At 63.5% G+C, this 53,191-nt stretch carries 46 protein-coding genes, 2 tRNA genes and 1 pseudogene; 8 read left to right on the forward strand and 41 right to left on the reverse strand.

All coding sequences use genetic code 11. The features are described from left to right. On the forward strand, positions 1 to 465 hold a 465-nt coding region (locus WKW79_RS33345), incomplete at its 5' end, for an MFS transporter (protein WP_340339531.1). Positions 466 to 525: 60 nt separating this feature from the next. Here the strand turns inward: WKW79_RS33345 and WKW79_RS33350 are convergent. The 20 genes and pseudogenes from WKW79_RS33350 to WKW79_RS33445 all read right to left on the reverse strand — a co-directional run. Then, positions 526 to 2,856 carry a heavy metal translocating P-type ATPase gene (locus tag WKW79_RS33350; RefSeq protein WP_422824008.1) on the reverse strand — a complete coding sequence of 777 codons (2,331 nt, stop codon included), beginning with the start codon at positions 2,854 to 2,856 and terminating at the stop codon, positions 526 to 528. 82 nt (positions 2,857 to 2,938) lie between these two features. Next, on the reverse strand, positions 2,939 to 6,118 hold the full coding sequence (locus tag WKW79_RS33355; protein ID WP_340339532.1) for an efflux RND transporter permease subunit: 3,180 nt from the start codon (positions 6,116 to 6,118) through the stop codon (positions 2,939 to 2,941). A gap of 14 nt (positions 6,119 to 6,132) precedes the next feature. Beyond that, positions 6,133 to 7,800, reverse strand: coding sequence for an efflux RND transporter periplasmic adaptor subunit (locus tag WKW79_RS33360; protein ID WP_340339533.1), 1,668 nt, complete (start codon positions 7,798 to 7,800; stop codon positions 6,133 to 6,135). Then, complete coding sequence (locus WKW79_RS33365; protein WP_340339534.1) at positions 7,797 to 9,104, reverse strand: TolC family protein; 1,308 nt, start codon at positions 9,102 to 9,104, stop codon at positions 7,797 to 7,799. The genes WKW79_RS33360 and WKW79_RS33365 overlap by 4 nt, the downstream gene beginning before the upstream one ends. Positions 9,105 to 9,390: 286 nt before the next feature. Further along, positions 9,391 to 9,696 (reverse strand): DUF305 domain-containing protein, encoded by a 306-nt coding sequence (locus WKW79_RS33370; RefSeq protein WP_340339535.1) that lies wholly within the window; start codon positions 9,694 to 9,696, stop codon positions 9,391 to 9,393. 38 nt (positions 9,697 to 9,734) lie between these two features. Next, entirely contained in the window at positions 9,735 to 10,607 is an 873-nt protein-coding gene (locus WKW79_RS33375) for a methyltransferase, TIGR04325 family (protein ID WP_340339536.1), read from the reverse strand. Between the two features lie 34 nt (positions 10,608 to 10,641). Then, positions 10,642 to 10,983, reverse strand: coding sequence for a copper-binding protein (locus WKW79_RS33380; RefSeq protein WP_340339537.1), 342 nt, complete (start codon positions 10,981 to 10,983; stop codon positions 10,642 to 10,644). A gap of 63 nt (positions 10,984 to 11,046) precedes the next feature. After that, a complete protein-coding gene (locus WKW79_RS33385) occupies positions 11,047 to 11,538 on the reverse strand; it encodes a cupredoxin domain-containing protein (protein ID WP_340339538.1) in 492 nt (163 codons plus the stop codon). A gap of 30 nt (positions 11,539 to 11,568) precedes the next feature. Beyond that, positions 11,569 to 12,981 (reverse strand): multicopper oxidase family protein, encoded by a 1,413-nt coding sequence (locus WKW79_RS33390; protein ID WP_340339539.1) that lies wholly within the window; start codon positions 12,979 to 12,981, stop codon positions 11,569 to 11,571. 25 nt (positions 12,982 to 13,006) lie between these two features. After that, positions 13,007 to 14,428 carry a TolC family protein gene (locus tag WKW79_RS33395; protein ID WP_340339540.1) on the reverse strand — a complete coding sequence of 474 codons (1,422 nt, stop codon included), beginning with the start codon at positions 14,426 to 14,428 and terminating at the stop codon, positions 13,007 to 13,009. Further along, a complete protein-coding gene (locus WKW79_RS33400; protein WP_340339541.1) occupies positions 14,425 to 14,763 on the reverse strand; it encodes a hypothetical protein in 339 nt (112 codons plus the stop codon). The genes WKW79_RS33395 and WKW79_RS33400 overlap by 4 nt, the downstream gene beginning before the upstream one ends. A 120-nt stretch (positions 14,764 to 14,883) precedes the next feature. Next, positions 14,884 to 15,270 carry a DUF2946 family protein gene (locus WKW79_RS33405; protein ID WP_340339542.1) on the reverse strand — a complete coding sequence of 129 codons (387 nt, stop codon included), beginning with the start codon at positions 15,268 to 15,270 and terminating at the stop codon, positions 14,884 to 14,886. Between the two features lie 591 nt (positions 15,271 to 15,861). Continuing rightward, a complete protein-coding gene (locus tag WKW79_RS33410) occupies positions 15,862 to 16,200 on the reverse strand; it encodes a P-II family nitrogen regulator (RefSeq protein ID WP_340339543.1) in 339 nt (112 codons plus the stop codon). After that, on the reverse strand, positions 16,197 to 16,811 hold the full coding sequence (locus WKW79_RS33415; protein ID WP_340339544.1) for an efflux RND transporter permease subunit: 615 nt from the start codon (positions 16,809 to 16,811) through the stop codon (positions 16,197 to 16,199). The genes WKW79_RS33410 and WKW79_RS33415 overlap by 4 nt, the downstream gene beginning before the upstream one ends. Before the next feature lie 307 nt (positions 16,812 to 17,118). Further along, positions 17,119 to 17,439 (reverse strand): hypothetical protein, encoded by a 321-nt coding sequence (locus WKW79_RS33420; RefSeq protein WP_340339545.1) that lies wholly within the window; start codon positions 17,437 to 17,439, stop codon positions 17,119 to 17,121. A 1-nt stretch (position 17,440) separates the two neighbouring features. Next, positions 17,441 to 18,364, reverse strand: a complete 924-nt coding sequence (locus WKW79_RS33425; protein WP_340339570.1) for a recombination directionality factor — start codon at positions 18,362 to 18,364, stop codon at positions 17,441 to 17,443. A gap of 100 nt (positions 18,365 to 18,464) precedes the next feature. Continuing rightward, on the reverse strand, positions 18,465 to 19,466 hold the full coding sequence (locus WKW79_RS33430) for a YqaJ viral recombinase family nuclease (RefSeq protein WP_340339546.1): 1,002 nt from the start codon (positions 19,464 to 19,466) through the stop codon (positions 18,465 to 18,467). 115 nt (positions 19,467 to 19,581) lie between these two features. Then, on the reverse strand, positions 19,582 to 20,550 hold the full coding sequence (locus WKW79_RS33435; RefSeq protein WP_340339547.1) for a DUF932 domain-containing protein: 969 nt from the start codon (positions 20,548 to 20,550) through the stop codon (positions 19,582 to 19,584). 158 nt (positions 20,551 to 20,708) lie between these two features. Next, entirely contained in the window at positions 20,709 to 21,038 is a 330-nt protein-coding gene (locus WKW79_RS33440; RefSeq protein ID WP_340339548.1) for a hypothetical protein, read from the reverse strand. A 50-nt stretch (positions 21,039 to 21,088) separates the two neighbouring features. Beyond that, a pseudogene (locus tag WKW79_RS33445) lies at positions 21,089 to 21,241 on the reverse strand (JAB domain-containing protein); the annotation flags it as partial. A 207-nt stretch (positions 21,242 to 21,448) separates the two neighbouring features. Between WKW79_RS33445 and WKW79_RS33450 the strand changes: the two are divergent. The 5 genes from WKW79_RS33450 to WKW79_RS33470 all read left to right on the forward strand — a co-directional run bounded on the left by WKW79_RS33450 (position 21,449) and on the right by WKW79_RS33470 (position 26,982). Beyond that, the gene (locus tag WKW79_RS33450; protein WP_340339549.1) at positions 21,449 to 21,721 is read left to right on the forward strand and encodes a hypothetical protein; all 273 of its coding nucleotides are present in this window, start codon (positions 21,449 to 21,451) and stop codon (positions 21,719 to 21,721) included. A 716-nt stretch (positions 21,722 to 22,437) separates the two neighbouring features. Continuing rightward, entirely contained in the window at positions 22,438 to 22,887 is a 450-nt protein-coding gene (locus WKW79_RS37120; protein ID WP_422824006.1) for a site-specific integrase, read from the forward strand. Between the two features lie 104 nt (positions 22,888 to 22,991). Further along, positions 22,992 to 24,635 (forward strand): hypothetical protein, encoded by a 1,644-nt coding sequence (locus WKW79_RS33460; RefSeq protein WP_340339551.1) that lies wholly within the window; start codon positions 22,992 to 22,994, stop codon positions 24,633 to 24,635. Between the two features lie 9 nt (positions 24,636 to 24,644). Continuing rightward, positions 24,645 to 26,555, forward strand: coding sequence for a hypothetical protein (locus tag WKW79_RS33465; RefSeq protein ID WP_340339552.1), 1,911 nt, complete (start codon positions 24,645 to 24,647; stop codon positions 26,553 to 26,555). Continuing rightward, a complete protein-coding gene (locus tag WKW79_RS33470) occupies positions 26,533 to 26,982 on the forward strand; it encodes a hypothetical protein (RefSeq protein ID WP_340339553.1) in 450 nt (149 codons plus the stop codon). Before WKW79_RS33465 ends, WKW79_RS33470 begins: the two co-directional genes overlap by 23 nt. Before the next feature lie 11 nt (positions 26,983 to 26,993). Here the strand turns inward: WKW79_RS33470 and WKW79_RS33475 are convergent, their stop codons facing one another. Then, complete coding sequence (locus tag WKW79_RS33475) at positions 26,994 to 27,308, reverse strand: JAB domain-containing protein (RefSeq protein WP_340339554.1); 315 nt, start codon at positions 27,306 to 27,308, stop codon at positions 26,994 to 26,996. A gap of 796 nt (positions 27,309 to 28,104) precedes the next feature. On the opposite strand from WKW79_RS33475, the gene WKW79_RS33480 reads away from it, so the two are divergent. Next, positions 28,105 to 29,313, forward strand: a complete 1,209-nt coding sequence (locus WKW79_RS33480; protein ID WP_340339555.1) for a hypothetical protein — start codon at positions 28,105 to 28,107, stop codon at positions 29,311 to 29,313. Positions 29,314 to 29,321: 8 nt separating this feature from the next. On the opposite strand, the gene WKW79_RS33485 is transcribed toward WKW79_RS33480, so the two are convergent. The 3 genes from WKW79_RS33485 to WKW79_RS33495 are packed head-to-tail and all read right to left on the reverse strand — an operon-like array spanning position 29,322 to position 33,168. Next, entirely contained in the window at positions 29,322 to 30,236 is a 915-nt protein-coding gene (locus WKW79_RS33485; protein ID WP_340339556.1) for a hypothetical protein, read from the reverse strand. 9 nt (positions 30,237 to 30,245) lie between these two features. Further along, entirely contained in the window at positions 30,246 to 32,252 is a 2,007-nt protein-coding gene (locus WKW79_RS33490) for an ORC-CDC6 family AAA ATPase (RefSeq protein WP_340339557.1), read from the reverse strand. A 7-nt stretch (positions 32,253 to 32,259) separates the two neighbouring features. Then, positions 32,260 to 33,168 (reverse strand): phosphoribosyltransferase-like protein, encoded by a 909-nt coding sequence (locus WKW79_RS33495; RefSeq protein ID WP_340339558.1) that lies wholly within the window; start codon positions 33,166 to 33,168, stop codon positions 32,260 to 32,262. A 379-nt stretch (positions 33,169 to 33,547) separates the two neighbouring features. On the opposite strand from WKW79_RS33495, the gene WKW79_RS37125 reads away from it, so the two are divergent. After that, positions 33,548 to 34,090: a topoisomerase DNA-binding C4 zinc finger domain-containing protein gene (locus WKW79_RS37125; protein WP_422824007.1), complete on the forward strand. Its 543-nt coding sequence runs from the start codon at positions 33,548 to 33,550 to the stop codon at positions 34,088 to 34,090. On the opposite strand, the gene WKW79_RS33500 is transcribed toward WKW79_RS37125, so the two are convergent. The 17 genes from WKW79_RS33500 to WKW79_RS33580 form a co-directional block, all read right to left on the reverse strand. Continuing rightward, positions 33,991 to 34,710, reverse strand: a complete 720-nt coding sequence (locus WKW79_RS33500) for a DUF6988 family protein (RefSeq protein WP_340339559.1) — start codon at positions 34,708 to 34,710, stop codon at positions 33,991 to 33,993. The two genes, WKW79_RS37125 and WKW79_RS33500, sit on opposite strands and share 100 nt — an antisense overlap. A 200-nt stretch (positions 34,711 to 34,910) precedes the next feature. Then, positions 34,911 to 34,986, reverse strand: a tRNA-Phe gene (locus tag WKW79_RS33505). Between the two features lie 18 nt (positions 34,987 to 35,004). Further along, on the reverse strand, positions 35,005 to 35,700 hold the full coding sequence (locus tag WKW79_RS33510) for a response regulator (protein ID WP_340339560.1): 696 nt from the start codon (positions 35,698 to 35,700) through the stop codon (positions 35,005 to 35,007). A 21-nt stretch (positions 35,701 to 35,721) separates the two neighbouring features. Further along, the gene (locus WKW79_RS33515) at positions 35,722 to 37,974 is read right to left on the reverse strand and encodes a sensor histidine kinase (protein WP_422824009.1); all 2,253 of its coding nucleotides are present in this window, start codon (positions 37,972 to 37,974) and stop codon (positions 35,722 to 35,724) included. 89 nt (positions 37,975 to 38,063) lie between these two features. Next, positions 38,064 to 38,627: a DUF4390 domain-containing protein gene (locus WKW79_RS33520; RefSeq protein WP_340339572.1), complete on the reverse strand. Its 564-nt coding sequence runs from the start codon at positions 38,625 to 38,627 to the stop codon at positions 38,064 to 38,066. A gap of 43 nt (positions 38,628 to 38,670) precedes the next feature. After that, positions 38,671 to 39,996, reverse strand: coding sequence for a 16S rRNA (cytosine(967)-C(5))-methyltransferase RsmB (rsmB, locus tag WKW79_RS33525; protein ID WP_340339573.1), 1,326 nt, complete (start codon positions 39,994 to 39,996; stop codon positions 38,671 to 38,673). Between the two features lie 71 nt (positions 39,997 to 40,067). Beyond that, positions 40,068 to 40,673 (reverse strand): LemA family protein, encoded by a 606-nt coding sequence (locus tag WKW79_RS33530; RefSeq protein ID WP_340339561.1) that lies wholly within the window; start codon positions 40,671 to 40,673, stop codon positions 40,068 to 40,070. 101 nt (positions 40,674 to 40,774) lie between these two features. After that, entirely contained in the window at positions 40,775 to 45,025 is a 4,251-nt protein-coding gene (gene rpoC / locus WKW79_RS33535) for a DNA-directed RNA polymerase subunit beta' (RefSeq protein ID WP_340339562.1), read from the reverse strand. Between the two features lie 20 nt (positions 45,026 to 45,045). Next, the gene (gene rpoB / locus WKW79_RS33540) at positions 45,046 to 49,158 is read right to left on the reverse strand and encodes a DNA-directed RNA polymerase subunit beta (RefSeq protein ID WP_340339563.1); all 4,113 of its coding nucleotides are present in this window, start codon (positions 49,156 to 49,158) and stop codon (positions 45,046 to 45,048) included. 250 nt (positions 49,159 to 49,408) lie between these two features. Then, positions 49,409 to 49,786, reverse strand: coding sequence for a 50S ribosomal protein L7/L12 (gene rplL / locus WKW79_RS33545; protein ID WP_340339564.1), 378 nt, complete (start codon positions 49,784 to 49,786; stop codon positions 49,409 to 49,411). 45 nt (positions 49,787 to 49,831) lie between these two features. After that, positions 49,832 to 50,365, reverse strand: a complete 534-nt coding sequence (gene rplJ, locus WKW79_RS33550) for a 50S ribosomal protein L10 (RefSeq protein WP_340339565.1) — start codon at positions 50,363 to 50,365, stop codon at positions 49,832 to 49,834. A gap of 252 nt (positions 50,366 to 50,617) precedes the next feature. Next, the gene (gene rplA, locus WKW79_RS33555; protein ID WP_340339566.1) at positions 50,618 to 51,313 is read right to left on the reverse strand and encodes a 50S ribosomal protein L1; all 696 of its coding nucleotides are present in this window, start codon (positions 51,311 to 51,313) and stop codon (positions 50,618 to 50,620) included. Further along, a complete protein-coding gene (gene rplK / locus WKW79_RS33560; protein WP_019658337.1) occupies positions 51,314 to 51,745 on the reverse strand; it encodes a 50S ribosomal protein L11 in 432 nt (143 codons plus the stop codon). A gap of 153 nt (positions 51,746 to 51,898) precedes the next feature. Next, positions 51,899 to 52,492 carry a transcription termination/antitermination protein NusG gene (nusG, locus tag WKW79_RS33565; protein ID WP_340339567.1) on the reverse strand — a complete coding sequence of 198 codons (594 nt, stop codon included), beginning with the start codon at positions 52,490 to 52,492 and terminating at the stop codon, positions 51,899 to 51,901. Continuing rightward, positions 52,492 to 52,875 (reverse strand): preprotein translocase subunit SecE, encoded by a 384-nt coding sequence (gene secE / locus WKW79_RS33570; RefSeq protein ID WP_340339568.1) that lies wholly within the window; start codon positions 52,873 to 52,875, stop codon positions 52,492 to 52,494. The genes nusG and secE overlap by 1 nt, the downstream gene beginning before the upstream one ends. 115 nt (positions 52,876 to 52,990) lie before the next feature. Beyond that, positions 52,991 to 53,066, reverse strand: a tRNA-Trp gene (locus WKW79_RS33575). Positions 53,067 to 53,078: 12 nt separating this feature from the next. After that, on the reverse strand, positions 53,079 to 53,191 hold a 113-nt coding region (locus WKW79_RS33580), incomplete at its 5' end, for an EF-Tu C-terminal domain-related protein (RefSeq protein ID WP_479694199.1).

Here is a 53,191-nt window from a genome sequence, read left to right on the forward strand (position 1 = left end):
ATTCCGATGGCACTGGTGCCGCTCGTGATGGTCGCGATGAACCTGGTCTATGCGTTGTCGGCCTATCCGTTTGGCAAACTGTCCGACCGCACGAGCCACACCCGGATGTTGACCTTCGGCCTCGCCGTGCTGATCGCGGCCGACCTGGTTCTGGCCGCCAGCAATCACTGGGGCGTGGTGTTGGCCGGCGTCGTGCTCTGGGGCGTCCACATGGGGATGACGCAAGGCCTGCTGTCCGCCATGGTGGCGAATGCCGCGCCCGCGGACCTGCGCGGCACGGCCTTCGGATTCTTCACCCTGGTCAGCGGCCTTGCCATGCTGGTCGCCAGCATGATCGCCGGCTTGCTGTGGGACTGGCTCGGCGCATCCGCGACCTTCCATGCCGGCGCTGCCTTTTGCGCACTGGCCCTGGTGGGCCTGGGTTGGCGGCCGTCAGCGGCCAAAGTTGCAGGACGAAATGGCTAGAGATGCGTCCCGGCGGGATGCGACGCGGCGACTGCGAGCCTTGTTCCGGTGCACTGGCGGTCAGCTCTCCACCCGGCGCAGTCGCAGGGCATTGAAGATGACTGAAACGGAACTCAGGCTCATCGCCAACGCGGCAATCATCGGCGACAAGAGCCAACCCGTCAGGGGGTAGAGCACGCCCGCCGCGAGAGGTACGCCAAGCGCGTTGTAGACGAACGCGAAGCCCAGGTTCTGCTTCATGTTGGCGATCGTCTGCTCCGAGATGACGCGCGCCTGCGCGATGCCTCGCAGATCGCCCTTGACCAGAGTCACCTGCGCACTGTTCATGGCGACGTCCGTACCGGTTCCCATGGCAACACCCACGTCGGCCTTGGCAAGCGCAGGCGCGTCGTTGATGCCGTCGCCGGCCATGGCGACGATGCGGCCTTCGCTTTGAAGTCGTGTCACGAGTGCGAGCTTGTCCGCAGGCTTCACTTCGCCGTGTACTTCGTCGATGCCGAGCTTGGCGGCGACGGACTTCGCGGTGGTCAACCCGTCGCCGGTCGCCATGATGACCCGCATGCCGTGGGCCCTCAAGGCGTTGAGGGCTTCCGACGTCGTGCCTTTGATCGGATCGGACACGGCCAACAGGCCCGCCAGTTGCCCGTCGATCGCCAGGAACATCACGCTCGCCCCTTCGGTGCGCAACACCTCGACCTGAGGCTTGAGCTTTTCGACATCCACACCGATCTGCGCCATCAAGGCGGAATTCCCAAGCGCCATCTTCCTGCCGTTCACGCCGCCGGTGACACCGATGCCACTGCTGGATTCAAAACCATCCGGCGTGTCCAGTTCCAGCTTGCGCTCGCGTGCTGCCCGCACGATCGCATCTGCCAGCGGATGCTCGCTTCCCTGATCGAGGCTCGCAGCCGTGCGAAGGACTTCCTCCTCTCCGAAACCGCCGACGCCAATGGCGCGTTCGAACTGCGGCTTGCCCTCCGTCAGCGTGCCGGTCTTGTCGACGATGAGCGTATCGACCTTGCGCAGGTTCTCGATGGCCGCGGCATCGCGAAACAGGATGCCCTGCGTTGCGGCCTTTCCGGTGGCCACCATGATGGACATCGGCGTGGCAAGGCCGAGCGCACAAGGACAAGCAATGATCAAGACCGCCACGGCATTGATCAGGCCGTAGACCCAGCTCGGCTGTGGGCCGAACATCCCCCAGGCCAGAAACGAGAGCGCGGCGACGCCGATCACCGCCATGACGAAGTACCCGGCCACGTGGTCGGCCATGCGCTGCATGGGTGCCCGGGAGCGCTGGGCCTGGAGCACCATCTGGACGATGTTGGCGAGCACCGTCTGCGACCCCACGTGTTCGGATTGCATGACCAGGGCACCGCTGGTGTTGAGGGTGGCGCCGATGAGCTTGTCGCCGACCCGCTTGCTCACTGGCAAGGGCTCGCCGGTGAGCATGGATTCATCGACCGCGCTGGCGCCTTCCACCACGACACCGTCGACCGGGATCTTTTCGCCGGGTCGCACACGCAGCTTGTCGCCGACGTGCACATGGGTAAGTGGTATGTCCTCTTCCCCACCGTCGGCGTTGATCCTGCGCGCAGACTTCGGAGCGAGGCCCAACAAGGACTTGATCGCCGCCGAAGTTTGCGAGCGCGCCTTGAGTTCCAGGATTTGACCGAGCAGGGTCAGCGAAATGATCACGGCGGCCGCTTCGAAGTACACCGCCACGCGCCCCATCGATTGGAAGGTGGCGGGGAACGCATCCGGCGCCACCGTCGCAGCGACGCTATAGACGAAGGCCGCCGAGGTCCCCAGGCCGATCAGTGTCCACATGTTCGGACTGCGATGCACCACCGATTGCGCGGCGCGTTCAAAAAGTGGCCAACCGGCCCAGAGCACGATCGGCAAGGTGAGGACCAATTCGATCCAGCTTTGCGTTGCCATGTCGAACCATTGCAGGCGGTGGCCTGCCATCGCTAGGAAGGCCACGGCCACTGTCAGTGGCAAGGTCCATAGAAAGCGCAATTTGAAGTTGCGCAACTCCGGGTCCTCGCCCTCGTCGAGCGTTGGCGTTTCAGGCTCCAGGGACATCCCGCACTTGGGGCAGTTGCCCGGATGGTCCTGGCGAATTTCCGGGTGCATCGGGCATGTGTAGACCGTGCCGGGCACAGCCGGCGCTTCGGGCTCTCTTGCATGCGCATCGGCATGCGGCGCGGGACGCAAGTATCGCGTCGGATCTGCTTCGAACTTGGCCTTGCACCCCGCACTGCAAAAGTAGATTGGGTGGTCCGCATGTTGAGAGACGTGCCGGGACTGATCTGTTACGACCATTCCACAGACAGGGTCCTTCAATTGATCTTGCTCGACGCGTTCAGCGTGGGGCTTGTGTGGCATGGATGTAGTCCCTTCAACTGGGCCGGAAGCCGGCGAAACGGACGTTTTTCGTCCAACAGTGGCTTGGATGCATTCGGGCAATTCAGGCGGTCTCCGGTTCCTCGGCTGGGGCTTGCTTCCTGAGCTGGGCGTTTGCCGCCTTCGCCGCCGTGCGACGAAGCTCATGCTGCTTGACCAGGCCATAGATGGCGGGGATGACGCCCAACGTGAGCAAGGTAGAGGACACCATCCCGCCGACCATTGGCGCCGCAATGCGGCTCATGACTTCGGAGCCGGTGCCCGTGCTCCACATGATCGGCAGCAGGCCTGCCATGATGGCGACCACCGTCATCATCTTCGGCCGCACCCGCTCAACCGCACCTTCCATGATGGCCTCATACAGGTCGGCCGCCGTCGGCACATGCCCCTCCGCCAGGCGCTTCGCGCGGACGTCTTCCCACGCATGGTCGAGGTAGATCAGCATGATGACCCCGGTCTCTGCGGCCACGCCGGCGAGCGCGATGAAACCGACCGCCACCGCCACCGACATGTTGTAGCTGAGCGCCCACATGAGCCACACGCCGCCGACCAGCGCGAAGGGCACCGACAGCATCACGATGAGGGTTTCGGTGAGGCGCTTGAAGTTCAGGAACAGAAGCAAGAAGATGATCAGCAAGGTGATCGGGATGACAACCTTCATCTTCGCGAGGGCCCGCTCCATCGACTCGAACTGGCCGCTCCATGTGGCGTAGTACCCGGCCGGGAATGTCACCTGGTCGGCCACCGCCCGGCGTGCTTCAGCCACGTAGGAGCCAATATCGCGGTCGCGGATGTCGACATAGATGTAGGCCGACAGCAGCGCGTTTTCGGTCCGGATACTCGGTGCGCCTTTGGCGATCTGCACTTTGGCCAGTTGGCCCAGGGGGATCATCGAGCCATCCATGGTCGGCACGAGGATGTTGGCCGAGATGGACTGGGGGTCGGAACGCAACTCACGGGGATAGCGTACGGTGACGCCGAAGCGCTCGCGGCCTTCCACCGTGGTGGTGACCAGTTCACCGCCGAGGGCGGTGGCGATCACGTCCTGCACGGCACCCACGCTCAAGCCGTAGCGCGCCAGCGCCTGGCGGTCCGGTTCGATGTTGAGGTAGTAGCCACCGGTGATGCGTTCGGCAAACGCGCTGCTGGTGCCCGGCACCGTCTTGACCACGGCTTCGATCTGCTTGGCCAGGGTCTCCATCTCGGTCAGGTCCTTTCCGAACACCTTGATGCCGATGGGGGTGCGGATGCCGGTTGACAGCATGTCGATGCGCGCCTTGATGGGCATGGTCCAGGCATTCGACACGCCGGGGAACTGCAAAGCCTTGTCCATGTCGGCGATCAGCTTGTCCACCGTCATTCCCGTGCGCCATTCCGACTCCGGCTTGAGGTTTATCACCGTCTCGAACATTTCCATCGGGGCCGGGTCGGTCGCCGTGTTGGCGCGCCCCGCCTTGCCGTAGACCGAGGCCACCTCGGGGAAGCTCTTGATGATCTTGTTCTGCGTCTGCATCAGTTCCGCGGCCTTGGTGACGGACATGCCAGGCAAGGACGACGGCATGAAGAGCAAGGTGCCCTCGCTGAGGGTCGGCATGAACTCCGAGCCCAGCCTCGAGGCCGGCCAAAGGGTCGCCACGAGTGCGACCAGTGCCAGTGCGATGGTGAGCTTCTTCCAGCGCATCACGAAGGCAATGATCGGCCGATAGGCCCAGATCAGGAAGCGGTTGACCGGATTCTTCGCCTCCGGCAGGATGCGGCCCCGAACGAACAGCATCATCAGCACCGGCACCAAAGTCACCGACAGCAAGGCGGCACCCGCCATGGCAAAGGTCTTCGTATAGGCCAGCGGCGAGAACAGTCGCCCTTCCTGGGATTCCAGCGTGAACACCGGCAGGAAGGAGACGGTGATGATCAGCAGTGAGAAGAACAGTGCAGGTCCGACTTCCTTGCATGCCTCGATCATCGCCCCGGCGCGCGACTCTCCCGGCTTGAGGCGCTCGATGTGCTTGTGCGCGTTCTCGATCATGACGATGGCCGCGTCAATCATGGCGCCGATCGCAATGGCGATGCCCCCCAGGCTCATGATGTTCGAGTTCATGCCCAGGAGATGCATGGCGAGGAACGCGATCAGCACGCCCACTGGCAGCATGAAGATCGCCACCAGCGCCGAGCGCACATGCAACAGGAAGACCACGCAAACGAGGGCGACGATGATGCTCTCTTCGATGAGCGTATTCCTGAGCGTCGTGATCGCACGGTGGATCAACTCGGAGCGGTCATAAACGGCCTGCACGCTCACCCCCTCGGGCAAGCCAGCCGAGATTTCTTCGACCTTTTGCTTGAGGTTGTGGATGACTTCGAGGGCGTTCTGGCCATATCGTGACATCGCAATCCCGGAGACGACTTCGCCTTCGCCATTGAGTTCGGCGATGCCACGGCGCTCGTCGGGTACGAGTTCGACGCGTGCAATGTCGCGGACCAACACGGGCGTGCCACGCTCGCTCTTGACCACGAGGGTCTCGATGTCGGCGACGCCACGCAGATAGCCCCTGCCGCGCACCATGTACTCGGTCTCGGCCATTTCCACCGCGCGCCCGCCGACGTCGCGATTGGATTCGCGAATCACTTTCGAGACCGTTTGCAAGGGGATGCCATACGCACGCAGCCGGACCGGGTCGACGGTGACCTGGTAGGTCTGGACAAATCCGCCGATGGAGGCGACTTCGGACACTCCTGGCGCTTTGGCAAGTTGATAGCGCAGATACCAGTCCTGGATCGTGCGAAGCTCGGACAAGGTCTTCTTGGCGCCGACGACGGCGTACTGATAAACCCAGCCGACCCCCGTCGCATCGGGCCCCAATTGTGGAGTGACTTCCTTGGGCAGTCGCCCGGCCGCGAAGTTGAGGTACTCCAGGACGCGAGAGCGCGCCCAGTAGATGTCGGTGCCATCTTCGAAGATGACATAAACGAAGGACGCGCCGAAGAACGAGAAACCACGCACCACCTTGGACTTCGGAACCGAGAGCATGGCAGTCGCCAGAGGATAGGTGACCTGATCCTCGACAACCTGCGGCGCCTGGCCCGGATACTCGGTGTAGACAATGACCTGCACGTCGGAGAGATCCGGCAGCGCATCGAGCGGAGTCCTGAGCACCGCCCATACACCGGCCACGATCAGGAACAGTGTTCCCAGCAGGACCAGGAAACGGTTGCGTGCAGACCAGTTGATCACGGATGAAAGCATGATGTCGCCCCTGGTTAGCGACCGCCATGGCTGTTGGCATGCTCGCTCGCTGTCGGCGCGGTGGTAGCGCCGGGGGGAGACCCAATTCGCGTGATCACGAATTCGCCAGGGGCGCGTTCAACGAACTCGAAGCTGACCGCCTGTCCGGCTTTCAAACCTTGGGCCAGGCCGGCGTTGGCCAGCTTGAACTCCATCGTCATCGCTGGCCACTTCAGGGACGCGATTGCCTCGTGCTTGAGCGTGATGCTGCCAGCAGTGACATCAAGCGATTCGATCTGGCCTTCAGCCTGGTGGCTCACCGCCTTGGACGGCGCGGTTGGCGGGGTCGCCTGCGGCGCAGAAGCGGGGGCGCCTGAAGGCGCGGCCTGGCTCCCAGCCGCACCCGCACCATGGGCGGCATGTCCGAAACCGCCTACTGCTGCCTTCAGATTGCTCTCGGCATCGATCAGGAAGTTGGCGGCGACCACGACCTCTTCATTCGCCTCCACGCCATTGAGCACTTGCACGTACTGGGCGCCGCGCCCACCCAGCTTGACCTCGCGCGGCTCAAAGCTCCCTTCGGCTCGTTGCACCAGCACCAGCGCGCGAACGCCGCTGTCGATGACCGCGCTGTTGGGCACCGTCAGGACCGGCTCGCTGCTACCCACTGCCAACTCCACTTGGGCAAACATTCCGGGCTTCAGCAGCCCTTGCGGATTGGCCAACTCCACGCGGATCGGGATGGTCCGCGTGGTTGCATTCAGCGTCGGATAGACGTAGGAGACCGTCCCCTGGAAGCGTTTGTCCGCATAGGCGGGGATGCTGATCGACGCCTTGGTGCCGGATTTGAGCCAGCCGATGTCCTGTTCGAACACGTCCGCGATCACCCATACCATCGACAAGTCGGTCACCTGATAGAGCGCCTGGCCCGGTTCAAACCGCATGCCCTGGATCGCCTTTTTCTCGGTCACGATGCCCGAGACCGGCGAGCGGAAGGTCAGCGTCCGCTTGCTCTGCTGCGAATTTGTCAGTGACTTGATCTGTTCCTCCGAGACGTCCCAGTTCTTGAGCCGCGCGATGCTCGATTCGGCGAGTTGCTGCATGCCGCGCCGGGTCTCCTCGCTGCTGTCCTTGAGTGCCTGTACGCCTTGCGCCGCGATCGCGTATTCGCGCTGGGCGGAAATGAGTTCAGGGCTGTAGACCTCGAACAAGGGCTGCCCCTTGGACACGACCTGGCCGGTGGCATTGACATGCAGGCGTTCGACATAGCCCTCGAACTTCGGCGAGATCGAAAATGTGCGGCGTTCATCGGGCTCCACGCGGCCCGCCGCACGAATCTGCCGATCCAGCACGCGAATACGGGCCGGTTCAGTGCGCACGCCCAGCTTCTGGATCTTTTCGGTGCTGATTTTCAGTTCGTTGGTGGCGCCAGCCGCCGGCTGCTCGCCTTCATAGACCGGAACGTAGTCCATCCCCATGGGGTCTTTCTTGGGCACGGGGGAGGTGTCGGGCAGCCCCATGGGATTGCGATAGAAGAGGATCTTCCGCTTGCCTGGTTGGGTAGCATCGGCCGGGCTGGCGGGACCGGGAGTCGTTGACGCAGACATGGAATCCGGTGCTGGCGCTCTCGTACCCAACCAGTAGCCCGCGCCCAGGGCAGCGACAACCAGCGCGACAGTACCCGCAAGATGCATGCTGTTCATGGTGCGTCTCCAATGAGTCTTTCAATCTCGGTCAGGCGCAGGTGCTGTTCGGCCTGTGCCTTCAACTGGTTCAGTTGTGCCTGGGTGATCTGCCGTTGTGCGTCGAGCAGGGTGGCGAAATCCACCTTGCCGATTTGATAGCTCGCCAAGGCGGACTGGAAGGACAGTTGCGACTGCGGTAGTACGCTTGCCCGGACGAGTTCTTCGCTCCTCTGTGCCGTCTCGTAGGCGGTCAGGTTGCTCGTCAATTCGCCCAGCAGCCGATGGGTTGCCGCTTCTTGCCGCGCGCGCGCCGCGCCCAGCATGGCCGTGGCTTCCCGCTCCTGGCTGCGACGTGTGTCCTGCTGCAGCGGGATGTTCACCTGGAACATCAGCTCCCATTCGTTGATGCGGCTGCCCGACTGAATCGGTGCCACCCCGAGGGTCAGGTCCGGGTAGCGGTTCAGGTAGCTCAAATCCCGGTTCTGCTTGGCCGCTTCGATCTTGTTGGCTTCGACGGCAATCTGCGGGTTGTTGGCACGCAAGCGATCCATCAGCTGACCAACATTCATATCCTCGACGCGCGGCGCGCCAGGCAGCGATTGGGCCTCGACCAAGGGGGCGTCGGCTGGGCGGTTGAGCAAGGCATTGAGCTTGAACGCAAGGCCACGGCGCTCGCCTGCGATGCCGATCAACTCCGTGCGCACTGTGTTTTGCTCGAGTTGGGCGCGGATCACGTCGGCCTGCGGCGCCAGCCCACCGGCATAGCGCGCGTGCGCGATCTTCTCCAGCCGCGACATCAGTTCGAGCTGTTCCTGGGTGAGCTTCTCGGACCGGGTCAGGAAATAGCGCTGCAAATGCGTCTGGCGGATCTGGGCCGCGAGTTCCGTCCAGCCTCCGCGAGCCACGCTTTCTGTCGCCTTTGCCTCGCTGCTGGCCGCGCCCTCTCGCAGGCCGCGTTTCCCGAACCACGGCAGGTCCTGCATAAACAAGTAGCGCGTGCTACCTACGCGCGAGGGCACGAGGGTCGGGCTCTGCTCGCCCATCTTGGTGATGTCGCGCAGCTCGACTTGCACCTTGGGGTCCGGCAGCGCGCCGGCCGGTCCGACCCGCTCGTTGGCTGCTTCGGCGTCTAGGCGCAAGGCCGTGTATCCCACGTTGTGGCTGCGCGCATAGTCGAGCAAGGGTGGCAGATCGGCGCCCAACGGCGACTCCTGAGCATAGGCGACCGACAAAGTCAGTTGAAGGGCGAGTGCAAATCCCATGAGGGGATGGCGGATCGAATGTGACTGTGACACCGCAGACTCCTGATCGAGATTCTTCAAAGACGGTGCTGGGGCTGTCGGTCATCACCAACAGAGTGCCATCTGAAATACGTTGCGGGGCTTCCATCAGCGGGCGAGCGTGGGAGCTTGGAGGGCGCCGCAACGTCGCGTGCGACGCACTCCTTGAGCAAGGAGGTCAACGCCCACTGACGTCGCGAGAGCCACCCAATCGGACTCCGACAGCCCACCGACTCTGCACCGCGCTTTCGGCTGGAGCGCCAGGTGAGCCCTGTCGCCCTCCGATGAATCGTGGCCAAATAGTCCACGCGCAACACCCGTTGAGTCGTCACTTCGTATTTGCGAGCCACCGATCGAATTCGGCAATCTCTTTCTTTTGCGCAGAGATGATTTTCCTGGCCATCGCCTTCATCTCAGGCGACTTGCCGCTCTTGAGTTCTTCTTGCGCCATGACGACTGCCTGCTCGTGATGCATCTTCATCATCATTGCGAAGTCCTTGTCGGTGTCGCCCGACATCGGCATCTTCTGCATGCCATCCATGCCTGCCATCATCGAGTGCTTCATCCGGCTTGAACCGGGTTCTTCCTTGGGCGCTTGCGCGAAGGCCGCTGTCGAAGCCATGGCGAAGGCCACGAGCGCGCTCGCGCCCATCATCTTGCGAGGTGAGTTGTTCATGATTCTTCCTTGGTTGGAGTGGTGAGATCGGGTTGGCATGCGTCAGCCGTGGGGGGCGACGACGATCGGGAGAAGTAAAGCCCGGTGAACGCCGCAATGGATCGCTCTTCATGGCCCGGAATGTGCAAGGATCGTTCGGGGACTTTCCATTCGTCCACACGCGTGTAGCCCAGCGCTTCGATCTCCCTGATGAAGCGCGCCTTGTTGTAGACGTGTGCCGGCGCATAGCAACCGTCTCCGAGGTTCTGCGTCGTGACGAAGTCTTCGCCGTCGTAGAGCGGAAGCTTGTTCAGCAGGATATGTCGTGGCTTGGCGCCGGACCTGAGCAGCAGTTGGTCGAACCTGACATCAAGGTAGTGGAACGCGCCAGCCGAGAGCCATACGGAGGCATCCGTACCACCCTCGATGTCCTCCGTGAAACGCAAGGCCGCGGCTTGATTCTTTTCTGCGAGCTCGCGCCCGATCGCCACCATCGCCGGCACCTCGGCGACCAGCCATGTGAGGCCGGCAGGCATCTTGAAATAGTGTCCGTAGGCGTAGTAATGAACCCCGACGGACCCGCCGATGTCGAACAGGGTCGTGGCGCCATCATTGAAGGCGCGCTCAAGCCACCACATTACAGGGTAGTCATAGGCGAACACGTGTCGAGTGCGTTCCTCGACGTACTCCTTCGCAAGCGCCGAGTGATCGAACTCCTCGTTCCGCGGAAGCCATGCACGCGCCGCATCGAAGGAGTCGAACACCCCGAAGCAGTTGGCCGCCGCAACGGGTGTGAAAAACTCCTTTTGCTTCAGATGGAGAAGCGCGGGGCGAAGTAGCGCCCCGTTCATCGTCTCGCGCAGATGTCGGGCAAAGTTGAGCAGGGTCATCGTTGCACCTCTCCGGTTGTTCGCGAACGAGCGCTCACTGGGCCTCTTCGATCCGGGTGACGGTGATCGCACCGTTGACTTTTTCGGCCCTGAACCGGACCTTCTCTCCGGTTTGAAGCTTGTCGAGCACGGCCTCGTCGCTGACGCTGAAGACCATGGTCATGCCGGGCATGTCGAGGTTCTTGAGTGGGCCGTGCTTGATCGTCAGCTTCTTGCTGTCTTTGTCGACCTTGCGGATCTCGCCTTCGGACAGGTCGGCCGACGCGCTGGCCGCAGGCGTCGGTGCGACGGGCGTGGATTGGGCGTGTGCTGCGCTGGCGAACGCAAATGCAACCGCGGTGATGACCGAGGTGATGGAGGAACGGTTGTTGATCATGGGAATGTCCTTGTGGGTGATTGAGAAGTCCATTGGGGGTGAGCCGCGCACCGGCTCAGAGCGCTATTTGCTGGTGGCCTTCGATACGCTCACGGCGCCTTTCATCCCTGCGTCGTAGTGACCGGGTTGGAGGCATGCGAAGTCGACCTTGCCGGCCCTTGTGAACTGCCACACGATCTCGCCGCTCTTGCCTGGCGCAAGCGTCACCATGTTCGGGTCGGCGTGCTCCATCTCGGGGTTCTTCTTCATGACCTCGTAGTGCTCCCTGAGCTCCTTCTCGGTGCCGAGCACCAGTTCATGCTTCAGCGCGCCCGAGTTCTTGATGACGAAGCGAACCGTCTCGTTCTGCTTGACGCTGATGTCGGCCGGCGTGAAGCGCATCGTGTCGTTCATGTCGACGTTGACGGTGCGAGTGGCTTTGGCGGCAATGCCCGGTTTGCCGATGTCGGCATCGGCATCGTGGCCATGGCCGCCCGCATGGTTGCCGGTGGCGAAGACGCTGCTGCTGGCAAGGAGCGCCAATGCGAGCATTGCGCTGGAACGAATTGAAGTCATGGATATTTCCTTTGGTTGGGTTGACAAGAATCAGTGGCCGGAATGGCCAGTGGGTTTTCGGACCTGCACTTCGATGTTTGGGGCAGGCATGTTTTCGGCCGGCAGTGCTGCCGCACCCGCGCCGTGGGATCGCGGTGCGTCGGGCGCCTCTCCAGCCAGTTCGTATGCCACCGTGCCCTTGGGGTGCTTGAACCAGCCGGGGTTGCTGTAGTCGCCGGCTTTCTGTCCCTTGCGGACCTTGACGACGCTGAACATGCCGCCCATCTCGACGGAGCCAAAGGGGCCCTGGCCGGACATCATTCGCGCAGTGTTGTCGGGGATGGGCATTTCCATCTCGCCCATGTCGGCCATTCCGCGTTCGCCCATCACCATGTAGTCGGGGATGAGGCGCGTGATCTTCTTCGCGACGTCCTGGTGGTCCACGCCGATCATGGTGGGCACGTCGTGGCCCATCGCGTTCATCGTGTGGTGGCTCTTGTGGCAGTGAAACGCCCAGTCGCCTTCTTCGTCCGCGAGGAACTCGAACTGCCGCATCTGGCCCACCGCCACGTCGGTGGTGACCTCCGGCCAGCGCGCGCTGCGCGGCGTCGGGCCGCCATCCGTGCCTGTGACCTGGAACTCGTGGCCGTGCAGATGCATCGGATGGTTGGTCATCGTCAGGTTGCCAACGCGGATGCGCACCTTGTCGTTCTGCCGCACGTTGAGCGAGTCGATGCCAGGGAACACGCGGCTGTTCCAGGACCACAGGTTGAAGTCCAGCATCGTCATGATCTTCGGAGTGGCGCTGCCGGGCTCGATGTCATAGGCGTTGAGCAGGAACACGAAGTCGCGATCGACCTTGTCGATGAGCGGGTGGTCGCCCTTCGGATGCGTCACCCAGGAGCCCATCATTCCCATCGCCATCTGCGTCATCTCGTCGGCGTGGGGGTGGTACATGAAGGTGCCCGGGCGGCGTGCCACGAACTCGTAGACGAAGGTCTTGCCGGGCTGGATTGCCGGTTGCGTGAGTCCCGTCACGCCGTCCATGCCATTGGGAAGCCGCTGGCCGTGCCAGTGGATGCTGGTGTGCTCGGGCAGCTTGTTGGTGACGAAGATGCGTACCCGGTCGCCTTCCACCACCTCGATGGTCGGCCCGGGTGACTGCCCGTTGTAGCCCCAGAGGTGGGCCTTGAAGCCGGGGGCCATTTCGCGCACGACCGGCTCCGCCACGAGGTGAAATTCCTTCACCCCATTGTTCATGCGCCAGGGGAGCGTCCACCCATTGAGCGTGACAACTGGGTTATAGGTGCGGCCGGTTGCGGGCATCAACGGGGCCATCGTGTCGGGCTTCGTCTGGAGCATGGGCTCGGGCAGCGCGGCCATGGCCACCTTGCTCACGGTTGCGGCCGCGATGGCGCCGGTGATGGCGCCCGCGCCACTCAGGAAGTTGCGTCTGTTGTTCATGTCGTTGTCTTGTGTGGATGCCTGCTCAATGCGCAGCGTCGGAAGCCGCGCTGGCGCCGGAAGCAGCCATCGCGGCGGCGGGCATGGTGGGCTTGCCCATGACGGTTGCGGCGAGCGCAGCGTCCGCCAGCCAGAACTGCTGCTGGGCGTTGATGGCGTTGATCACGCTGGCCACCTGGTCGCGCGCATCGGCGAGGAGTTCGAAGACGCCAATGAGCATCCCGTTGTATCGAAGGACGTTTTCATCGGCCATCGCCTGGCGCAGCGGCACGACTTCGTCGCGGTAGTGGCGTGCGATGTCGTAGGCCGTGCGATAGGCCGAGTAGCTTTCACGCAACTGCGACGAGGCGCCGCGCGTCGTGGCGTCGTAGCGGTTCGCCGCCGCAATTGCCTGGGCATTCATGGCATCGCGTTGCACAGTGCCCCAGTCGAACAGTGGCAGCCGTATGTCGAGTTCGTAGCCGCGCCGCGTGCTGCTGGTGCCGCTGGCGTTATCAAACACGGTGTCCCTGCGGCCGCCTACTTCGATGTCGGTGAAGGTCGTCAGGAGGTTGATGCCTTGCGACCTGGCCGCGACGTCGAGCTGGGCCTTGGCCAGTTGCACGTCCAGTCGTTGCTCAGTCGCGGTGGCAGCGACCTGAGCAAGATCGCGAGGTGCCTTTGGCAGATCGGGAAGTCGCTCGGGCAGCACAAGCTTTGCTGCCTGCGCGTCATCCAGTCCCAAGGCGCGGATCAGTTCCTCGCGTGTGGAAGTGGCTGCGTGTTGAGCGGAAGCAAGCTGCGTCGTCGCATCGGCATAAAAGATCTGCTGGCGGGCGCGCTGCAGCTTGCTGAAGTTGCCGATAAGTTGCATGCGCCGCGCCAGCTCGGCGCTGGCTTGCGCGGATTCGTTAACTTGCCGCGCGTATTGCAAGGACTGCTGCGCAGCCACCGCGCGGACCCAGCTTTGCCTGACCTGCGTGACCTGGTCGACGACCGTGCTGGTGAGCTGGACCTTGGCCTGATCTGCCTGGCTCTTCGAGATCGCCATGCGGCGCGGCAGCAGGATGAGATCCACGAGGCCGACCGACAGCAGGCGCCCGATCTCCACTTCGCTGTTCAGCTCCATGCGCTCGAACTTGAAGATCGGGTTCGGCAGGCGGCCGGTCTGGTTGGCCGACGCGATGTCGGCCCAGCTCTGGGCCAGCAGCGCCTGCACAGCGGGGCTGTTGGCAAGGGCCACTTGCACAGCGTCGTCTTGCGACAGGGGTTTCGACAACAGCACCTGCGTCAACTGGAGGCGGCGCTCGCGCTGCTCCTGGGTGCGACTGATTTCCACCTTGCCCTGGGTGAACTCCCGCGCATTGCTATTGGTCTCCTGCAAGGCATCGTCGATGCTGACCGTCGCGCATCCCGCCAGGAGCGCAATGCCGAGCGTCACGGCCGTGAGCCGAATGGCACGCTTCATGGCCGCTCCTTGCCGGGTGGCGTGGGCATCGCTTGCCCCATGCCGGAATGCTCGTTCCGGGCTTCGCCATCGGGCCCCTTCGCTGCGGAAGCCTCATTGGCGTAGGCACGCCAACCTCCCCGTCGATAAGCCGTTTCGTTGGCCTCGCGCCATGGGACCGGCTTTTCGTCCTTGAAGGACCGGTAGCCCTCGAAGGCAGAGATGTAGGGCAGCGTCGCGGGCGCTGCAGCGGATGTCGCCGCGCCGGCAGGGTCAGGCGCTGGCTGTGCTGCCGCGCCCACCGCCAAGGCGGCAAGCGGTGCGGCCAGCCATACGGCCGGCAATGGATGGAACATGGAATCCTCGCAAAATCATGAACGGAATGCGTCACAGGCACCCGCGAGCGGGCGTGACGAAGTGGGACATGAGGGCGTCCGCGGCTGGTCCCGTGACGAGGTCACGGGCGCACGAACGCTTCAGGCGCGAGGAGGTTTGTCGAGGACGCGTGGCGCCAGTTCGGCCACGGCGATGAAGGGCTCTGCAAGATCCGCTGAGGGAAGGCTCCCCGGCAGGATGGCAGGGAGGGCACTGGTCAGGGCCACGGTATGGCAGGCGCCACATGTGCCGCACTTGTGGGCACTGCCGTCGTCGCTGGCCCCCTGATCGTGGTGGTGGTCAGCACCAGCTTCCGGCGCTGCCGATGAATGATCGTGGTGATCGTGCGACGCCATGGCCGCTGCTGCAATGGACTCGCTCAGCGGTGTTTCAGTCGTCGCGCAATACAGCATGGATGCAGCCGCGTAGCCCTGGAAGGGTACGGCGAGCATGACTGCCCAAACAAATAATGCGCGAATCAGCGACATGTCGACATGGTATCCGCCGTGGCGGTGCTTGCAAGGAAACTCCGCCAGCAATTGGGCGAAAGACACTGGAAAAAGATGCGAGTATCAACCTTGCCACTATGACAAGGTCAAGCAATGACCCGCACTACGTAAGGGATGTAGGTCTTGCGGGCGGGCATCCCCATTGCTCATTGTCATCTCCCTTCCAAACGCAATTCCAGTGGAGTTCCGCAGGCCAGCACGTTGGTGTGCACCATATCCCCTGTCTTCACGACTGCGCCTTTGTCAACCGGCACGATGTGCGTATGGGTCCGCCCTCCTACGCGATACCTGAGGGCGGCAAAACGTTGCGTCGCCAATGCATCTGCAGTAGCTGTCTTTCGGCAATCCGTCGTGCCGACGAGCTTGATCTTATTTGCGGCTCCGAGTTCGACGACCTCGGCCGTATGCCACCCCTTGCTGAATTCCCGGGATTCCTGGACGAACGCTGCGCACCCGACCAACGAGACGGCAAGAAGCACTCCAGATGTCCACCGAAGCGCAGTGTCGAGGCCACCGCCTCCTGTGAAAGTCGGGAGGCGTTCCTCCCGTCTCGTGCCGCCAACCCGCAGCTCACACGATCGCTTGAGCATGCTGTACATCCATGACATAGATCCACCCCGCGCCCACCCGGCCGGTGCGTCCCGAATCGGCGATGACTCGCACCAGCTCATCGACCTGATCGTCCTCGCAATGGAGTTCGAGCTTGTATTCATTCACCACCTCGTCGCCCAGTTCGATCGAATAGCGCCGCTCCGCTTGGTCCAGCGGCATCAACGAGCCCTTCACCACGTACAAGGCGAGGTTGTGCCGCCGTCCGCTTGCGTCGTCGCCCCAAGGGGCAGAGCTCTTGAGCGCCGCCACTACAGCAGCCACGCGATTGCTGTGTACGTAAGCCTTGATCTCCTTCATGACGGTTCTCCTTGAACTGGATGCGCGGATTCCGACAGCCCCTTGCGTCGCTCGGCACGCAACTCCGCCCACTCGTAGAGGAGCGGCAGGATGAGCAGCGTGAGCGCCGTCGACGTGAAGAGTCCTCCCACGACCACTGTGGCGAGCGGTCTCTGCGTCTCCGCGCCCACGCCGGTCGACAGCAGCATCGGAACCAATCCCAGGATGGCAACCGATGCCGTCATGAGCACCGGACGCAAGCGCAATGCAGCGCCTTGACGAACCGCCTCGCGAACGCTGCGCCCCTGTCGCCTCAGGTCATTGAGGAAGGTGACCATCACGATGCCATTGAGCATGGCCACGCCGAACACCGCGATGAAACCGATGGCAGAGGGCACCGAGAGGTATTGCCCGCTCACGAACAGGCCAACGATGCCGCCAATGACCGCGAAGGGCACGTTGGCAATGATCAGCGTGGCATGCCGCACCGAGTTGAAGGCCGTGTACAGCAGGATGAAGATCAACCCGACGGACAGCCATGGACCGTCGCTATAAAAAAATATCGCATCGCCCCATGACGTGTCAGGCGCTGGAGAGTAGCCGGCACTCCGCAACAACCAATGCAGAGCCAATGCTGGGGGTTTATTTTGTATACAAGGGAGTCGGAATGACTCCCTCTGACTAGACGAGAGAGGTGTCTCCACACCTCTCTCTGTCGATACCAGTGAGGCCTCAAGCCTCGCTCTGATCAAGCGCTCAGAGAGGTTTGCCTCTCTGCTGACCAAAAAGAAAGAAGAGCGGAAAGACCAGAGACCCGCAGGTCTCTGGCTCCAAGGCTTTCGATCTCACTCAGTCCAGCACAACCCCCACAGCAGACCCCGACCCCAACGAAGGTCCTGACCTGCTCACGGCGCTATTCAACCGTCGATGGGTTTCGCCTCACCAGAACCGCCACCAAGCCCGCGGCGACCGCGCCTCAAGCGGGCGCGTATCGAGTGCGGCGAACGAAGTCTTCGGGTTTCCTACTCGGCGGCGGATTTCAGTCTCCATCGCATGCGCCACGCCGCGCGCGTCCTTGTCACCGTGCAGCGCTCGTCTGCGCCAGTCGTGCGCCTGGGCAAACAACTCGTCGTCGTTGAACTGGCCAAACTCGGGCATTGCTCGATTGTGCCCAAGCGGCAGATGCCGATGGCCGCTCCAACCCTGCTTGCCCATGGCCAGACGACGATAGAGGCGCCTGATGCATTTGATGCTTCGCATATCACTTGCCACCCGAAGCCACGACGCCGGTGAGTTGCGATGACGCGACTCTGCGATTCAGCTTCTCCGCCAAGCCCGGCTTTGCGTCCAAGCGATCCGAGCCACCGGCTTGGCCATTGTCGAAATCCTCAGGGAAGAACTCCTCGACCACGGACGCAGCCTCCTCTTCCGATTCCTCGAAGGCACCCGCTGCGAAGCCTTGCCTGGCGGCCTCGTCCAATGCACCCTGATCGAAGCCGGAAGACTGGCGGCTCTGGCTTTCGGTCCTCGCATTGCCGATGGCGTCGGCTAACGTCATGCCAGCTCGAACGGTGAGGTCCACATAGTAGATCGGTGCCCGATGCGACTGCGTCGTCGATTTCCCACGAAGGCGAAGCTCCAGAGGCAAGGTCGAAAGCAAGCCGCCCGAGACCGCGTGGAAGTAGCTCAGACGCGCCGACAACGTACGGATACTGTTGTACCCGGTCGTGCGAAACACGAAGGTGCCCAGTTCATCGTCGTCGCCGATGCGCACGTTGAGCCGCCCATAGGGCTTGCAATGGCCACCCTTGGCCAGCTCGCAACCCTCGGGTGAAGGGCACGGCAGCGTCTGGACGCCCGAAGACGTCGAGCGCTTGCACGTCTCCCCGTTGCCGACGCACATAGGCCGCCCGGTCCCCCTGTCGAACAGGGTGTAGTTGGCACGCAGGCTCAGGTCGGCATCGTCGAACAGTAGACGCACCGGGATGCTGCGCAGTTTGGCGCCTGCCGAGGTGCGGAGGGTTTCGTCGATGGGATGGGTGATCCAGCCTTCCCTGTTTTGCACTTGGCTGGTGACGGTGAACTCGTCGTCTTTCTCGGGCAGTCGCCTGCCTTCCTTCTCCACGACCTTCCCGATCGAAATCCGGCCGATGACCGGAGGCGTCAGTGCCAATCCTTTGAGCATCTTGCTCTCCTTGTAGTTGAATGAGACAAAAGAAAAGCCGGCTCCCTCGAACTTGAAGGGCCGGCCGATGGGCATCCCGCGCGATGCCGATTGGGACGCGTCAGTTGTTCACGAGGAACCGCCGTGAGCCAGGCTTTGCGACGGCGAAGCTCTGCAGCAGCTCGGGCTGCGCTTTCAGCAGACGCGCAGTGTCCAGCGCGACACCGTCCTTGCTGCGCTTCCAGCTCACCTCGCCGGTCTCGAAGGTCGCCTTGGAGGCCTCACCCATGCGTTGCTGAATGCGCTGCTTGAGCTGGGCTTCCAGGTCGACGTTCGTTGCCAGGACCTGCCGAATCGCCAGCAGGTCCGAGAACACCGCCGACATCTCCAGATCTCTCGACAAGTCGACGGTCTGGCCACCGTCCCGCGGATACAGGCATCGCAGTGCCACATCCGCCGAGTCCGAGCCATCGGCTGGCGGTGCTTCGTCGCGCTCCACGTGGCCCCAGAACTGGCGCTCCAGGTTCATGAGCTGGGCGATGAGCGCCTCGTCACGCTCGATGCGGTGGATTTGGAGTTCCTGGCCGCAGATCAGCACGGCGACATCGGCAGCCTGCTTGCCCGTCACGGCAAGCTGGTGAAGGACTTGAAGTTGGACGTACTCGGGAACGCCGTCCTTCCAGAGACGCGCACCGTTCATGCCGGCCGTCTTGCATTCGAGGATCTGCACATCGGGCGCGCCGATCACTTCGCGGTCGACGTTGGCCAGCATCCAGGGTTCCTGGGGATGCTGCAGCACCGCGTTGATGCGCCGCACCTTGTGACCGGTGCGCTTCGTGTAGTGCGCTGCAACGATGGGCTCCAGCAGATTGCCCCAGTACATCGGGCTGGTCTCGTCGCCGGGATCCGCTTTCGGGAAGGCGGCGTCCCGGCCAGTCTTTTCCATCCACAGCTCGAGCGGAGCCTTGTAGGGGCTCAGGCCCACGGCCGCGGCCGCGTCAGAACTCCCGATGCCACCCTTGCGGACGGCCAGCCACTGATCGCGGCTCAATTCCTGGGTCTTGACCAGCTTGAGTGCAGGGCGAGCCTTGGCAGGCCGCTCGTCGGGCAATGCATTCGTCATGAGTTTCCTTTGAAGATGTTGGTTGCGCCGCGACAAACAAAAACGCCCCGGTCCATCGAAATGGGCCGGGGCGTATGACGCGGTGGTGGGGTGGTAGATCGATCGCTGAGTTTCCTCATGCGGCCAACTGCAGCGCATGGTCGAGGGCGCGTTGCTTGAGCGCCGCGCCTTGACCGAACCATGCGCTGTCGAGGCGGTACTCCTGGTTGCGTGCACGCCGCTCGTGGTCCACGAACTCGGTGACGGCGTTGAGCAAGCCCCACGCCGTTCCCTTGGCTGCGGCCAGCTCCGCGCCTCGACCTTGGCCGTCGTAGATCGCCTGGACCTTCTTGAGGGCGCGCTCGTTGGTCAGGCCCAAGGCCGCATCGGCATGGCCGTCGGCCTGACAGAGGACCTTCAAGAAGAAGTTCATCGATTCGTGGGTCTTCACTTTTCGTTCTGCGAGCGTCTTCATCTTGTAGATGAAGCTGTCCCAGCCCGATACAGCGATGCCGAGTTGCCGCTTGACGGCGTCGGCATCGAAACTGGTGCTGTGCGGCACCTTGACAGCGCTGGTGGCGCCGTTCAGCGCGATCGACAAGGTGTTGTTACACACCACGCGGATCGTGGTCGGCGTGGCCGTGGTGGCGAGCGTCCCATCGCAGGAGGTCGCAAGCAGTATGTAGCCCTTGACGACATCGGTGCCCTTGAGCGCCGATTCCTTGCCGGTACGCGCCAGCGCCCAGAACTTGCGACCCGCCTTCAATACGCCTGCGGTTTCAAGCTCGTAGCCGCTCACCTCGACGAGGTCCCGATAAAACTCGAGGACCTCCTTCGGCTGCACCACTTGGTAGCGACTGCCCACCACCGACAGCGGCGCCTTGGTGTCGCTGCGATACAGGACTTTCTGGTCGTCGAACGTCATGATCGAGCCCAGCGCGCCAGCTTGGTCTGCCATGAAGCGCACCGGGGTTTCGCGGATGGTCCAGTTCATCCCGGCCTTCTCGGCCCAGACCTCGATGGGTTGCTTGGCCGGCAGCTGGTTGCCCAGGTCGTGCCACGGGGTTTGGCCGACATAGGCCATCGATTGCAGAAGGTGTGCCATGAAAGATTTCCTTGTTGAAGAGTGAACAAAATGACGCGCATGGCCAAGCCCGCCGCGAGATGCGGCCGGTTCGGTTTGCGTGGGGAGGAAAGAAGGAGAAAGACAAGCGTGCGCAGGACGCACGCGGTGGGCAGCGAGCCCCGAGGAAACTCAGACCGTTAAAAGGTCTTCGCGTTGAAGGTGTAGCCGCAGTCCAGACATTCGCGGTTGTCCAGGAAGTTGTTGTCGACGGCCTCACCCAACGTCGATCCGAGTTCGCACCCGGCTATGCCCCCTGCCAAGCCACCCAACGCGGCTCCGGCAATGGTGCCCAGCACGGCGCCTGCTGGCCCTCCCCCGGCACCAATCGTCGCGCCGGCTTGGGCACCACGGAGGGCGCCGGCAGCGCCGCTGGCGGCACCGGCGAAAGCGCCCAAGGCGCCGGCGGTCTTGCGACCGCGGTGTCGCGTGCCAACACGTGTGGAATGGCATTTGGAACAGGTTGGCATGGATGGAACTCCGTTGGTCGTGGTTGAAAAGAAGAGTGACATGGCAGGCCCTACAGCAAGCCGCGTTCGGCGAAGCTGACGGCAGCGCTGCGAGTCACCAGGACGTGATCCAGCACTCGTACATCGACGAGTGCCAGAGCTGCCTTGAGCGAGTGCGTCAACAACTCATCGGCCCGCGAGGGTTCGGGGTGGCCGCTGGGATGTTAGGTTGCATTCGCGAGTGTCAATATGGTTGCCTGATTTGACGCGTCGCTGAACACTGGGCACTGCCCGAGCAGCCCAAGCCTCTGTCAGAGGCGAGTAGCCCGGCGCGCCGCTTTTTTTTGCGGCGATCCCAAGGGGGAGTCTGGGTGATGGTGGTGCGCAGGTCATTCGATGCGGCGACGTTGGGACGGCTTCGAGCGATGCCGATGAGCGACGCGTTGGACCTGCTGTCCGCACACGTGAGGCCCGACACGACGTACCTGCCGTTGAAGGACGACCACAGCCGACGCTGGCATGTGTGCACCGCGCGCGGCGAGTTCGAGATCCTGGCCACAGGGGTCAAGTGGTACGACACGCGAGCGCAGCTCGGTGGCGGCGGTGCGATCGATCTGGCCATGCATCTGTTGGGCCTGTCGTTCGTCGATGCGGTCAAGCATCTGGTTTCCAAGGAAGGCCGACATGGTCCAGATCATTCGTAAGGCGGCGCTACCGACGCCCTCGGAAGTCATCGAGCGTCTGCACCCGGCGGTCACGCAGGCACTCGCCATGACGCTGCGCGAGCCCAGGCCGGCGGGCTTCCCGCTTCTTTTCACGGCAGACATGCGCCTCATCGAGCCGGCCGTGGCCTTCCTGCACGAGCATTCCGTGCAACGCGCGCATACCGCCGACACGCTCAGGACCTATGCCGAGATCCTCTATGACTGGTTCGAGACGCTGGAGCAGAACGCCGTCGGTTGGGCCGACGCTGATGCAGTGGACCTGGTGGCCTACCGCAACCGCATGATGCTGCAGCCCAGCCCTCATACGGGCCGCCCCTACCGCATCTCGACCATCAACCACCGGGTGCGCGGTGCGCTGAGGTTCTACGAGTGGGCCGTGCGGATGCACTGGCTAACCGATTCGCCCCTGGTGGGGAGGCCACGCAACTTCGCCGTGGCGAGGCACCCGCAGCCGGTTCGGGCCGACACCACGCAGGCGAGCGACCACAGTCTCTTCGTGTTGCGCCAGTTCGAGCCACTGCCGCGTCCGCTCACATCCGCGCAGGCGCGCGAACTCCTGGCCACACTGGGGCCGCCGTACGACTTGATGGCGCGCTGGCAGCTCTACACGGGCCTTCGGGTCAGTGAGCTGCTGCGACTCAACGTCAATGACGTCACAGAGCGACGGCTCTCAGCGGCGTCGTATCACACGATCGATGTCACGCGCAAGGGACGCAAGCCGGGCTACGTGGTCGCGCCTGCAAGTCTGCTCGACGAGACGACCGGCTACCTCTGCGGTCACCGTCACGCCTGGCTGCAGCGCGCCCGGCGCAAGGGTCGACCTCTCGAGCACAAGGGCGTTGTTCATCAACGCGCGCGGCACACCTGCCGGCAAGAACGCGTATCAGCGCGCAATCAGCCAAGCCGGTCAGGCCTGCGGGTTCAGAGCGACCACGCATCTGATGCGGGCGACCTTCGCCTGCATGCTGCTGGCTCGCCTCGAACGGCTCGCCAGCGAGGGCGCCTCAATCAACCCACTGCTCGTGGTGAAGGTGCTGATGGGTCACGAACGCATCGAGACCACCGACCGGTATCTGCGCGCCATCGCTGTTGACGCTTGTGCACTCAAGGAGGTCCTGGACACCCTGTTGTGCGGGACGCAGTGACCATGGGCGCACGCCGTCAACCGATGCCTCGGATGCTGCCGGGCAGGACCGCTGCCGCTGCACCCGAGGGGATGCAGCCCGTGCGTCACGACACACCACGGCGAGTGCGCAACACCGTCGTCGACTTCACCTCACTGAGCCTGCCCGAGGACGTGCGCCTCGCTCTGGCCGAGGCCTTCTGGAGCCACGTCGGTATTCAGTCCGAGCGCTGCATTCATACGCATTGGTTCCATATCAAGACCTTTGACCGCTTTGTGCGCGAGACGGAGGCCGTCGCTGCGCTGGCCGAGATGCACGGCGGGATGCTCCTACGCTACGTCGAGTGGCTCAACGCCCAGAGTCGGCCGGATGGCAAGCCATGGTCCAAGTCAGGTCGGGCCGGCCCATACACCACGCTGCGCAAGCTGCTGCAGTGGATAGAGCGTTGTCTCCCCGGAACCATCGCCAGCATTGCCTATCCCTTCAATCCGTTTCCTTGGAGGAACCGCGACACGCCGCCGCGCAGCAAGATACCGGCGCGTGAACTGCGCGCGATCCTGCGGGCATGCGAAGCAGACATCGCACAGATGCGCGTCGCCCGCGAGGCGGCCTGCGCCCAGCGGCTCACCGACAGTGGCAAGACAGGAACGCTCGGCTGGCTGCTACATCACGTCGATCGGCATTGCGGCGGCATCGTCCCCACAGCACAGGAACTGTCGCGCGCAGGGCAACACCCGGTCCACAGGACACTGAGCCGGCTCGGTGGCTTGAAGCAGGTCGAGCCCTGCCTGTACCCGCGCGCGGAATCGCTGCTGCCGTACTACCTGATGATCCTGATTCACACGGCCGGCAACCCTGATCCCATTGCCGAACTCGAGCGCGACTGCCTACAGTCCCTGCCGCTACTGGACGATCGCCAGGCGCTCGTGTGGTTCAAGGCTCGCGCCAACAGCATCCAGCGGCGCACGTTCAGCAGCATTGACTGCTTCGAGCCGCCCGTGCTGGTGAAGGAGATCGTCGCGTGGAACAAACGACTGCAACCACTCGCGCCAGTCGCGCTGCGCGAACGGCTGTTCCTGTACAAGGGAAGGGGTGCAGTGACTGCGCTTTCGAGCGGTGCGGTCAAGTCCATGCTCAAATCTTTTTGCGAGCGCCACGGCCTGCCCAGGTTCTCCCTCGCGTCAATCCGTCCCGGCGTCCTCGCGAGCTTCTACCGTTCCTCGGGCGACCTGCGCCGCGTCAGCGCCGTCGCCAACCACGCGCACCTGGCCACCACCGTGCGCTACGTCCAGACGCCTGAAGTCGACGCACAACATCGCGCACGCATCGCCGCCTTGCAGCGCGCCTTCATCGGGCACATCGAGAAGGCTCGCTCGAGCGGCACAGCCGAGCCTGTTGCCCCGCGCAGCAATGCCTGCGTTTCTCGGCCTGGGGAGCTGGTGTCGATGTTCGGCTTCGGCTGCACGGACCCGTTTGCAGGTGTGGCCCCCGGCACGCATCGCGGCGAGTTATGCACCCATTTCATGGGCTGCTTCACCTGCCCCAACGCCATCATCACGCCGGACCCCGCTACGGTGGCCCGGCTGCTGCAGGCACGCGATCACCTGCGCGCGGCCGCCAGGGCGCTGCACCCGGCTCGCTGGCAGTCGTTCTATGCCCCGCAGTTGCGCATCCTGGAGGAGGACATCCTTTCGCGCTTCGGCGCGAGCGAACTTGCCGCCGCTGCGCCCCTGGTGGCGCAGTTGCCACCGTTGCCCGATCTGCGATGAGGTGCAGCGGTGCGCGTTTCCCGATCCGCCAGCCAAGTCCCCAAGGTGCGGGGTGCACGCCCGGCGCAGTCCGCGCCCATCGATCACGCATGGTTCCTGCTCGACTCGACCTGGCACGACACGGTCTGGGTTTTCAAGCCCACCAATGTCCTGGAAGAAGCCAGACCCGTGCAACTGCACTGGAACTTCACTCTCGCGGGCGGAAGGTGTTTCACCGACGATCGGTATGCGCCGCTGCTGGAGAGCAGCAGGCAGCTCATCGCGCTCATCCGCAGCCGCTCACTGAGCACGGGCTTGGCGCAACGCGCAAGCACGGTGGCCGGGTATTTCATGTACTTGCGCGAGCTCCTGCGCTGGATGGATCAGGCCGGCTTCACGCGCTTTGCCGATCTCGACGCCAAGGCGTTGCTGCAGTTCCAGCGTTCGCTCGTTGAGCGTCCCGGCATCGCGCGCGCAGCGCTCGCCCCCGCAACGGTGCAGAAGCATCTCTACCTGTTCACCTACCTCTATCGGTTTCGCAGCGAACTCGACGACGGGCTGCGCATCGATCCCTTCCCGGGGCGCAGCCACGGCGAGGTCGCTGGCGTGCGCGACGCCGAGATTCGGCACTGGCCCTATACCCCGGATGGCGTTGCCGTTGCCCTGGTTCAGGGAGCCATCGATCTGCTGGTCGATGGCGCCTCTCACATCCTGCGGGCAAGGCAGGTCTACGCTGAAGCGATGGCCTCAGCCACCCAACACGGCTACGGCGTTGACGCTTGCACCAATGCAGCGACACGAGCCTTGCAGCAAGCAGGCATCGAACTGCCCGGCACTGCGCAGCCGGTCCGTACGGTCGACGACCTCGCGCGCTTGATCGACATGCTCTACGCCGCGTGCTTTGTCGTCATCTCCTACCTGGTGGGGCCCAGGGCAAGCGAGATCCTGCACCTGGATGCCGGCTGCGTACAGCAGCGTGGCGACGGTGCAATCCTCGTGATCGTCGGCACCATCTTCAAGCGCCAGGCCGAGTACAGCGGCCGGCCCCACGAGTGGGTGGCGCCGCCGCCCGCTGTCCACGCCATCTCGGTTCTCGAGGCGCTGTCCGCCGGGCATCGCGCCCAGGCAGGGCGCGCCCGGTTGTGGCTGCGCCGCCGCCAGAGTTCCGGCGCCACCGAGTGGCAGAAGGTGTGCCCCGGTCCGCTGGTCCTTCCATCGGCCATGCGCATACGCTTTCTGCTGCAGCGTTTCGCCGCATGGCTTGATTTACCTCTGCATCAGGACAAGCCCTGGCGTCTCACGACGCACCAGGGCCGCAAGACCTTCGCGCGCTTCGCGGCACTGCGCGATGGGTCCGCCTTGTTCGCGCTGGCACAGCATCTCGGCCACCGCGAACGCGCCGTCACCGACCACGGCTACAGCGGCTCGGACTATCGCCTCAACGAAGAGATCGAGTCCGGAATCCTCGAACAGTCGGCCGCGGCCTGGGAGCACATGCTCGCCGCACCCGGCCTGGGCGGACGCGCCGGCGCCGAGATCATGGTCAAGCGACCACGTTTCCGGGGCGCGCGACTCAAGCAGGACATCAAGAGCTATGCGCGCTTGCTGGTGGATGCCGGGCTCGTCCTCGGCGTGTGCGACTGGGGATTCTGCGTCTACAGGGAAGAGCACAGCGCCTGTCTGGGCAACGCCATCGGCCCCAACCCGGCGCGCCGTGAGCCCTCAACCTGCTCGCGCTGCAGGAACTTCGCCGTGTCTGTCCAGCATCGGCCCTATTGGGTCGAGCAGGTCCATAGGCACGAAGAGCTACTCAACGAACCGGCGTTGCCGCTGCAGACGTTGCGCATCGTGCGCGAGCGTCTCGACGAGGCGCGCTCGCTGATCCACGCGATCGATGAAGTGAGCAAGGAGGGCAAGCATGGGCAGCGCATCCACCGTTGACTCCACCGGCAGGCAGCCCGCGCTACGCCTGCGCGATGCATTGGCCCAACTGACCGCGCTCAACACGCCCGAAGCACCGACCGCCTCGGCGCTGTGTCAACTCGCCGGCGTTTCGCGCAATGCGCTGTATCGCTACCACCCCGACATCCTGCACGAGTTGCACAAGCTGCAGCGGCAGCGCCACCATGATCCGGGTCCGGCCACATCAGCCCTGCAGCAACTACGCCACGAGAACGAAGAGCTGCACCAGCACATGGCCAAGCAAGCTCGCTGCACTGGTCGACCACTATTTCGCAGCTTGGCAGGAGACCAACTCACTGCTGCGGCGCCGCGAACGCGAACTCGCCGACCTGCGCCGAAACGCCAAGCCCACACTGGTTCCTATGCGGAAATAAACGAATACGGGGGTCACAGCCCCCCGTGTTGACAGCCTCGAAATCAACATAACGGGTGGTTGTGGGCCAGGATGACGGCTGCGGCGTTGCGCGCCAAGGCCTCGACGACGACCTCGCGCGGGTAGACCGAGGTCTGCATCAGCGTGCCCCGGAACAACTCGACGATATCGAGCACGCGATGCATTGCATCCACGAAGACAACGGCAAAGACTTCATGTGGACGATCGCCCAGCAGCAGGCGCAGGTAGTCACACACGACATCCGGGGAGGTCAACGCGTCAGCTTCACGCACCTCGCGCGCCAGCAGTTGCAAGGCTTGCTGCACGACTGGCGAGCGAGAGTAGATCGAGCAGCTCATGGTGCAAGCCCCTTGGCCGCGCCAGGAAGGCGAACGGGAACGATCATGGACAGGGCTCCGGAAATAGAAAAGCCCCGAACGACAAATCGCACGGGGCTGGGTTGAGGAAGAGAAGTTGAGATGGACGTAAGGCGAAGGGGCTGCGCCTCGCAGGCACTGGCAGCCGACAGCTACCCGGAAGACCGTGCCCTCTCGACGGCGCCGTCCACGTGGCGCTTTACCAAGACGACTGTCAACATTCCGGCAACGAATGCGATTGCAAACGCGGCGAGGCCTTCAAGGGGCGAGTAGGTTTCGATCATCAAAATCTCCTTGTGATGGTGGCGAATGAAAGAAGGACGAGGGAGACCGAATGCCAGAAATCCCAGACGGCACATAGCCCGGCATGGCCTGTGCGCCAAACCGGGTGTCGAAAGTCGGGGAAAGTCAAGGCAGAGCCTGTTCTTGTACTGGCTCATCAAGGTCATATGTGGCTGAGATTTTCTGGAATCGCCAAAAGCTCGGATGGTCGTTCAAGACTGGCTGCTGGCCGTTAGATTTCAAAGGTGAGTCACCGCCGCTTGCGAAGCACGCCATTCACGCTCGACAAGCGCATTGGTCCGCTGTGTTGAGAGAACCGGCCAGTCAAAGCCGTCTTGCCCCACAAGCGTCACGAGCGACTGCTGTTCGCAGTGATCAATTGGTGCTCCGCACCTGTTGAAGTCCGTCGCCTCCTAGCCGGCGGGTGAACGCTTTAGGTAGCTCGAATAAGATGAACACTCAAGAGTCGACAGACCGCCCACGCCAGAACAGCACCATGCGCTACCGCCTGACACGATCCAGCAAGACCCGACGCGCTCAAGTCTTGACTCCGCCGCCGCTCGCGCGCCGGCTGGTCGGCTTGCTGTCCGGCCAAGGCGATTCATGGCTGGAACTTGGCTCGGGAGATGGGCGCATTGCCCAAGCTTGCTTGGACACGTGCAGCCCGAGTTCCTTTGTAGGCGTAGAGCTGGACAAGCGGTTGCTACGAGGCAGCCCGAGTGATACCCGAGCTGCCTTCGTCCACGGTGACGTGCTGTCGCCCGCGAGTCTTGCTGGCCTGCTAGGCGAGCAATTGTTTTCCAGGGTAACCGGCAACCCTCCTTACGGGATGCAGGCCCTCGGCCGCGATGCCCAGTCGCGTGTTGGCGAACTCTGCCCTGGCATCCCACAGATCATGGACTGGGTGCAGCTGGACCTGTACTTCATCCTTGAATCACTTGCGCGGCTGAAGCGGCCGGGTGAAGCTGCGTTCATTGTTGGCGCCCCAATCGCGGAAGACGTGAGGCTCAAAGCGTTTCGTCAAGCGCTGATGCTCGCGGCGAGCGAGGTCGAGTGCTACGACTTGCCTGTGGACGTCTTTGACAAGAAGGCGGAAGTACAGTCCTTCTTGCTGGTGGCCCGGTTCGGTGCGACCCGACTTAAGAGCGTTCGGTTGGGCAGGATGGCTGGTCAAGACCTTGACGTGGTAGCAGAGCGATGGATCAGCCCTGAGCAGGCGATCCAGCGGCTGGACCTTGCGTTCCACGAGTTCCAGGCGCTCAGTGCGACGCTTCACAGCCAGCGCGGCTGCCGCACGCTGGAGGATTTGGGTGCGACGGTGGTGCGGGGCAGTCGCACGCGCGCCCAGTTCGACGAACTGGGTATAGAGTCGTTCCACACTTCCGACTTCCCCCTGAAGGGCACCGAGGTGCGCTTTGCGCCTAGCCTCGACCACGGGTTTCAGTCGGCGGCGGCCAGCGACATCCTGCTGCCGCGGGTGGGCACCCGCGTCATGGACCGCCAGGCCTTGGTGGTCAAGGGCCAGCGGCACTACACCGAGGCTGTGTATCGGCTGCGCGTGCCGGCGCGCAGCCACGCTCGAGTGGCTGACTGGGTTCTGAGCGAAGCCGGCACCAGTTGGCGCCAAGCAGCGGCCAAGGGCTCGTGCGCCAAGCACATCACCGTCGGGTCGCTGATGGAAATGCCGGTTCCGGCTCGCCCGTAGGCGGGCGTTCAAAGCGAGTCGATTTCGTACCAGTGGCGTCGATGGACGCCGTGGGTGCGATCAGGCTTGCGCACCGGATGGTCGAAGATCGGCGACAAGATGTCGTGATCCAGGCGGAACAGCGCTGCGCCCAGGGCCATGGGCTTGGTCCCAAAGGGCGCAACCGACAGGCGGTTGGTTCGGCCAGACGCCATGCCGGCGTGGGCGTCCTTGAGCAGCATGTAGGCCGCGCGCGGGTTGTTGGCGCCGCAGTACAGCACCGTAGTGTTCTGGCGCTCCAACAGGCTCGAGTTGGCCATGAGCGCGTGCAGGTCCCAGCTGGGCTGGAACGGCGGGACGCCGAACACGATGCTCACCTTCTCGTAGAAATGGCCGTCGTCGGCATCGAGTACCCGCATCAGACGGTCCCCTTCGAAGCCCAGAAAGGCCACGAGGTGGGCCTTGTTGGAGCTGCTGAGGAGCCGCGTGAAGGGCGGCAGTTGAAGGTTGCCTAGGAACTTTTCACTGAGATCGAAGGCGTTGCCGGGCACTACCGACATGTTCTCTTCGCGTTGCTTGTAGCCCTTGGGCTCGACGTAGAAGAAACCACAGCGCGGCCGACCGTGCTGCATGCGGTAGGCGCTCAGCACATAAAGGATTTCGGGGAACTCCATGGTCGTCGCATCTAGCACGAGAGACTGCGCGCGAAACTTGCGAAAAAGGTCCTCAAGGTCATCGACCCGGAAAGTCTCATCACCCACCGTCAAGGTGAATTTGATTGGGTCGTAGCGAACCTGGTAGCTTTTCTGGGCCGCGGCACGCGTCAGCGCCGCTGAATGGCGGCTACGGTCGTCCAAGTCGTCTCGCCCATAGAAGCCGACGTCGAACTTGCCGACGTCACCGGCCTCCAGCTCGCTCACCACATCCTGTCTGACGAATTGCATGCGGCAGCCTCAGAACAGGGTCATGGCATCGTCGCCGCTAGGATCCTGGTCGGCCGGATCGACAAGCTGCTTGAGCACGACCTCGTACTGGGCCGTGGACTGGCACAGCAGTATGTCGGCGTGCGGCGCCCTCAAGGTAACCTTGCGGCGCTTGCGGTAGCTGATGTTGAAGTGGGGGGCGTAGATCGGGTTCAGGATCAGATCGGACTGGGCGATGTCGTAGTCCGCCTTGTTCTTGGTGTCCTTAGCTTCGTAGAGCACCGACCAGATCTTGGCTTCACGCAGCAGCATTTCGGCCTGAGTGGACAGGTTGGCACGGTCGGCGTTGTCGATGGAGAAGTGGTTGACCTCGGGCTCGCTCTGGCTGCGCCGGCGGTTGAAGGCCTCAAAAATGCGGCCTAACCGTCCCGTGATCTCCAGCAATTTGCTGCCATGGGAGCCGAGTTGCAGTATGTCTTGGAACAGCTTGTCGGACACTTGCTTAGCGGCGGTCGCCTGGGTTTCCACGTCGACCTTGAGCTGACCCGAGACCTCATTGCCGCTCTGGCGCTTGTAGGCAATCGAGAGCGTGGCGTGGCACAGCGCCTGAAAAAAGCGCAAGTTGGGATCGGCCATCATGCAAAACCGGTCGAACCCTGCGTAGTTGATGTTCGGCCGGCGCGGCAGGCCCGCATAGAGGTGGAAGAGGCAGCCGTGCAGATTGTTGTCGATCCAGCCGCCAACTTTGAAAAAGGCGTCGCTGTCTCTTGGGTTGGCCACTGCCGCGTAATACTGGGACAGGAGGTCCTTGTCGATCTGGCTGCGCCGGTTCAACAGGGCGCCCATGACGATGCTGGCCTGAGGCTGGGTCGAGCTAATGAGATCGTCGGGATTAACCTTCTTGTCCAGCCCCTGCAGCACCAAACCCTTCTGGATCATCTCGCGCAGCCTGCGCCGCAGCGACGGGTCCTGGACGACTTCGCGGGCGATGCTGGCCGCGCTGCAGCTGGGCAGAATCTCCCGGACGCATCGCAACACCTGGTCGCGGTAAGCCTTGGACAGTCGGTGTGCAAGGTGGCGCTGATCGTGCAACAGGGCAGGCTGGAACAGGGGGCAGTCGAATTTGCCTTGGCCCTGGGTTACACGCAACAGGAAGAGTTCAGCGGCGAGCAGTTCAAACTCTCCCTCCACAGACAGTTCCTTGTCCAGGTCGATAGTGCGCAGGTCGTGGCCTTCAACGACACGCTCGTCGCTACTGGTCTTGAAATCGACAACGGCCTGTTTTTTGTGTGCGATGTGCACGACCAGGCGTGAGCTGGGGTGCTTGATCGCATCGCACACCACCTCGCGGTGCTCGCTCTGCAGGTTCTCGAACTCGTCGATGAAGGCCCGAAAAGCAAACTCGGCCAGCTGGGGAGACGACGCCGCCACATCCTGGGCGAATCGCGGCACCACGGATGTGAAGGAAACGAAGGACGGAATCGGGCTGTGTTTGGGGTTGCGGACCCAGGACTCCAGTTCCACGAGTTTCAGATCAAGCTCAGCCTCCAGCGAGCTGACGTGCCGGTCCGTCAGCCCGAGCTGCTTAGCAAGCGCCGGGCTGAGCCGGGGATCCCCCACGGCGATCGGACCATTGGCAAACCGTGCCGATCCGATCGAGTCTAGCGACTGGCAGGCATCCTTCAGCAGGTTGAGCGCCACATAGTGGGAGAACGCCAGCTTGGCTTGGTACGGGCCCAGCCATTCCGGAATCATCAAGCCGCAAAAGCCGGTGTCTGGACGCAGGTACAGCCCAACGGTCTTCAGCTCTGATTGGGGAATGTCATCGCGGTTCGAATCGAACGACGAGCCGTGGCTGAAGTAACGGATGAACATCGTCTTGCCGCAGCCGCGGCCGCCCAAGATCCGCACCGAGCCTTGGTCGGCAAAGATGCTAATGCGCTGAAAAAACGGCGGGACGATGAACTGGGAGAAAAGCGAACCGGGCGGAAGGTAGTCCGCCCGGTTGTTCAGGAAGGGATCGGCGATCGCGGTCATCTCGGGCTCATCGGGTCAGGAGGTTGTGCCACGTGGGCGAGGACCTGTGCATGATTGGCAACGTGTTGTTCGGCGTCGCATGGTGAAAACCGACTAGCAACTCGAGAGCGAAGGCAGCAGGCGAGCGGATGCCGCCGCGCGTGCACATCTTTTCCATGTGGGCGCGCACATCGACCACCGTGTTCATTCTGTCAATGGCCCAAATGAGCGGCTGCTTTGCGTCGCTCCTGAAAAAGCGATGCGATTCGCCGAACACCTCGACCGGGCAGACCTGCAGCCACGGACTTTCCTTGGTCAAGTGCGCCAGCCCCGACTCAAACGCAGCCAGCGGGCAGTAGATCAGGCCGTGCTTCTCAGAGATCGCCTTCAGATTGTGGACGGTCGAATAAGTCTCCATCTGAGTACCGGTCCCCAGCATGTCGTCGATGAACACCAGGCATTTCACGCCAGCGGGCTGATTGGCGATGGCGCTAGACAAGCAGGTTAGCGAGGTGTTGACCCCGCCAAGGCGGTGCAGCTCGCGCATCAGCACGGCGCCACTCTTGCCAGGCTTCTCACCCTTGGGGTCATCGACCTCCACGAAGCGCAGTGGATGGCTCTTGCCGCCGCGCTCCAGCGACATGATGAACTCGTCGACGCTGGGTATCTGCACGCCCAGTCTGCGCAGCTCACAGGGCAGGATGCACTGCAGGATGTGGTCGATGGCGCTGCCGACCATCTGCTCGGAGCGGAACGTGAGGTTTTCCAAAAGCCGCGCTGCCAAGTACTGATCTTCCTCGCTCAGCAGGTTGGACAGCCACTTGTCAAACTGGGTCTCGGTGATGCCAGTGACGATGTTCTTCAAGAGCAGCAGGCGGAAGCGCCTCTCGACTTCTTCGAATAGGCCCGCGTGCGCCTCGGGCACAAAAAACGCCATCCATCTCCTCTACAGGGCCCAGGCTCCGGGCGCAGTTGCGTCGTGCCCCGGCCGGGCGCTGAGGTCGCGCGGCTGAAGCACTGGAATTTGTAGGGCCAGTCTACGACTTGTCCCTAGTCTCGCCTCTTAGCGGTCCTATGCCCCGCAAGAGGCGTTAAATCCACCCCATGTTGTCGGGTCGTCCTTCCGATGTAGAAGCAGTGGACGCGCGCGGCAGTCATAGTTTACGCATGTGCTGATGATCTTTTTGATGCGTGCATAGCGCGTTCTCGTCGTTCTTGACCGGCTCGTAGACAAAGCTGCCCGGCGAGACGTTGGCCACGCGCATGGCATTTCGCTGGCCGCAGCTTGACAGTCGCATTAGCTCTGGCATCAGCTCATGTCGTCGCGCAAGGCCGACTCTAGAAGCCCCCGCCCAGACATTCAACACGTCAGCAATCGCTGGCGAAGCAGTCGTAGATCCTCTCAAGCCAGCCGGCAAGTCCCCGCGCGAACTCGAGGTGCTGGTCGGCGAGGCCTTCAGGATGCAGGGCTTCCGCGTGCTGGCGGATTCGTGGTGACGTCGGGCAAGTTCAGCGGCGACGCTCAAGATTTTGCGCAGGGACGAAACGTCAAGCTCGTCGACGGTGCTCGGCTCTTCGCCCTTGTCCGGCAGGCCAAGAGTTCGCTATCCGCCCCACGCGAGCCCGAACCGGAGAATAGGCCCCAGCCGGAGTGGATGCCTGCGCCGCAGCCATCGTGCCCATCTTGCGGGGCGGAGATGATTAAACGCACGGCGAAGAAGAGAAAGAACGCTGGGCAGAACTTCTGGGGATGTGCAACCTATCCGACGTGCCGCGGCGTGCGCGCCACTGGCGAGATCGGCTTAGCAGCGGGCGGATGTTCGAGAAGTTCAGGCAAGCAGTCTGCAAATTCCCGCTGAATCCTAGACATCGCATTCGCGCACAGTTGATCGCCCGTCAGTACGGCCAGTGTCATGCCAGTCATGGTGGTCAGGCCGTTCGAATTGCGTAGTAGTTGCCGCGCGAGCACGGTGGGGAAGCCATCGGCCGACCGGTTCAGGGCGTGAACACCTCCGTGAACGAACGAGTTCAGCGCAGGCCAGCTCACTTCCTTGAAGTGAGACAGCATCTGATGCGCCGCGGCCTGTGCCCTGCCCTTCTTCACCAGGTCATTGATCATGTCGCTTGCACCCGGCAAATTCTTGGCAGCCCGTTCGCTCTCCTGCACCAGCGGCGCCAGCATCTTGTCCACCGCGGAATCGGGCGCGGCATACAGCAGCCAGATGGCGCGCGTCAGCGCTTCAAACTGCAGGCGCACGAGACCTACCGCCGACACGGCAAGTGCGAGAGACATAAGCGCTTGGACAGCCTGTCCATGCTCTATCGAGACCAGACACATTCCCACGGCGGCTTGAGACCGCGGCGCGCCGTGAAAACCGTCATCGCCTAGGATCTCGAATATGCGATCCTGCAGCGCCTGAGAGCGGCCGAGCATTTGCAACAGATCGGGCGCGACATTCGAATGTGTTGTGAGGTCCATCGATTCGGGGATCGTAGATCACGAGCGTCGATCCTCGGCCATCGACGACTCGAGCTAACAAATGGTGAGCAGCGACTGGAGATGATTGATGTTGCTCCGCGTTGACTCGGAATGCCTACATAGTGCCTACACGCGGCCAAGAAAGCAAAAAGCCCAACCACGAATGGTTGGGCTAAGTACTTGATCCTTAAGGGGAAATCTGGTGGCCTGGGGCGGAATCGAACCACCGACACGCGGATTTTCAATCCGCTGCTCTACCAACTGAGCTACCGGGCCTTGGTATGGAGCCTTCGATTATACAGCGCTTCTGCGCCCTCTTGAAAGATCGACACCCAATTGTTTGAGTTTTCGATAGAGATGGGTGCGTTCCAGGCCGGTCTTCTCGGCCACGCGGGTCATGGAGCCGTTCTCCATCGCCAGGTGGAACTCGAAGTAGGCCTTCTCGAAGCCATCGCGCGCATCGCGCAGCGGGCGGTCGAGGTCGAAGGTCTGGTTGGCGCGCGGGCCGGCTTCGACAACGAGTGCCGCGGTCGGTAGCGGCAGCAGGCCGTGGTCGCCAGTGGTGGTCACCGTCGCCGCGAAGTGGCTGGTGGTCGGCACCACACTGGCGGCGGCGCGACGCGCGCTCTCGCGGGCCAGGCCCTGCTCCACGGCCTTCAGCAGCTTCTGCAGGGTGATGGGTTTTTCAAGGAAGGCGAAGGCGCCGATGCGCGTGGCGTCGACCGCGGTGTCGATGGTCGCGTGGCCGCTCATCATGATGACCGGCATGCTCAACAGGCCGGCGGTCGACCACTCCTTGAGGAGCGTGACGCCATCGGTGTCGGGCATCCAGATGTCCAGCAGGACAAGATCGGGCCGGGCACGCTGCCGTGCGGCGCGCGCTTCGGCCGCGTTTTCGGCCAGTTCGACGTTGTGACCTTCGTCGTTAAGGATCTCGAATAGCAGGTCTCGGATGCCCAGCTCGTCGTCGACGACAAGAATGTTTGCCATGAATGCTTCGGGTGTGCGCGCTCAGGCGACAGTGGTAGGCGAGTGTTCGTCGGGTGTTGCGGGGGTGGCCGGCTGTTCAGCCGCCAGCGCGAATGATAGCGAGACTTGCGCCCCCACTACAGCCCCCTCCGCGACGCGGTTGGAAAGTTCGATGCGTGCACCATGCTCGTCGGCGATCTTCTTCACCACCGCCAGCCCCAATCCGGTGCCCTTCGACTTGGTGGTGACGTAGGGCTCGAAGGCGCGCTTGAGGATGTTCTCGGCAAAGCCATGGCCGCTGTCCTGCAGCGTCAGGCGCACGCGCTTGCCCGTGTCGTCGAGGCGGGTGCGGACGATGACTTCGCCACTGCCCTTGCCGCCCTGCGCGACCTCGGTGGCATCCTGCGCGTTCTGCAGGAGGTTGTGGATGACCTGCCGCAGCTGTTGCGCGTCGCCGCGTATGGCCGGGCAGCGCGGGTCGAGTTCGGTGTGCACCGTCACGGTGGGGGCCTCGGTCTCGTAGAGGCTCAGCACATCGACCACGACTGCGTTGAGGTCCACCGGCTTCAACTCCGCGGCCGGCAGGCGCGCATAGTCGCGGAATTCGTTGACCAGCCGCTTCATCGCATCGACCTGGTCGACGATGGTCTTGACCGACTTGTTGAGGATCGCCTGCTCCGGCGCTTCGACCTTGCCGTTGAGCTTCATCTGCAGGCGCTCGGCGGAAAGCTGGATCGGCGTGAGCGGGTTCTTGATCTCGTGCGCGAGGCGTCGCGCCACTTCGCCCCAGGCTTGGGCGCGCTGGGCCGACACGATCTCGGAGATGTCGTCGAACACCAGCAGCCGCGCGCTGCCCGGCAGCTCTGCGCCGCGGGCGACGATGTTGATGGTGTCTTGCGCCATGCCCCCGCCCGGCGGGTGCAGTTCAAAGGCGTGCTGCCAATGGTCGAGGCCGTGTTGCAGATGCTCGACCTGGAAGTCGTCGAACTGCTGCTGCACGTCTTGCGCAAAGTCGGTGAGCCCGGGCACTGCGGCCAGCCGCTGGCCCTCGAAGGCCGCCAGCGGCGCCCGCAGCACGCGCGTGGCGCCAGGGTTGGTCTGGAGCACCGTGCCGCGTGCATCCAGCACGATCACGCCGGAGGTGAGGTTGTCGAGGATGGTCTGCAGGTTGCCGCGCGCCGCCTCGAGCTCGCCCATGGTCTTCTCGACGGCGCCGCGCGCATCCGCCAACTGCTGGGTCATGACCGCGAAGGAACGCGTCAGTCCGCCGAGTTCGTCCCGCGTCTGCAGCACCGTGGTGGGCCGCAGGTCGCCGCCGGCCACCTGTCGCACGCCGTCGGCCAGCACCAGCAGCGGTCGCGCCAGCTGGTTGCCGAAGAGCACCGCCAGCAGCACCGCGCCAAACACCGCCAGGAACAGGCACAGCGTCAGGGTGCCGATGTACATGCGCCGCAACCCGCCTCGCGCCAGGGCGCGCTCCTGGTATTCGCGATTGGCCTCCTGCACGGCCAGCGCATTGGCCACCACGGCGGGCGGAACTGGCCGCGTCACCTGCAGGAAGCGCGGATCGGTGCTGAACTCGAAGCCAGGCCGCTGGACAATGGTGAGCGCGCGCACCGTCGCGACCGGCGGCGTGGCGCCCGGCGGGGTGGCCTCGTCCAGCCCCTCGATGTGCGCCACGCCGCGCTCGGTGCGTGCCTGGCGGAACTGCAGCGGCGTCGGCCGCTCTGGATTGAGCTGGAAGCGCGAGGTGCCGGCGCTGGCCACGAGCTGGCCGCTGCCGGTCCAGAGCACGGCATCGCTCGCGCCAAGCTGGTCGCGGATGCGCTCCAGGACCAGGCCGGCGCTCGTGTCGGGAACCTCGGCCAGTTGAACGCTGGCCGCACGCGCCTTGCTGGCCAGGTCTTCGGTCAGTGAATCGAGTGTGGCCCGGCCCAGGTTGAGGCCCGCATCGAGCGCGCCCTCGACCTTGACGTCGAACCAGCTCTCGATCGATCGCGACATGAAGTTGTACGACACCACGTAGATCAGCGCCCCCGGCACCACGCCCACCAGCGCGAAGATGGCCGCCAGCTTGATGAGCAGGCGGCTGCCGAACTTGCCGAGCCGCAGTCGCTGGATCAGCCGGAACGCCACCCAGACCAGCACCAGCAGCAGGAAGATCGCGACCACCACGTTGATGCCGAACAGCAGCGCGTAGTTGCGTTCGTAGAGCGCCCGGTTGTTGGTGGCCTGCGCCAGCAGGAACATCATCACCAGCCCGATGGCGGTGATCGCCGCGGCGCCGACGCCCATGGCCCAGCGCACGGCTTTCGTGCGGCGCGTGTGGTGAGTGTGCTGGGTGTTGCGGCGGTCGTCGCGCGGCGCCTGTCCCGGGCCCGGGGTCACGGCGACTTCCCTACCGACAGCTTGGCGCTGCGTTCCACCGCGATGTTCCAGTCGGCCTGGCCGGCCAGGCCGATCTGGAAGGGCCGCGGGAGCTGCGAAGTATCGAGCCGGAACCGGAACTGGACCGGATGGACGGCGTCCTCGCCGATGTCGCTCACGTCGCCCATGCGCATGCGGCCAACGCGCTTGACCGCATCCAGCGCATCGGACAGCGTGTCGAAGTTCTGGTTCAGCGTCGCGCCGAAACCGGCATTGGTGATGGGCACGGGGGACACGTTGAGACGCCAGCGGCGCGTGAGGGGCTGGTAGGCCAGACGCATGTAGCGGGCCACCTGGGCCACACGGGCGTCCGTCCAGTACCAGCGCTCTCGGTACAGCTCTGCCTCCGCCACGAAATAGACGGCGATGCCCTTGTCGAGCACCTCTTCCACGAGCGTTGGCAATTCGAACTGCACGGCAGCCGTGAGATACACGCCGTCGCCGCTGCGTTCCAGCTTCATCAGGGTGACCTCGGCCGCCTCCGCGGCCGCCGGGGCCGGCAACCCGCCCAGGAACACCATCCACACGGCCCAGATCCAGGCCGCGATCGGCCAGCCACGCCGTCTAGCGGGCAGGCTTCTCGAGCAAGGCGTAGAAGAAACCGTCGTGTTCACCCAACCCATTGTCCGGGACGCCACGCGCATTGCCGCCGCTTTGAGGCAGCAAATGACCTGGCGAAGGCCGCAAACGGGCATCGGTGTTGTGTGCAAGAAACGCCTCGATTTGGTGCGAACCTTCCTGTTTAAACACCGAACAGGTGCAATAAAGAAGGCGTCCGCCGGGCCGGACCAGCGGCCACAAAGCCGCCAGAAGCATCGCTTGCTGGAGGGCCAGTTGCTCGACGTCGCTCTCGCGGCGCAACCAGCGCACGTCGGGGTGGCGCCGCACGATGCCGGAGGCGGTGCACGGCGCGTCGAGCAGGATGGCGTCGAAAGGCTGGCCGTCCCACCACTTCTCGGGGCGGACGGCATCGGCCACCAGCACGTTGGCGCGCAGGTCGAGGCGGGCCAGCGTCTCGCCGATGCGACGGCTGCGGGCGGCATCGATCTCCAGCGCCGTGACCTCGATGGGCGCGTCGCCAGCGTATTCCAGCAGGTGCGCGGTCTTGCCGCCGGGCGCGGCGCAGGCGTCGAGCACGCGCAAGGGCTCCGAACCGTTGGGGCGAAGACCGTCGAGCAGCAAGGGCGCGGCGAGTTGCGCAGCGCTGTCTTGCACCGAGAACTCACCCTCGGCAAAGCCTGGCAACTGCGTCACCGGGCGCGCACGCGCGAGTTGCACGCCGTTCGCCGCCACCGGGGTGGCCTCCATACCTGCGGCCGAGAGCGCCTGCAGGTAGAGGGCTTGCGAAGTCTTGCGCGTGTTCACGCGCAGCGTCAGCGGCGGGTGCAGGTTGTTGGCCTCCAGCACGCGCTGCCAGTCGCGCGGGTGGTCGCGCCGCAGCCGTTCGATCCACCAGCGCGGATGGTTCCACTGCGCCACCGGCTCGTGATTGGTGGCGGCCACCAGGTCGTCGCGCTCGCGCAGGAAGCGGCGCAGGCAGGCATTGATGAAACTGCCCTGCGCCCGTGTCGCCGGGTCGCGCTTGGCCGCCTCGACCGCCTGGTCGACCAGCGTGAAAGGTTCGTAGGGCGCGTTGTCGGCGTCCCAGGCCAAGGCCAGCGCCGTGCAGAGCAAGGCATCGGCACCGGGCGGGGGCGTGCGCTTGGCGAGTTGGCGTCGCAGTGCCTCGGCACGGCCCAGCCAGCGCAGCGCCTGAAAGCCGAGCGCTTGCACGCCCGGACGCAACGCAGGCTCGACCGCCTCGAAGGCGGCGCTGCCGGAGGTCCCGGCGCGGATCGCCGCGAGGGCCTGGGCGGTCAGCTGCAACTGCCGCCACAAAGGTGGACCCAGATGGGGCGGCGTCGAACTGGAGGGGGGGTCGGTGAGGTCTCGCAAGCGGTTGATGGTAACCATGAAAGCAGCTACACCAGCGGCATCGCGCGGCGCAAGCCGAACATCAGCGCCATCAGCATCGCCGGGAACTGGGCGATGGCGGCGTTGTAGTTCAACACCGCCTGGTTGAACTGTCCCCGCGCGATTTCGGGCGCGGCAGAGGGCTCCGGCCAGGCGATGGGCGCGGCGACCGACACGACCGCGGCATCGTCGCCTGGGCCGCCCAGGGGCGCCGGCCGCGACAGCGTGCCATCGGCCTCGAAGACCATGTCGGAGTCCCCGTGCTGCCGCCGCCAGGCCGACAGCATGACGTGCAGCGCGGTTCCCAGCGCCGCCATCGGCTGCGGGTCCAGCGGACGCTTGCGGGTCGCGGCCAGCATGTTGCCGAACTGCCGGGCTGCCGCGCGCAACGACGCTGCACTGGTCAGCTCGCCCGGGCCAAAGGCACCAGGCTCGGTCTGGATCACATGGTTCTGAACGAAATCGAGTTGGCGCATCAGGGCGGCGTCGAGCGCGCCATAGGCCTGCAGCGCCGTCGAGCGCAGCCGCACCAGCCGGTTGTGCGCGCCGATGAACCAGAACAGCGCCACCGCGCCGGCGATCCACCAGGGCCAGCCTTCAGGCAGGAGATTCATGAGGTAGTTGTATGGGGCAATGAAAAACGCCCCCGATCCGCGCGAGCGAAAAGGGGGCGTCTCTATCCGGTCATGGGGTCATGGCCGGGTTCCGCTGGCGATCACTCGCTGGCGGCAGCGGCTCCTTCGCCGGCATCCGCGGTGGCCGTGGCGGCCTCCTCGGTGCTGGACGCGCTGTCGCCGGCCAGTTCCGCGGCTTCGGACTCGGCGATGGCGCGGCGCTCGGCCTCGTCCATCTGGTCCTTGACCTTGCGGGCCTGGTGGTAGGCCATGCCGGTGCCTGCAGGAATCAGGCGGCCGACGATGACGTTTTCCTTCAGGCCGCGCAGCTCGTCGCGCTTGCCCATGATCGCGGCTTCGGTCAGCACGCGCGTCGTTTCCTGGAACGAAGCGGCGGAGATGAACGAGTCGGTCGAGAGCGATGCCTTCGTGATACCGAGCAGCAGGTTGGTGAACGTCGCGGGGATCTTGCCTTCGGCGCGCAGGGCGTCGTTGGTGTTGAGCATTTCGCTGCGTTCGACCTGTTCACCCGAGATGTAGTTCGTGTCGCCGATGTTGTCGACCACGACGCGGCGCAGCATCTGGCGAACGATCACCTCGATGTGCTTGTCGTTGATCTTCACGCCTTGCAAGCGGTACACGTCCTGCACTTCGTCCACGATGTAGCGCGCCAGTTCTTCCGAACCCAGCAAGCGCAGGATGTCCTGCGGATCGGCCGGACCGTCGACGACGCTTTCGCCCTTGTTCACCACCTGGCCTTCGTGCACCAGGATGTTCTTTTCCTTGAGCACCAGCTCTTCGTGAACGGTGCCTTCCGGATCGGTGATCTGCAGGCGGACCTTGCCCTTCGTTTCCTTGCCGAACGACACGGTACCGGTCATCTCGGCCAGCGTGCCCTTGTCCTTCGGCGAACGGGCTTCGAACAGCTCGGCCACACGCGGCAGACCGCCGGTGATGTCGCGCGTCTTCTGGCCTTCGACCGGGATGCGGGCCAGCACTTCGCCGGGGCCCACGTCCTGGCCGTCGCGGATCTGCACCAGCGCGCCGATCGGGAAGCCGATCGTCACCGAGTGGTCGGTCCCCGGGATCTTCACTTCGGCGCCGGAGGCGTCGATGAGCTTCACCTGCGGACGAACCACCTTGGCAGCGCCGCGGCGCTTCGGGTCGATCACGACCAGGGTCGACAGGCCGGTCACTTCATCGACCTGCTTCGCCACCGTCAGGCCTTCCTCGACGTTCTCGAAGTGGGTCTTGCCGGCGAATTCGGTGATGATGGGTCGGGTCAGCGGATCCCAGTTGGCGAGCACGTGGCCGGCCTTGATGGTCTGGTCGGCCTTCACCGTCAGCGTGGCGCCGTACGGCACCTTGTGACGTTCACGCTCGCGGCCATGCTCGTCGTGGATGATGATTTCGCCGGAACGCGAGATCACCACCAGCTCCTGCTTGGAGTTGGTCACGTAGCGCATCGTGGCGTTGAAGCCGATCGAGCCGTTCGACTTGGCTTCCACGCTCGAGGCGATGGCGGCGCGCGAAGCAGCACCACCGATGTGGAAGGTCCGCATCGTCAGCTGCGTGCCGGGTTCACCGATCGACTGCGCGGCGATCACACCGACGGCTTCGCCGATGTTGATCAGGCCGCCGCGACCCAGGTCACGGCCGTAGCAGGTCGCGCAGATGCCGAAGCGCGTGTCGCAGGTCAGCGCGGTGCGGACCTTGACTTCGTCGACGCCTTGCGCTTCCAGCTCTTCGATCGTGTCTTCGTCGAACATCTGGCCGGCGTTCAGCAGCACGGCACGGTTTTCCGGGTGCAGCACGTCTTCCGCCGCGGTACGGCCGAGGATTCGGTCGCGCAGCGACTCGATCACTTCACCGCCTTCGACGATCGCGCGCATCAGGTAGCCACCGTGCGTACCGCAGTCCTGCTCGGTCACGACCAGGTCTTGCGTCACGTCGACCAGACGACGGGTCAGGTAACCCGAGTTCGCGGTCTTCAGTGCCGTGTCAGCCAGACCCTTTCGGGCACCGTGGGTGGAGATGAAGTACTCCAGCACGTTCAGGCCTTCGCGGAAGTTCGCGGTGATCGGCGTCTCGATGATGGAGCCGTCCGGCTTGGCCATCAGGCCCCGCATGCCGGCGACCTGGCGGATCTGCGCGGCGGAACCGCGAGCGCCCGAGTCGGCCATCATGTAGATCGAGTTGAACGATTCCTGCTCGACTTCCTTGCCATGGCGGTCGATGACCTTCTGCTTGGACAGCTTGGCCATCATGACCTTCGACACTTCATCACCGGCCTTGCCCCAGATGTCCACCACCTTGTTGTAGCGTTCGCCGGAGGTGACCAGACCGGACACGTATTGCTGTTCGATCTCCTTCACTTCCTTGGCCGAGCGATCGATGATGCCGTGCTTTTCAGCGGGCACCAGCATGTCGTCGATGGCGATCGAGATGCCGGCCTTGGTCGCCAGACGGAAGCCGTTTTGCAACAGCTTGTCGGCGAACACGACGGTCTCTTTCAGGCCGCACTTGCGGAACGAGACGTTGATGAGCTTGGAGATTTCCTTCTTCTTCAGCGCCTTGTTGATGTTCGCGAAGGGCAGGCCCTTGGGCAGGATCTCGGACAGCAGCGCGCGGCCCACGGTCGTGTCGATGAGCGAGGTCGACGGCGTGAACACGCCGGTTTCCTTGTCCTTCGAATACTCGGTGATGCGGACTGCGATCTTGGCGGTGAGTTCGACCACGTTGGCGTCGAGCGCGCGCTGGACTTCACCGATGTCGGAGAAGACTAGGCCTTCGCCCTTGGCGTTGATGCGGTCGCGGGTCGTGTAGTACAGGCCCAGCACCACGTCTTGCGATGGCACGATCGACGGTTCGCCCGAAGCCGGGAACAGCACGTTGTTGGAGGCCAGCATCAGCGTGCGGGCTTCCATCTGTGCTTCTACCGACAGCGGCACGTGCACAGCCATCTGGTCACCGTCGAAGTCGGCGTTGAAGGCCGCGCAGACGAGCGGGTGCAGCTGGATGGCCTTGCCTTCGATCAGGATCGGCTCGAAGGCCTGAATGCCCAAACGGTGCAGCGTCGGCGCACGGTTCAGCATGACCGGGTGTTCCTTGATCACTTCTTCAAGGATGTCCCAGACCACCGGCGTACCCGATTCGACTTCCTTCTTGGCAGCCTTGATCGTGGTCGCGATGCCCATGGCTTCGAGGCGCGAGAAGATGAAGGGCTTGAACAGTTCCAGCGCCATCAGCTTCGGCAGGCCGCACTGGTGCAGCTTGAGCGTCGGGCCCACCACGATGACCGAACGGCCCGAGTAGTCCACGCGCTTGCCCAGCAGGTTCTGGCGGAAACGACCGCTCTTGCCCTTGATCATGTCGGCCAGCGACTTGAGCGCACGCTTGTTGGCGCCCGTCATGGCCTTGCCGCGGCGGCCGTTGTCCAACAGCGAGTCGACGGCTTCCTGCAGCATCCGCTTTTCGTTGCGCGCGATGATTTCCGGAGCCTTCAGCTCCAGCAGGCGGCGCAGGCGCGAGTTGCGGTTGATGACGCGGCGGTAGAGGTCGTTCAGGTCGGAGGTCGCGAAGCGGCCGCCGTCCAGCGGCACCAGCGGACGCAGGTCCGGCGGCAGCACGGGCAGCACTTCCAGCACCATCCAGTTGGGCTTGATGCCCGACTTGCGGAAGGCTTCCAGCACCTTGAGGCGCTTGGAGTTCTTCTTGACCTTGACTTCGGAGCCGGTCAGGTCGCCACGCAGGCGTTCGATCTCGCTGTCGAGTTCGATGCCTTCGAGCAGGTCCTTGATGCCTTCGGCGCCCATCTTGGCGACGAACTCGTCACCGTATTCCTTGCGCTTCGCGTCGTAGTCGTCCTCGGACATGATGTCGCGCTTCTTCAGCGGAGTCATGCCGGGGTCGGTGATCACATACGCTTCGAAGTACAGCACGCGTTCGATGTCGCGCAGCGTCATGTCGAGCACCAGGCCCAGACGCGACGGCAGCGACTTCAGGAACCAGATGTGCGCGCACGGTGCGGCCAGGTCAATGTGACCCATGCGCTCGCGGCGGACCTTGGTCTGCGTGACTTCAACGCCGCACTTCTCGCAGATGACACCGCGGTGCTTGAGACGCTTGTACTTGCCGCACAGGCATTCGTAGTCCTTGATGGGCCCGAAGATCTTGGCGCAGAACAGGCCATCGCGTTCGGGCTTGAAGGTGCGGTAGTTGATCGTCTCGGGCTTCTTCACTTCGCCGAAAGACCACGAACGGATCTTCTCGGGCGAAGCCATGCCGATCTTGATGGCATCGAAATGCTCATCCGGCGTGAACTGCTTGAACAGGTCGAGTAATGACTTCATGTGACTCTTTCCTTGTTGGCTTATGAGCGTTCGAGTTCGATGTCCAGGCCCAGGGAACGGATTTCCTTGACCAGCACATTGAACGATTCCGGCATGCCGGCTTCGATGGAGTGTTCGCCCTTGACGATCGACTCGTAGACCTTGGTGCGGCCGACCACGTCGTCGGACTTCACCGTCAGCATTTCCTGCAGCACGTAGGCGGCGCCGTAGGCTTCCAGCGCCCACACTTCCATTTCACCAAAGCGCTGGCCACCGAACTGGGCCTTGCCGCCCAGCGGTTGTTGCGTGACGAGCGAGTACGGACCGGTGGAACGGGCGTGCATCTTGTCGTCGACCAAGTGGTGCAGCTTCAGGAAGTGCATGTAGCCCACGGTGACGGGACGCTCGAACTGCTCGCCCGTGCGGCCGTCGTACAGGTACGCTTGCGTGCGGGTCTCGGTCAGGCCCTTGGCCTTGGCGATGTCGTCCGGGAATGCCAGCTTCAGCATGCCGCGGATTTCCTCTTCCGAGGCACCGTCGAACACCGGCGTCGCGAAGGTCGCGCCGCTTTGCAGGTTCTGAGCCATCTCCAGCACTTCGGCGTCGCTCAGCACGCTGAGGTCTTCCTTGCGGCCCGAGCCGTTGTAGAGCTGCTCCATGAACTTGCGCAGCTCGGCCACCTTGGCCTCTTGCTGCAGCAGGTCGCCGATGCGCTGGCCCACGCCCTTGCCGGCCCAGCCCAGATGCACTTCCAGCACCTGGCCCACGTTCATCCGCGAAGGAACGCCCAGGGGGTTCAGGCAGATGTCGCACGGCGTGCCGTCGGCCATGTGCGGCATGTCTTCGACCGGAACGATCTTCGACACCACACCCTTGTTGCCGTGACGGCCGGCCATCTTGTCGCCGGGTTGCAGGCGGCGCTTGACGGCCAGGTAGACCTTGACCATCTTGAGAACGCCCGCGGGCAGCTCGTCGCCTTGCGTGAGCTTCTTGCGCTTTTCTTCGAACGCGAGGTCGAAGCTGTGGCGCGTCTGCTCCAGCGAGTTCTTGATCGACTCGAGCTGCGAAGCCACGTCGTCTTCCGCCGGGCGGATGTCGAACCAGTGGAACTTCTCGACCGAATCAAGGTACGCCTTGTCGATCTTCGTGCCCTTGGCCAGCTTGTTCGGGCCGCCATTGGCAACACGGCCGGTCAGCAGCTTGGCGATACGGTCGAAGGCGTCGGCCTCGACGATGCGCAGCTGGTCGTTCAGGTCCAGGCGGAAGCGCTTCAGCTCATCGTCGATGATCTGCTGGGCGCGCTTGTCGCGCGTGATGCCTTCGCGGGTGAACACCTGCACGTCGATCACGGTGCCTTGCGAGCCCTGGTCCACGCGCAGCGAGGTGTCCTTCACGTCCGAAGCCTTCTCGCCGAAGATGGCGCGCAGCAGCTTCTCTTCCGGCGTCAGCGTGGTCTCGCCCTTCGGCGTGACCTTGCCCACCAGCGTGTCGCCAGGTTGCACTTCGGCGCCGACGTAGATGATGCCGGACTCGTCCAGGCGGTTGAGCTGTTGCTCGGCCAGGTTCGGGATGTCGCGGGTGATTTCTTCGGCGCCCAGCTTGGTGTCGCGAGCCATCACCACCAGTTCCTCGATGTGGATCGAGGTGTAGCGGTCTTCGGCGACGACGCGTTCGCTGATCAGGATCGAGTCTTCGAAGTTGTAGCCATTCCACGGCATGAAGCCGATCAGCATGTTCTGGCCCAGGGCGAGTTCGCCCAGGTCGGTCGATGCGCCGTCGGCCACCACGTCACCCTTGGCGATCTTGTCGCCACGCTTGACGATCGGACGCTGGTGGATGTTGGTGTTCTGGTTCGAACGCTGATACTTGATCAGGTTGTAGATGTCCACGCCAACTTCGCCGGCTTGCGCTTCGGCGTCGTTCACGCGCACCACGATGCGGGTCGCGTCGACGTAATCGACGATACCGCCACGGGTCGCCGTGACCACGGTGCCCGAGTCGACCGCGGAGACGCGCTCGATACCGGTACCGACCATCGGCTTCTCGGGACGCAGCACCGGCACGGCCTGGCGCTGCATGTTGGCGCCCATCAATGCGCGGTTCGCATCGTCGTGCTCCAGGAAGGGCACGAGCGAGGCGGCCACCGACACGATCTGCGCGGGCGACACGTCCATGTACTGGATGCGCTCGGCACCGACCAGGATCGATTCGCCGGCTTCACGCGCGGAGACCAGGTCGCCGGTCAGGCGGCCGTCCTTGTCCAGGGCCGCATTGGCCTGGGCGATGACGTACTTGCCTTCCTCGATGGCCGACAGGTAGTCGATGTCCATCGTCACGGCGCCATCCACCACGCGACGATACGGCGTCTCGATGAAGCCGTATTCGTTGAGGCGGGCGTACAGGGCCAGCGAGTTGATCAGGCCGATGTTCGGGCCTTCAGGCGTTTCGATCGGGCACACGCGGCCGTAGTGGGTCACGTGCACGTCGCGGACTTCGAAGCCAGCGCGTTCGCGGGTCAGACCGCCCGGGCCAAGGGCCGAGACGCGACGCTTGTGCGTGATCTCGGACAGCGGGTTGGTCTGGTCCATGAACTGCGACAGCTGCGAGGCGCCGAAGAATTCCTTCAGCGCGGCCGAGATCGGCTTGCTGTTGATCAGGTCGTGCGGCATCAGCGGCTCTTGTTCCGCCTGGCCCAGACGTTCCTTCACGGCCTTCTCGATGCGGGCCAGGCCGGTGCGGTACTGGTTTTCGGCCAGTTCGCCGACGCAACGCACGCGGCGATTGCCCAAGTGGTCGATGTCGTCCACTTCGCCATTGCCGTTGCGCAGGTCCACGAGAATCTTGACCACGGCCAGGATGTCTTCGTTGGTCAGCACCATCGGGCCGGTCGATTCGTCGCGGCCAACCTTGGCGTTGAACTTCATGCGGCCGACGCGCGACAGATCGTAGGTGTCCGGGTTGTAGAAGAGGCGCTGGAACAGGGCCTGCACCGCGTCTTCCGTCGGCGGCTCGCCGGGGCGCATCATGCGGTAGATGGCCACGCGCGCAGCGAACTCGTCGACGGTTTCGTCGATGCGCAGGGTCTGCGAGATGTACGCGCCCTGGTCGAGTTCGTTGGTGTAGATGACCTGGATGTCCTGCACGCCGGCCGTGCGCAGCTTCTTCAGCAGCGCTTCGGTCAGTTCGTCATTGGCCTTGGCCAGGATTTCGCCGGAGTCGGCGTCGACGATGTTGCGGGCGATGACACGGCCGACCAGGAAGTCTTCCGGCACGCTGATGTGCGTGGTTTCCGACTGCTCGAGTTCACGCGTGTGGCGTGCGGTGATGCGCTTGTCCTTGGCGACCACGACCTTGCCCGACTTGTCGGTGATGTCGAAGCGCGCCACTTCGCCGCGCAGACGCTCGGCGACGAATTCCATCTGCGCGCCACTGTCCATCAGGCGGAAGTTGTCGTTCACGAAGAAGTTCGCGAGGATCGATTCCGGGTTCAGGCCGATGGCCTTCAGCAGGATCGTCACGGGCATCTTGCGGCGACGGTCGACGCGGAAGTACAGCATGTCCTTCGGGTCGAATTCGAAGTCGAGCCACGAGCCGCGGTAGGGAATCACGCGGGCCGAGAACAGCAGCTTGCCGCTGGAGTGGGTCTTGCCCTTGTCGTGCTCGAAGAACACGCCCGGCGAGCGGTGCAACTGCGAAACGATCACGCGTTCCGTGCCGTTGATGATGAAGGAACCCTTCTCGGTCATCAGGGGCACTTCGCCCATGTAGACCTCTTGTTCCTTCACTTCCTTGACCACCTTGGACTGCGAAGTCGAGGACTCGCGGTCATAGATGATCAGCTGCACCTTGGCGCGCACGGCCGAGGCGAAGGTCAGGCCGCGGGTCTGGCATTCGCGCACGTCGAAGGCGGGTTTCGCGAGGTTGTACTCGAGAAACTTCATCTCGACGAAACCGTTGTGCGAGACGATCGGGAAGGCGGCGTCGAACGCGGCCTGCAGGCCTTCGACGGTGCGTTTTTGCGGGGCGATGCCGGCTTGCAGGAACGCGGTGTACGCGTCCTTCTGCATCTGCAGCAGGTAGGGGATTTCAACGACGCTGTCGCGGCTGCCGAAACTTTTTCGGATGCGCTTGCGTTCTGTGTACGAATAGGCCATGAGAGCTCCGGAGCTTGAGATCTTCAGCGACTTGGTTCGGGCGCAAAATGCACCACTCCTTGGCGGCTGGCCACTACCAGCCGTTGGCGGACGGTGATGCGTTGCACATCACCCGAACCAAGGGGTCTTCTGCAGTCGGGGTCAGAAGACACTCAAAAATCGTCTTGGAGAGGCGATTTGTGAGTGCGCTCTGAAAGCGCGAAAGGCTGGAGGGCCTTTTCAGGCGCCTCCAGCCCTTGAAGGGACTGAATTACTTCAATTCCACCTTGGCGCCAGCTTCTTCCAGCTTCTTCTTGGCGGCTTCAGCGTCAGCCTTCGACAGGCCTTCCTTGACGGCCTTGGGAGCGGCTTCCACCAGGTCCTTGGCTTCCTTGAGGCCCAGGCCGGTGATTTCGCGAACTGCCTTGATCGCCGAAACCTTGTTCGCGCCAGCTTCCATCAGCATGACGTTGAACTCGGTCTTTTCTTCGACGGCAGCAGCAGCGGCACCACCACCACCAGCAGCCGGAGCAGCCATTGCAGCGGCGCTCACGCCGAACTTCTCTTCGATGGCCTTGACCAGGTCGTTGAGTTCCAGGACCGTCATGCTGTCGAGCGCGGTCAGAAATGCGTCTTTATCGAATGCCATTTTTGTTTCCTAACAATTGGGTTGAATGTTTCAAACACAAGCGCTTCAAGCGGCTTGTGCTTCGGCCGGAGCCGCTTCTGCCGGTGCTTCGCCACCACCACGCTTTTCCGCGAGTGCCGCGAGAACGCGGGCGGTGCGGGAAATGGGGGACTGCATCAAGCCCAGCAATTGCGCCAGCAGCACTTCCTTGGAAGGGATGTTGGCCAGTTGCTTCACGCCTTCGACGTCCAGGGCCTTGCCACCGAATGCGCCACCGCGGATGACCAACTTGGCGTTGGTCTTCGCGAAATCGGCCACCACCTTCGCGGCGGCCACAGCGTCTTCGGAGAAGCCATAGATCAGCGGACCGGTCATCTGGTCGCCGACGATCTCAAACGCGCTACCTGCGACAGCACGGCGTGCCAGCGTGTTCTTCAACACGCTGAGGGTCACACCCTTGCTGCGCGCTTCGGAGCGCAGTTTGGTCATATCGGCCACCGTGATGCCACGGTATTCCGCCATCACGAGCGTTTGAGCTTTTGCGGCGAGGCTGGTCACATCACTGATGACCGCTTCTTTCTCACTGCGATTCAGACTCAAGGTCTACTCCTTTTAATGCAACCGTCGGCCGGGGCCTCGGATTGCGCTACATGCAGCGACCAACTGTTTGGAAACGAAATTCCTTGCAGCGGGATCGCCATCTGCGCTGATCGCTTCTCGCGCGGGAGAGGCAATTAAGAACGGGCTGCCCTGTTCACCAGCGGTCTTGGATGGCCCGCAGCGACCGTTGACGGTTGCTGCGACCCACCACATCGCCCTGCCGTTTGACCGGCGGGGCAAATACTTTCAGCCTCAGGCCGAGATGGTCTGCGTGTCCACGCGGACACCCACACCCATCGTCGACGACACAGCCACCTTGCGCAGGTACACACCCTTGCTCGACGCCGGCTTGGCCTTGACCAGCGCTTCGATCAGCGCAGCCAGGTTGCCTTGCAGCTTCTCGGTGTCGAACGAACGACGGCCGATCGTGCCGTGGATGATGCCGGCCTTGTCGACGCGGAACTGGACCTGGCCAGCCTTGGCGTTCTTGACGGCGGTGGCAACGTCCGGGGTCACGGTGCCAACCTTCGGGTTGGGCATCAAACCGCGCGGGCCGAGGATCTGGCCGAGCGTACCGACGACGCGCATGGCGTCCGGTGCCGCGATGACCACGTCAAAAGGCATGTCGCCAGCCTTGACCATGGCAGCCAGGTCGTCCATGCCGACGATGTCGGCGCCAGCGGCCTTGGCTTCTTCAGCCTTGGCGCCTTGGGCGAACACAGCCACGCGCTTGGTCTTGCCGGTGCCGTTGGGCATCACGACCGCGCCGCGAACCACTTGGTCCGACTTCTTGGCGTCGATGCCGAGTTGCACGGCCACGTCGATCGATTCGTCGAACTTGGCGGTAGCGGCTTCCTTGACGATGCCGATGGCATCGACCAGCGGATACAGCTTGGTCGTTTCAACCTTGCCAGCCAGTGCTTTTTGCTTCTTGGTGATCTTGGCCATTTACACGCCCTCCACATTCACGCCCATCGAGCGGGCCGTACCGGCGATGGTGCGAACTGCTGCGTCCATGTCGGCCGCGGTCAGGTCCTTCATCTTGGTCTTGGCGATTTCCTCGAGCTGAGCGCGCGTGATCTTGCCAACCTTGTCGGTGTGCGGACGGGCCGAGCCCTTGTCCAGCTTGATGGCCTTCTTGATCAGGACGCCAGCGGGCGGCGACTTGATGATGAAGGTGAAGCTCTTGTCGGCAAAAGCGGTGATGACCACCGGCAGTGCCAGACCCGGCTCGTAGCTCTGCGTTTGCGCGTTGAACGCCTTGCAGAACTCCATGATGTTCAGACCGCGTTGGCCCAGTGCGGGACCGATCGGCGGTGAGGGATTGGCCTTACCAGCTGGCACTTGCAGCTTGATGAAGCCGACGATTTTTTTCGCCATGCTTTGCTCCTTGCGGGTGATAACGCCGCGCACTTGGCAACGGCTCCCCGGGGTTGACGACTCTTTCTTCTACGTTCCTTGCCGAGTCGGTATGCAAGGAAACCAGGAACCAAATGACCCGCCGGGCGGGATTTGGTTCCCCTCGTAACTTATTTAAGTCTTCTCGACTTCGGCGAAGCCCAGCTCCACCGGCGTGGCGCGTCCGAAGATCATCACGGACACGCGCACCTTGTTCTTCTCGTAGTTCACTTCTTCGACGGTGCCGTTGAAGTCGGTGAACGGGCCTTCCTTGACGCGCACGAATTCGCCCACGACGAACTCCACCTTGTGGCGCGGCTTCTCGGTGCCCTGCTGCATCTGGTTGACGATGTCCTCGACTTCCTTCTGCGAGATCGGCGCCGGACGGTTCTTGGCGCCGCCGACGAAACCCGTCACCTTGTTGGTGTGCTTCACCAGGTGCCAGCTCTCGTCGTCCATGATCATTTCGACCAGCACGTAGCCCGGGAAGAAGCGGCGCTCGGTGGTGCGCTTCTGGCCGTTCTTGATCTCGACCACTTCTTCGGTCGGCACCAGGATGCGGCCGAACTTGCTCTGCATGCCGGCGCGGTTGATGCGCTCGGTGATGTTGCGCTCGACCGCCTTTTCCATGCCCGAGTAGGCATGGACCACGTACCAGCGCAGGTCCGGGTTGGCCGGGGGCGGCAGGGCCGAGGTCGCTTCAGACGAAACTTCAACTTCTTCGGTCATTACTTTCTCCAACCCAGAATGAGGTCAAAAAACACCCATTCGAGGGTCTTGTCCGTGAGCCAAAGGAAGATCGACATGATCACCACGAAGCCGAACACATAGGCGGTCATCTGGATGGCCTCCTTGCGGGTCGGCCAGACCACCTTCTTGACTTCGCGCCACGAGTCGCGGCCAAAGGCGAGCAACTGCTTGCCGTTCTCGGAACTCGCGAACACGCCGACGGCGGCAGCCAGGCCCACCAGCAGGGCGATCCACTGGACCACGCCACCCTGCTTCGAGAGCAGGTAGAACGCGACAATGGCGCCCACCGCCAACACCACCGCCGCAGCCAACTTGGCTTTGTCGGCGCCGGTGCTCACGGTTTCAATTTGAGTAGTAGCCATCTTGGGCAGTGTTTCCTGTGGCCTCGCGGCCTCTATTCATTGCGGCGTCTGTCAACGCCGAAGCCCGTCGTGGTTGCGACGGGCTTTTTTCCTGGTTCCAGTCGCCACCTTCAGGTGGCAGGGGCAGTAGGAATCGAACCTACAACCTTCGGTTTTGGAGACCGACGCTCTGCCAATTGAGCTATACCCCTACGGCAAATTCCTTAGACGTCCAGGATCTTGGCAACCACGCCCGAACCCACGGTACGGCCGCCTTCACGGATGGCGAAGCGCAGGCCCTCTTCCATCGCGATCGGGTTGATCAGCTTCACGGTGA

It is taken from the genome of Variovorax robiniae (assembly GCF_037889955.1).
In the GTDB taxonomy this organism is placed as follows: Bacteria; Pseudomonadota; Gammaproteobacteria; order Burkholderiales; family Burkholderiaceae_C; genus Variovorax; species Variovorax robiniae.

Coding starts and splice junctions, on each gene's coding strand:
- WKW79_RS33350 (WP_422824008.1), bottom strand. CDS start 2,856: ATGCCACACAAGCCCCACGCTGAACGCGTCGAGCAAGATCAATTGAAG.
- WKW79_RS33355 (WP_340339532.1), bottom strand. CDS start 6,118: ATGCTTTCATCCGTGATCAACTGGTCTGCACGCAACCGTTTCCTGGTC.
- WKW79_RS33360 (WP_340339533.1), bottom strand. CDS start 7,800: ATGAACAGCATGCATCTTGCGGGTACTGTCGCGCTGGTTGTCGCTGCC.
- WKW79_RS33375 (WP_340339536.1), bottom strand. CDS start 10,607: ATGACCCTGCTCAACTTTGCCCGACATCTGCGCGAGACGATGAACGGG.
- WKW79_RS33380 (WP_340339537.1), bottom strand. CDS start 10,983: ATGATCAACAACCGTTCCTCCATCACCTCGGTCATCACCGCGGTTGCA.
- WKW79_RS33385 (WP_340339538.1), bottom strand. CDS start 11,538: ATGACTTCAATTCGTTCCAGCGCAATGCTCGCATTGGCGCTCCTTGCC.
- WKW79_RS33390 (WP_340339539.1), bottom strand. CDS start 12,981: ATGAACAACAGACGCAACTTCCTGAGTGGCGCGGGCGCCATCACCGGC.
- WKW79_RS33395 (WP_340339540.1), bottom strand. CDS start 14,428: ATGAAGCGTGCCATTCGGCTCACGGCCGTGACGCTCGGCATTGCGCTC.
- WKW79_RS33400 (WP_340339541.1), bottom strand. CDS start 14,763: ATGTTCCATCCATTGCCGGCCGTATGGCTGGCCGCACCGCTTGCCGCC.
- WKW79_RS33405 (WP_340339542.1), bottom strand. CDS start 15,270: ATGTCGCTGATTCGCGCATTATTTGTTTGGGCAGTCATGCTCGCCGTA.
- WKW79_RS33410 (WP_340339543.1), bottom strand. CDS start 16,200: ATGAAGGAGATCAAGGCTTACGTACACAGCAATCGCGTGGCTGCTGTA.
- WKW79_RS33420 (WP_340339545.1), bottom strand. CDS start 17,439: ATGCGAAGCATCAAATGCATCAGGCGCCTCTATCGTCGTCTGGCCATG.
- WKW79_RS33425 (WP_340339570.1), bottom strand. CDS start 18,364: ATGCTCAAAGGATTGGCACTGACGCCTCCGGTCATCGGCCGGATTTCG.
- WKW79_RS33430 (WP_340339546.1), bottom strand. CDS start 19,466: ATGACGAATGCATTGCCCGACGAGCGGCCTGCCAAGGCTCGCCCTGCA.
- WKW79_RS33435 (WP_340339547.1), bottom strand. CDS start 20,550: ATGGCACACCTTCTGCAATCGATGGCCTATGTCGGCCAAACCCCGTGG.
- WKW79_RS33440 (WP_340339548.1), bottom strand. CDS start 21,038: ATGCCAACCTGTTCCAAATGCCATTCCACACGTGTTGGCACGCGACAC.
- WKW79_RS33450 (WP_340339549.1), top strand. CDS start 21,449: ATGAGCGACGCGTTGGACCTGCTGTCCGCACACGTGAGGCCCGACACG.
- WKW79_RS37120 (WP_422824006.1), top strand. CDS start 22,438: ATGTCACGCGCAAGGGACGCAAGCCGGGCTACGTGGTCGCGCCTGCAA.
- WKW79_RS33470 (WP_340339553.1), top strand. CDS start 26,533: ATGGGCAGCGCATCCACCGTTGACTCCACCGGCAGGCAGCCCGCGCTA.
- WKW79_RS33475 (WP_340339554.1), bottom strand. CDS start 27,308: ATGAGCTGCTCGATCTACTCTCGCTCGCCAGTCGTGCAGCAAGCCTTG.
- WKW79_RS33480 (WP_340339555.1), top strand. CDS start 28,105: ATGCGCTACCGCCTGACACGATCCAGCAAGACCCGACGCGCTCAAGTC.
- WKW79_RS33485 (WP_340339556.1), bottom strand. CDS start 30,236: ATGCAATTCGTCAGACAGGATGTGGTGAGCGAGCTGGAGGCCGGTGAC.
- WKW79_RS33490 (WP_340339557.1), bottom strand. CDS start 32,252: ATGACCGCGATCGCCGATCCCTTCCTGAACAACCGGGCGGACTACCTT.
- WKW79_RS33495 (WP_340339558.1), bottom strand. CDS start 33,168: ATGGCGTTTTTTGTGCCCGAGGCGCACGCGGGCCTATTCGAAGAAGTC.
- WKW79_RS37125 (WP_422824007.1), top strand. CDS start 33,548: ATGTCGTCGCGCAAGGCCGACTCTAGAAGCCCCCGCCCAGACATTCAA.
- WKW79_RS33500 (WP_340339559.1), bottom strand. CDS start 34,710: ATGGACCTCACAACACATTCGAATGTCGCGCCCGATCTGTTGCAAATG.
- WKW79_RS33510 (WP_340339560.1), bottom strand. CDS start 35,700: ATGGCAAACATTCTTGTCGTCGACGACGAGCTGGGCATCCGAGACCTG.
- WKW79_RS33515 (WP_422824009.1), bottom strand. CDS start 37,974: ATGGGCGTCGGCGCCGCGGCGATCACCGCCATCGGGCTGGTGATGATG.
- WKW79_RS33520 (WP_340339572.1), bottom strand. CDS start 38,627: ATGGTGTTCCTGGGCGGGTTGCCGGCCCCGGCGGCCGCGGAGGCGGCC.
- WKW79_RS33530 (WP_340339561.1), bottom strand. CDS start 40,673: ATGAATCTCCTGCCTGAAGGCTGGCCCTGGTGGATCGCCGGCGCGGTG.
- rpoC (WP_340339562.1), bottom strand. CDS start 45,025: ATGAAGTCATTACTCGACCTGTTCAAGCAGTTCACGCCGGATGAGCAT.
- rpoB (WP_340339563.1), bottom strand. CDS start 49,158: ATGGCCTATTCGTACACAGAACGCAAGCGCATCCGAAAAAGTTTCGGC.
- rplL (WP_340339564.1), bottom strand. CDS start 49,786: ATGGCATTCGATAAAGACGCATTTCTGACCGCGCTCGACAGCATGACG.
- rplA (WP_340339566.1), bottom strand. CDS start 51,313: ATGGCCAAGATCACCAAGAAGCAAAAAGCACTGGCTGGCAAGGTTGAA.
- rplK (WP_019658337.1), bottom strand. CDS start 51,745: ATGGCGAAAAAAATCGTCGGCTTCATCAAGCTGCAAGTGCCAGCTGGT.
- nusG (WP_340339567.1), bottom strand. CDS start 52,492: ATGACCGAAGAAGTTGAAGTTTCGTCTGAAGCGACCTCGGCCCTGCCG.
- secE (WP_340339568.1), bottom strand. CDS start 52,875: ATGGCTACTACTCAAATTGAAACCGTGAGCACCGGCGCCGACAAAGCC.